Genomic DNA, 57,671 nt, shown 5'->3' on the forward strand with positions numbered 1-57,671 from the left:
CCAAGCTTACTTCTTTAGGACGCATTCACAATACTTCTAATTGTGTTGCATCCTCGTAAATTGGCAAAGGTATTGTTTCTAAAGAAAGCAGTTCTTTGCGCCCGTAAGAATCGAGCTTGTCAGTCCATTTGAGAATCAAACCGATGGGTACAGCTTCAAGAATGATACTGGCTCCAGAATACTTGTAATTAATATCTGCATTACTTGTAAAGCGACCCCAAACAGGTTGTAATATTTCTTGTTTTTTTGTTGGTTGACGCAAAATCACTAGTTCAATTACTTCCAGCTGTTCGCGATCTACTAATTCGAGGATTCTAATAATGTCACTAGGCGTACAACTATAAACATACCCTTGTTTAGTCGCTTCAACCAGCAGAGTCATTTGATGTCCTTTAATTTCTAGGGGACATGCTACTGGATCTATTAAACGCTCCCAATAAATAAGATTATCTTGCGACCGCTCTGGGATAACTAACTGGTTATTTTGCGAATAGCCACGTTTCTTTGTACCAATATTTTTATTTCTTCTGATTGGATTCCAGCCACTATATTTCATAATTTTCAAAAAAAAATAAAATTAGAAAACAAAAGTATTAACAATTATCAAGTGAAGAAATTTTTGTATTTCAGTGACAGCAAATAGTTTATATTGATCAATTAATTGCTTTTGTGGAGGACATCATAACAACATCTACTAATCAATCTTAACTATTTTTTCAAGAATATTAGTATCATAATCTTGCTTTACTTATCGGAGAAATTTATTAGCGAAAGATTATTATTTGATACCCCAACAAGGGTTATAAAACTGTTACCAGATTGACGTTAATTTTAATGCTTGAAATTCACAATAGTTAAATTTCTACTCATCTCAGTAAAAGGCAGTTTTTAATGGATATGTGACAGAATTTTTTCTGGACAGATAACGCTCAAACTTTATTTATTTGAAATTCAATCAAGCGAAAACATAACTATGTTTCAAAAAAAAAACCAGACTTTGAGTCTAACATTCACCCTTTTAATTTCTTCAAGCTTAGTTATTGGAGTTTTTTGGTGGAAATCTCACTTTTATAATACTGGCTTCGTTAATTTTGGGAAAAATCCCAGTAGTAAGCAAAAACAAAAATCACCACCATCCCTAGCTCAGAAGTTTACGCAAGTTAAAAATGTGCCTGCTGGATCGTTCAGCTATGGAGGTAGCACCACTTGGGCTTCAATTAGAAATAGAACTGAACAATCGCTCGCAAGAGTATTTCCAGAATATGAATTAATTTACATCAATCCAGAAAGAGGAAGTCCTGACTCTGCTGTAGGGATCGAAATGCTCCTCAATAATGAATTAGATTTTTCTCAAACTTCACGTTCTATAAAAGAAGAAGAACATAAAAAAGCAGAAATAAAAGGATTTACACTTACTGAAATTCCAATAGCTATAGATGGTATTGCTGTTGCAGTTCATCCCAAAATGAATATACCTGGCTTAAAGCTAGACGAACTCAAAAAAATATATTCGGGTGAAATTACTAACTGGAAAGATTTAGGAGGACCTAACTTAAAAATAACACCATACTCCAAACAAAATGAAGGTGGTACTGTAGAGTTTTTTCTGAAAAATGTTTTACACAAAGAGAAGTTTGGTAAAAATATTCAGATAGTAAAAAGCACAACGGAAGCCTTGAGAAGAATTATTAGCAATCGGGGTGGCATTTACTACGCATCTGCACCCAAAATTGTTACACAATGTGGCGTCAAACCCTTACCAATTGCACGAGTTGGTGAAAAATTTGTCCCACCTTATAAAAAACCATTGGTTCTCCCATATGAATGTCCAATACAGCGCAACCAATTGAATGTAGAGGCTTTTAAAAGTGATGAGTATCCCATGACCAGACGACTATTTGTAGTTGTGAAAAAGAATGGTCAAATTGAAGAAGAAGCAGGGATGGCTTACGCTAATCTTATGCTCACAGAAGAAGGTCAACAATTAATCTCGGAAGCAGGTTTTGTCAGGATTCGCTGACACACAAAATATAATGCAAATATTTGTAATTCTTGAGAAAAGTTAGAAAGACGTTATTTGCAATTCCATTCAAAAACATCAAATAAAAAATATATTGTTGGGGCTATTTCCTTCCCAAATAATCAAGCAACTTTTACCAAGAAACTTTTACAACTCGATAAATTTACCTGAGTCTCCAGCTATCTTTTATTAAGTACTAAACCTTTCTCACCTGTTAATATGAATATGCTTTTAGCCCACAGCAAAATACCCTGCAGGCTAATTTACAATCATACGTAGATAGAAAATACAAAATACTATACTAATACAAATTTACTGTATTGTATCTTGAGTACAAAATTTTACATTATCTTCTTTAATAATGGAAAAAGCATCAAATTCTCCACCATCAAATTCTCCGTCCACAGTAACTTGATCGCCTTCAGATAAGTTAACAGACGTGTTATCTCCAAAAACGTCCCAAGAGTCAACCTTCAAAGAATGTTCCTCAGTTTTTAATCTGAATCCATCTTCCCAAACTTTTTCAATCGTACCAGAAAAGGAACTGCTACGTGCTTGAGCAGTTGAAGTTAGGCTAGCAGTAACTAATAGACCAGTGAAAGCAACAACTGTTACAACAAACCTCATCTTTCCCCCTAAAGTTTTAGCTTAATATTTGCTTCATAATATTAAGAATACTGGATTTAGCGAAGCTATATTATTAACATTTCCGATTACAGTAATTAGTAAAATCTTCAGATAAGTTTTATCACTGATAATAATAGCTATGCTTATTGAAATATCTAATTTAAGACAATAACCAATCTAATTTCAGATCGTAAATACTTAGGCTAATGCAATATGAAAATGCAGACAAAGAAACATCGCATCAAGTGTAAATACCGTATAATTCTGCTACTGAGCATAATAGTGGTCGTCCCTTCGGGTTACATAATCAGATTTTCTCAAGGAACAGGGATTGAGTGGTTAGGTGATGTTTTTGGAAGCATTGCTTATGAAATATTTTGGATTTTATTAGTTGCTGCGATCGCTCCGAGAATTTCCGCATTCAAAGTTGCACTTGGAGTTTGCATTGCTACTTGTGGATTAGAATTTTTGCAGCTATGGCAACCACCTTTTTTGCAAGCTGCCCGCTCTACTTTACCAGGAAGACTAGTTTTAGGTAATACCTTTGTATGGTCAGATTTTCCTCCATACTTTATCGGTAGTTTCTTGGGATGGATATGGATAATAACAGCTAAAAAATATACTTTCAAGTCTTTTGGTTGATGTTTGCTGCAAACATGTGCACTTAGCCATAACAATAGAATATACGATGAAAAAGCAGTAGAAAAGAGACTATTGTGATTTGAACTGACCGACTCCGTCGGAAGGAAGAAGGAAGATGTCTTCAAACGCGTTTCCTACAAAAATCTTCCTTCCTGTTCAGCTTTGCTGCGTTCAAAGACAGAAAGGTACAAGCCCCGTCCATGAGCGGGCGGAAGAGGTTAGAGCCTACGGCGTCGGCGGAGCCTCTGACTAACGTCACGCTATAGCTATAGCTGCGCTACCTATAGCTGCGCTACCTACGGATCCGCTAAGGGAGGAGTGCAAGCAACTTTGGACGCGCTGCGCGTTCACTGCAGGTGCCTCTAACGGCAACATAAAACCTTCTTCCCTCTTCCTCCTTACTTCTTCCTTCCGGTGACAACAAATAACCAATCAACTTTTAAAACGATAATGAAGAAAAACTTCATCTTCAACAGTATTTACCGATAGTAAACGTAACCTCGGGGCAATAGCAGAAATAAATCCCGAACCATCTACAGGGGTAGGAGCAGTTTGACCGCCTAAAATTAACGGACAAATACTCAGCCATAGCTCATCAATTAAACCCAACTCCAGCATTGCTGCAACCAATTCGCCACCACCTAAAACCGCTAGACGGTTAATGCCAAGATTTACTAAATGCTCCAATGCTGCTGTAATATCAATTTGTTCTGATTGAGTTTCAAAAACTAAGACTTTTTCAAACTGTTGCTTAGAATTATATTGGTGTTTTGTAAATTCTTCCTGGTGCTGCTGCCAAAATCTTGCCCCTTGGGAGGTTGAAATTAACCAACGCCTAACAGGTTGCTCAAAAAAACGCATGTCGGGGTCTAGATCTCCGCTCTTAGAAATGGTTATATGAATAGGTTGGGGGGGGTAACCTAACTGGTTTCGATATTGTAACAACGCTAAATTAGATATTGTTAGTGTTGTATTATAGGCACGTAAAGTACCAGCACCGAATAAAACGGCATCTGAACCAGCAATTTGTTTTTCTAAGTGCGCCTTATCAGCTTTCGAGCCAAATCGAGCTGGCGATCGCATATAATCCGCGATTTTGCCATCCGCACTCATTGCCAAAACAATGGTGGTGTAAGGACGAAGTTTTTGCACCATTTACCAGGAAAATTTTGATATATTTTGTATTTGTGTGGGTTTTTTTTTAATCATTGGCAATATTTTATGCTTGCCAATTTACAAATTTCCAGTTTAGTTTTTGCTTCCCAGAAATCAGGCAACGGCAGTCAGTTTTACAAGTAGTTAAATCAAAATTGTATAATATGCTGCAGTTTCTTGGTGGAGAATTGTCAAAATCTTAGATAAAAATAAGTAAATTTTGAAACTGAAATGACATTAGCTGAACTACTTGCATATTGTTGCTATTGTTAACCGCACATAAGTTGTGAGAATGCCGATGGCTAAATCTCGTCAATCATCTTTTCGCCGAATTTTAGTATCAAGAATTTTGCTCCTATCTGTTCCCGTTTTATTGATAGGAGAAATCATAGTTTTTAAAAAAGCACGTTCGAGTTTGTTGGAGACAGCCCGTCAAAACCTCACAGAAAGTGCAGTAATTAAAGGAGAAATGATTACTAATGGGATCGCAGCCCTTAAGAGTAATCTAATCAGTATTTCCCAAACCAGTGTGATTCAGTCTGGTTCGCAGGAAAAAATTCAGGAATATCTCAAGCGATTAAAAAATTATTTACCAACCAATGTAGAGTGTATTCAATTAACAGATGTTACTAATAATAATGTAATTAATAGTACCTGTGGAGATAACATTATTAAGGAATTAAAACTTCCTCTACCTAGTAATGAAGTCGATCTTGATGTAAGATTGCCGCCACAAAATGGTATCACTGGACAAAAAGAAATCAAAAATAAACTAAGGTTGATATTTTCTGTTCCAGTATATGACCAGAATCAAACTGTTAAATATATTCTCAATCTCCAAACATTATTACAAGTCAGAGTAAAAAATAAACGAGGTATACTTACAGGCTCAACAGTTGTAATTGATGAAGATGGTAGAATTTTAGCCCATCCCATCGCCACACGTGTTGGGACTAACATTAAAGAGCATGCAGATGCTACTCGACTACAAAAAATAGTCAAAAATGCAGTCGCAGGGAGAAAGCACTTTTTACACCTCTTTTTTGAAAATGAAGGACAAGAATTATTAGCTGGTTACAAAGCGATCGCTGCTCCAGTTACTGGAAATCAAAAGGAAAAATGGGTTGTCCTGGCTGTTACTAGTCTAGATAACGCTTTATATGGATTGGGACAAATAAAAATCATATTATTGATTTTAACTTTATGTTTAGTTGGTGTTAGTGTTTTAGCCTCCTTGTATCTAGCCCGCGACTTAGCACTTCCTATGGAAGAATTGGGAGACTACGCTCAAAATCTCCATCTCAGAAAAGATGTTAAGCCAGTACCCCATAATTTTGAGATTCGGGAATTTAATCAACTAGCACAAGCTCTTGAACAAATGGTAGAACGTTTAAAAGCTTGGGCGAATGAATTAGAAATTGCTTGGGAGGAAGCAAAAGGAGCAAATCAAAGTAAAAGTCAGTTTTTAGCCGCCACTTCCCATGAATTGAGAAATCCTTTAAATATCATCATTAACTGCGTGCGGTTAGTGAGGGAAGATATGTGCGATAGTCGCGAAGAAGAGTTGGAATTTTTGAAGCGAGCAGATGATACCGCAATTCATTTGTTGGGGATCATTAATAGCTTACTTGACATTTCTAAAATTGAAGCAGGTAAGCTATCGGTATATCCAGAACCAATTGACCTGAGGAAATTACTGTTAGACGTCATTAATATTCAGTCGGTTACTGTCCAACAAAAAGGATTGCAGTTAAATACTCCACAAATGGACGAGATAATCCCAGTTAATGCCGATTCTAGCAAATTAAAGCAGGTACTAATCAATATTATTGGTAACGCAACCAAATTTACAGAAGCAGGTAGCATCACAATTAGTACAGCTACGGAAACAATTGAGGATAAACCACAAATAATTATCTCTGTAACGGACACAGGTCTGGGTATAGAACCATCACAACAGGAAAAACTTTTCCGTCCATTTGTGATGGTGGATACTTCTAGGAGTCGTCAGTTTGGCGGTACGGGTTTGGGATTAGCAATTTCCCGTAATTTAATGGAAATGATGGGAGGTAAGATCGCACTTGAAAGTCCCGGTTTGGATCAAGGTACGACAGTTAAAATTTCTTTACCTTTAATCGATCCTGCTTTACTTTCATCTTCAAGTACAGAAGCAAGAAATAATAAATCAAAATCAAAATTTTCACCTCAAATCGAACCAAACATACCGGTACAAAGTAGTAATAATTGTGTTTCCTTAAATAAAGAATCTCAGAATAGCAATTCATTAAAATCTGTAACTGAAGCAGTAAACTCAACAGAAAAAATGGATTTACTGGAGAAAAATTCATCCCAAAGTAAATGCGTTTCTTCCGTCCCCAAGCAGCTCGACAATAAATCCGGTTCTTCCGCCCAAAATTCCATTAAAAAAACTGGAGATCGCGGCGGAGATTCCCTACCAATTTTCATCCAAAAAGGTCGATTTTCCACCTTGATGGAGAGAAGTAGTCAAAGCAGTGAGGATTTTCACTAATTCCGTACCGACCCAACCGGATGAAACAGTAATAGGAGTATTGTGAAGAATGCAATGAACAAAGCGATCGCATACTCTTCTTAAAGGTTCGGCTGTTTCTATTGGTATAACTTCACGGCTTTGATTAATTGGAATAAATTGATTTTCCCGAACCTCAAACTCACCCCCCAAAAAACTTAAAGGGGAGTCTTGAGACATTTCATCAAAAATTAAATTACCACGGGAGCCAACAATCGCCAGTCGTCTCTGTTTATCTGGGTTAAGCCAACATAGGTGGATATGTGCTTGAAAGTTGTCTGGGTAGATTAGTTTTAACCATACAAGGTCAGATAGTCCTTGGTTTGGGTTTTTAGGGGAAGAAGACTGAAGCGGAGGAAAAGCAGAAATATTCTGATTTATTGTTCGCGTATCTGTTACTGGTGTGTTTTCTATTTGCGTACTCGTTGTTTGCAACCATACGGAACCTGTAGCTTGCACCTGTACTGGCGATTGACCCAACCAATGGTTAAAAATAGCAATATCGTGAATGGCTAAATCCCATAAAGCATCTACATCTTGACGAACTGGTCCCAAATGGGTGCGGGTAGCATAACCATAGCGTAAATCTCCCAGTTTTCCTGAAGAAACAACGTTTCTCCCAGACTCTACAGCGGGATGGAATAGATAAGTATGATCTACCATTAATAATCTGTGAGAAGTTTGTGCTAGCTGACAAAGTTCCTCACATTCCTTGGGATCCAGAGTCAAAGGCTTTTCTGCTAAGACATGATATCCCCAGCTTAAAGCATCACTAATTAGTTTGTAGTGAGTGGTAGCAGGAGTCGCAACAATAACAGCTTCTAATTCGTCAACTTCCTTGAGTTGTTGTAAGTGTGCTGTTAACAATACACTTTCATCTAAGTTATATTGTTTTTGAACTGTGGCTAATCTTTCTCGGTCGGGTTCTACTACAGCTGCTAACTGTGTTTGAGGGTGTTCTAAAATATTTCGTAACCAGTGAATTCCCCAGCGTCCCACACCGACGATAGCTATTTTGATTTGATTAGTCATTTGTTACTTTTAGTTAGTCAATTGTCACGTTCACATTAACTAACCCAATATAATTAATTTTGAGTTCAGGGTTTTCCCTGAGAGTCAATTGACAAAAAAGCAACTTTTGCAGCAGCCTGCTCTGCAGACTTTATAGAGCGTCCTTTACCCCAACCCAACTTTTCACCATTCAGCCAAACTTCAGCTTCAAAGCGATTTTTATCAGTTTGGGAATGATTTTGGGTTACCCGATATTCCGGTAAAACTTTAAATTGACCTTGAGTCCATTCTTGAAGTGCTGCTTTGTAGTTCAATCTAGCAGGGTCGAGGCGAATTTCTGCAGCTAACTTCTTAAAGTGAGGATCTAACCAAGGACGAATTAATTCCAAATTGTTAGTACTCAAGTACAATGCTCCCAAAACAGATTCAAAAGCATCCGCTAACCTTGACTCCATCCCAGCCCGATCGTTGCTTGCACCTCCAGCAACCTGCAAATATAATTCCAAACCATATACCCGAGCTAATTTAGCGAGAATGCGATCGCTAACCAATACCGAACGAATTGCTGCAAATTCACCTACAGGAAATTCACTATAGTTCTCCCACAACACTTGAGCTGCAACTAAGCGTACTACAGCATCGCCAACAAATTCCAATTGCTCGTAATTTGCTTTTTCAGAAACGCTAGGATGAATCAGTGCCAAATCTAACAACTGCCACTTAATTAAGTCCTTATTTGGCACGCCTAATCTTTCAATTAAGCTCTCTAGTTGTCTTTGTCGGCGTGGATAAGCAAGGGTCATGGGGATTTGCTATTTGAGATTAAAGATTTTCGTTGGCGTAAGGATGACACGATCGCGTCATAGGTAACTTTTTACTTCTTAGTTCTTAACTTCTTACTTGTACTAGCCCTATGGGGACGACCTATTTTGACTTTTGATTGGGAAATTGGTTCTGGCTGAAAAATTGATTTTTATTGAGAAATTGATTTTTAATTATGAGTTCTGGATTTTAAGCTTTGAATCTCGAACTTGAGAGTTTAAGCTTTGAATTCAAGTTTTTGGATTTCAAGTTATGAATAATAGCATAAGCAATGATTACGCTACAGTAACAAAATTTTATTTTTCGACTTATTTATTAACTAACTTCGTTCGTAAGGAAGAACCGAAGTTGCCAGTGCCGTTCACGTAGTGCGTTCAAAGTTGGGAGTAAACTTCTTTCATAAACACAAATATGGGTTGTTAGCGGTAGCGTGCCTGAAGGGCATATTCCCCTTGTGCTAAGCTAACGCCCTGCTGAGAAGACCGTTCGTTAGGGCGCGCGCGCGCGCGCGCGGCCTGTGTCATACGGTGTAAGATACGCCCGCACGAGGAAGCGTGAATGCGTTGGGGTTTAACCATTGCAATTCCAAACTTCTTCCTTCTTCCTTCTTCCCTCTTCCCTCGCTTTAATTTATTTCTTTACTAATCGCCAATTCCCAATAGCGAATCCCCAGTTTCCAGTAAGGATTAAGAAGAGAGTCGGAACATAAGCCGGGTTCTGTTCTCTTATTTACGGACACAGCATACTATATCCATAAATTTTGAGGGCGGTCATCTATCTGGGATGTCTGTTACCAAACACCTCTAGCGGCTCTTAATTGCGGAACTGGGAAAAGACCAACCGTGGTTCCTTTACCTTGCACCCAACCGGGGTTTACCGAGCCAACACCTCTCGATGTTGCTGGTGAGCTCTTACCTCACCTTTGCACCCTTACCTTTTTCAGTGACCAGTTATCAGTTTATGGCTTGCGCCCTGTGCTTGCTAACGCCTTACTAACGCGCACGCAAAGCTAACAGTTTATGGCTGACACCACGCCCTCATGGGCTACAGTTACCTGTTGACTGTTAACTGTTAACTGAAAGAAAGGCGGTATGTTTCTGTGGCACTATCCTCACGCTCACGCGCACTGGGCGTTACCCAGCAAGTCTGGTCTTTCGGGAGCCCGGACTTTCCTCAAACCAGTCATTACAACTAGTCTGTAACCACCTACGCCTACTCTCTCCCAATTTATTTTAATCTCGGATTGCAATTATTGCGTGCAAGTTATTTATTTAGTGTTTACAGAAATCTAAATTTACCCAAATAGAATAGGTAACACGTAATCAATATTGTCAGTTTGAAGAAGAATTTACCACAGCATAAACCGCGATCGCATGGGGGATGGGACGATTGGTAGAAATCAACGGGCGACCATTAACAATTAGTCCCGTGCTACCTCCACCATCAAGCATTGCTATGGTTCTACAGCGAAAATCTCGTAAAACTTTAATTGCATCTATTTGACGAGCATAGTTGCTAGAGTAAAGTACTACACTTTCTTGAGTGCCGTTGTTATCCAAATCGCTTACACCAAGAAATGTGCGTGGTAAGTATTTTTGAGTAGATTTATCAGCTAGTGGATGTAGTGCTCCTACTACTTCTGGAAAATGTGAGAATAATTGCTTAGTATAATTCTGAATCTTGGCGATCCCTGAAAATGGTCTGAAAGCGAATGCACGTATTTGACCCGGGTATTCCTTTCCAATTGCATAGCCGTAGGTAATCAAATTATTATCAGTTTTTAAACCAAAAGCAATACCTGTTGGGTTGTCATTAGTGGAAAAAAATGCCCCATTAACCATTGCAACAACTTTACGGGATGCAGTATTTCGAGCGAGTGCATCTTGCCAAAAATTAGATAGTATTTTTTTACTGATTTTACTGTCGTTATTTCCTGTAATATTTCCAGTTAAATTTTTGATAGTAGCTTTTCTTGTATCAATTACAGTGACATATTCCTGTTTTTGAATTTGAGACTGGGAATAATTAATAAGTAGACTTTGGTATACTCTAACCCCATCTTGGTGCAGGATTTTTTGGTAACTAGGAATTTTAGCTTCTGCTACTACTGAAATGGGGTTATGTGCTACAGAAAACACTATTAAACTAAATTTTATCTTCCACCAAAACAAATATAAAGAAATTTTTTGCTCTTCTTGATGGCTAATTTTGTTTTTGCGACTTTTCCAGTTAATTCGATTGTAGCTACGGAACTTATACCGTTCGCAAAATTCACGGATCCCGAGATTAGATATTTTAAATTTCTTATGGAACATTATGGAACATTTCTCTTACACCAATATTCATTATTCTTAATGAGAGACTAACTCAGTTGTTACGAAAAGATATAAACAAACCTTAAATCATTTAACCTGAGCTTGATTTTGCGAAACAAATGTTCCCTGTCCGGGAAGTAAAAACTCAGAATTACCTCAAAATTTAGCTTAGTCAAAATATTTCAGGATTTACGTATCAGAAAATTAAATATATTAAGTAATTTAAATAAAATGTATCTTTATGTAAAAAACATTATTAAGTAATGTATAAAAAAATGTTTTTTTTTGCAATATCTCGTTTTAACATCGATTGTTGAGCAAGCCTATCTATAGAGGTTCGAAAAAGTGAAGGTATTGCTCAGAAACAGGGAACAATAAATTTAAGCTTTCTGAGAAAAAATTAGGTCACATGTGGGTCTAGCTTGTAGAAAAAATCGCAGTACATAGATTGATCGATAACTTTATTACTAATCAAATTTATCAATCTGCTTGGAACTTCTTGTGATTCAATAATTCATTTCTAGTATGGTGCTTTTAACTAAAGTATCAAGCGTTCGGAATCAGGAAAGCTAATTATTTGAACTAAATTATTTGAAGTTAATTATTTGAAGTTAATTATCCTCATACTTCATTCAATCTTCAAAGTTTCTCAAAATAATCTTATTTTCATTTAGTCCACATTATTCAGTAAATTATTAGGTTTTTTAAAGCAATGTTACACCTAGCCGCTCATAACTCCGGTCAAGCCCAAAACTTGACAGATTCTAAGGGTACCCATGTGATTGAGAGAGGATTTGACCCACAGAAACTACACCATCAAGAGACAGTTTTTAACTTGTCCAATGGTTATTTAGGAACAAGGGGAACATTTGAGGAGGGCTATCCTCAAGATTCTCCAGCAACAATGATCCATGGCGTCTATGATGATGTAGAAATTGCCAAAACAGAACTGGTGAATTGTCCGAATTGGTTAGCTTTAACCATAACTATTGACGGACAACGCTTTGGGATGGAAAGTGGTGAAATTTTGACCTACGAGCGTAGATTGGATCTACGTTTGGGTATCCTTAGCCGTAATGTTCGCTGGCGATCGCCCAATGGTCAGACTGTAGAGTTTAACTTTGAACGTTTTGTTTCCCTAGCCGATCGTCATACTCTAGCTATTCGCTGTCAAATAACATCCATAGATTTTGAGGGTGAAGTTAAGATTACATCGGGCTTTGATGCTGAACCAACTACCCAAGGAAGACCTCATTGGAAAACTATTGAGTGGGGTAGTAAAGATAATGTTATGTGGTTGCATACCCAAACTAAAAGTTCCCAAATCCAATTGGGAATGGCGGCTAAATTAACCACGCAAGACGATGAATTTGTCATATCTAGTACCGATTCACAAGTAGAGGCTAAGTGCTATTTTCTACCCGGACAAACCTTTGGCGTAGAAAAAATTGTGACTATTTTCACATCTCGAGATACAGAAATTCCCCTTGATGTTGCATTGGATAGACTTGCAGAAAATCCAAGCTATCCAAGCTTACTCGCTGCGCACATTGCTGCGTGGGATCTAGTCTGGAAAGATAACGACGTGATTATTGAAGGCGATACCTTAGCTCAGTTGAGCGTTCGTTATAACATTTTTCAACTGCTTGCAGTTGCACCGCGCAATGATGATCGAGTTAGTATTCCACCTAAAACACTTTCTGGTTTTGGTTATCGCGGACATATTTTCTGGGATACAGAAATTTTTATTCTTCCCTTACTCGTCCTAACTCAGCCAGCACTTGCTCGTAATCTCTTGAATTATCGGTATCATACCTTGCCTCAAGCACGCCTGAAGGCACAAGAAATGGGATTTGAAGGAGCAATGTTTGCTTGGGAAAGTGCTGATACAGGTGAAGAAGTAACTCCCCGTTGGGTACCCGATCCTAATGGTGAAATGGTGCGAATATGGTGTGGAGATTTAGAAATACATATTAATTCTGATATTGCTTATGCTGCTTGGCAATATTGGAAAACCACTGGAGATGACGAATGGATGAGCTCTTATGGGGCTGAAATGTTCCTAGATACTGCAAACTTCTGGGAAAGTCGGGTTGAATGGAACGAGACTCGTGATTGCTACGATATTCGCGATGTTATTGGTCCTGACGAGAATCACGATCGCGTAGATAATAATGCTTTCACCAACTTAATGGTAAGGTGGCATTTAAAGTCTGCTATTACTTTGTGGGAATGGTTATCTCAAGACTGTCTGGAAACAGCTTCACACTTAGCCGATGCTCTGAAAATAAGTCCAGAAAAACTACAACATTGGGCTGAAATCGCCGATCAAATATTTATCAATATCGATTCTTCTACCGGCTTAATAGAACAATTTGATGGTTTCTTCGATTTAGAATATGTTAACTTTGCCGATTACCAATCTCGAACAACATCTATGCAAGGTTTACTGGGGATAGAAGAAACTAGCAAGAAGCAAATCCTCAAACAACCAGATGTATTAATGGTGCTTTATTTGTTGCGGGATTTATACGATACACAAACCTTACAAGCAAATTGGGATTACTACACACCCCGTACTGACCACAGTTATGGTTCTTCTCTAGGTCCAGCAATTAACGCCATTGTGGCTTGCGATCTCGACCGAGCAAATACAGCATACGACCACTTTATGCAAGCAGCATTGGTAGACTTAGTTAACGTCCGTCTCAATGCTAATGATGGGGTTCATGCTGCAAGTGCGGGTGGAGTTTGGCAAGCTGTAATCTTTGGATTTGGTGGTGTCAGAATGACAGAATCTGGTCCAGTTGCTTGTGCAAAATTACCTACTAATTGGAAACGCCTGCAATTTAAACTCAAATGGCATGGTGAATGGCATGAATTCGATTTACGTCCAGAGTTGGTTTGCAATGATGATAAAACAACTGAAGTTTTTCAAGCATCAGCGTAAAACCATAATCAATGTCTATTTACATAGCACAAAATCTCAAATCCTTTGCTAGAGAAGCATCGTATTGATATTGTAGAGATGCAATCAATACACCAGAGACGCGATATATCGCGTCTCTACAGAGTTATAATCATAAACGAACCCGCCATAAATTACTAGAATATAGCACTTATAGTAATTTGAGATCCTGAAAACAACGGCGCATCAATTCTTTGCGAGCAGCAATATCTTTTTTGTTGCGAATATCAATATTAACTGTAAAAAAGTAAGTGTTATTATCCCTTTCTAAGTAACCCACATACCATCCAATTTGGGGTGTTGTCCTTGCAGCCCATCCCGTCTTTGCTCTGATGGTGTAATTGGGAGTCTGCTCAATGATCGCAATATCTTTCACAATTGACTGCGAACGCTCAGAAAACGGTAAATCATTCTTGTACAGACGTTGGAGAAACTGAATTTGCTCTTGGGGTGTAATTCGTATTTCTCCTTTGAGCCAAAATGTATCAATATCTTCCTTACTACCAATTTTTTGGTTTCCATACCCAACCTTAGTAACCCATTTTTGCATTTCCTCGTGTCCAACTCTGCGAGCGATAACTTGGTAAAACCAAACTGCTGAGTTCTTAAATGCTTCTCTCATATTAAGGTCGCGGTTCCACTGAGGAAAATCTCTTTTAATTCCGTCCCACGTAAAAACAGAAAGTTCGTCATTAAGTACGCCGGTTTCTAAAGCAATTAAAGAGTTGAGAATCTTGAAAGTTGATGCGGGTAAAAAACTTTTTGCGTTGCGACTGGGGTTATGTTCGTAAGTTTTATTTTTGTTTAAATCGTAGATGAGAATAGATCCTTCAACTCCCAATTTGTGAAAGTGTCGTTCAAAATTAATTTTTTGAGCAACACTCATATTATTGGAAGATTGAATTATCAGTTTTGATGTACCCAGTACCTGTTGTGTTGGTTGAAGTAAAACAAAACTGAGGGAGTTGGAACCCACAAAGATAATAGTCAATAAACGGAAAATTTGCTTCATAAGTTCCCATAAATCACTAAGATCCAAAGCATCATAGCATCCCGCAACTAAACAGATAGATAAACGGGATTAACCAACCGATAACCCTCCGTATCATGTAATCTATTTAATCCGCTCAAAGCACCCATAATCCCTTCAAAAGCCAAATCACTGATTATACAGATTACGAGATTACACGGATGAGGATAATCGGGTTGTAGAATCTTTTAATCGGTGCAATCATGTAATCTATTTAATCCACTCAAAGCACCCATAATCCCTTCAAAAGCCAAATCACTGATTATACGGATTACGAGATTACACGGATGAGGATAATCGGGTTGTAGAATCTTTTAATCGGTGCAATCATGTAATCTATTTAATCCGCTCAAAGCACCCATAATCCCTTCAAAAGCCAAATCACTGATTATACGGATTACGAGATTACACGGATGAGGATAATCGGGTTGTAGAATCTTTTAATCGGTGCAATCATGTAATCTATTTAATCCACTCAAAGCACCCATAATCCCTTCAAAAGCCAAATCACTGATTATACGGATTACGAGATTACACGGATGAGGATAATCGGGTTGTAGAATCTTTTAATCGGTGCAATCATGTAATCTATTTAATCCACTCAAAGCACCCATAATCCCTTCAAAAGCCAAATCACTGATTATACGGATTACGAGATTACACGGATGAGGATAATCGGGTTGTAGAATCTTTTAATCGGTGCAATCATGTAATCTATTTAATCCACTCAAAGCACCCATAATCCCTTCAAAAGCCAAATCACTGATTATACGGATTACGAGATTACACGGATGAGGATAATCGGGTTGTAGAATCTTTTAATCGGTGCAATCATGTAATCTATTTGTCGTTTGACAAATTAAATGACCACTTGCCAAAATAATGTCCTTTAAAATATTTAACTGCAAACCCTTACACTGTAAGGGTTTTTTTATTTTATGTCCAATTTAGCTGGACACAGGATTATTGACAAATTAAGTGTCCTATTTTAGATATATGACAAATTATTTGTCCTTTCTTGAAAAAAGGTTATTGTCGAAGATTTTACGAAATTTGACAAAATAAGTGTCCTCATAGGAGTAAAATACAAAAACGTTCTAATTAAACAATTATGTTTTTATGGATGACGATTACCCTAATGACTTTAAAGAGTTAGAAACCAACGAAATAGTCACACAACTCTCTCATGAAGAGAGGTTTGTGTTGGAAATAATTCAAGATTTACTTAAGCCGTGCGATCGCAAAACTTATGGACAAAAACAAAGAGAAGCTGCAGCCAAGCTTGGGAAATCAGTGCGGACTGTACGAAGGTTAGTCAAAAAATGGGAAGAACAAGGTTTAGCTGCAATTCAAGTAGAAACACGGGTTGATAAAGGTAAGCATCGCATCGATAAAAATTGGCAGGATTTTATTATTAAAACCTATAGGGAGGGTAATAAAGGTAGTAAGCGAATTAGTCCTTTGCAAGTTTCGATACGAGTAAAAGCTAGAGCATCTGAATTAGGGCAAGATAAGTATCCTAGCTACAGGACGGTGTATAGAGTTTTGCAGCCAATTATCGAGCAAAAAGAACAAAAAGCAAGTGTACGAAGTCGGGGTTGGCGAGGTTCGCGTTTATCAGTTAAAACTCGCGATGGTAAAGATTTATCGGTTGAGTATAGCAATCATGTTTGGCAGTGCGACCATACTCAAGTAGATTTGTTGCTGGTAGATAGACATGGTGAAATAGTTGGTCGTCCTTTTCTAACAACGGTTATAGATACTTACTCCAGATGTTATGTAGAATCCACGTCGTAGAAATATTTGTGTGACTAGGTCTTGGCATAATATTCTACAATGTAACGCCACTAAAATTAATTTTTCTGTTCCATAACAGCTTTTGCTTCTCGCCAAAACATTAACTGATATTGAGCAGGTAGATCATCTCTGACAACTCTGACCATTAATTTGCCATTTTGTGTTGGCAAGTAATTTTTGGGGAGATTTTGACAAAAGCCAATTTCAATCGCTTCACTGTACCAACGGTCAAATTCATCATCTAATTTTGTAGCTTGTTGAGTGGGAACATTAGGTTGTGCCTCATCACGGATCATTGCCAGAAGACAAGCCCCAGGATTATTGACAACGTTTACGCTGCGGTATTGCTCGAATGCTTTAATCGCAAGTTCAACAATGTTAGGGTCATGCTTGTTTATCTCTTGTTGCAAGCGAACTCCAAGCTTAATACCCATCTGTTGAATTGATTGAACAATTGCTTGTGGTAGGTTGTCATTGCCAGTGTTAGAAGCTCGATGTGGCTTAGTTTGAATCGGAACGACTTTTGGATTATGGGATGGTTGGGTCAATTTGAGTATTTGCGCCCGTAAACGCTCACACTCCGAGCGTAGCTCGAATATCTCAGCAACATGACCTCTAAGCACCTGGTTTTGATGTTTTAACTCCTGATTTTGCGCTTCCAGTTCTCGAATCCGTTGTTTTGAAACTTGATGAAGTGTTTTGAGACTGTGTGGTCCGGGTTGTTTTTTCTCTAGTTCCTTGTGGTGGGTTGTTTTGTGATTTTGCAAATCGTGGATGTAAGCCTTGAGTTCGGGCCATTTGTAGAGGTAGGAAACAGAACAACCTGCGATTTGTGCGATGTTAGGGAAAGTGAGAGGTTGACCGCTATTTTGTAGATGTTGGATAGCACACAATACTTGTTCTCTTTTCTTCTGTTTGCGTTGCTTTTGAGCTTGAACAAGTACGGCAGTTTGTTTTTCTCGATCGAGTTTTTTATTCATTTGCCAACCTCAATAGTTCATTTAACCATTTATCCATGGCTTCAATAGTTGTTTTAGCTTCTTCATAAGCAAGTTCTGCTCCTATTGCTTGAGCTTTTTGCATTCGTTGTTGCTCTGCTGAATATTGACGCTGATAGAGGGGCAGTTTTTCTGTACTGGGACGAAAACTGCTACAGCCATAGCACTTGGGATAAAGATTATAAGGACAGGGAGTTTTTGGGTCGAGACTGCAGTGACCATAAACGACTAACCTTGGGGTAATTTCCATGTCAAGTTCATGGGCTTTAGGATTCTTCAATAAACTTTCTGGTAAACTCTGCCAAGGGAGAAAACGGTTGTCAGGATTCATTAGTAAAGCCTGAAAGGGCAAGTCTACAGAGGCGACCTGCTCCCTTGTAGGTGGAGTATAGTGAACGAATGTGGTAGAACTTCTAACATGGTCAGCATAAAGTTGGGCAGCTTCTATACCATGTTTAGCTCGAACTTCTTGTAAACGACTCGAACGGGTAATCCTGCCAGTGAAAAGAGGAGGTTGACCATTAGCATCACGGATATCTTCTTGCTCTATAAGCCAGCGAATGATACGAACCATTGGATTATTTTTTACATCTACTCTAGGGGGTTTTGGTAAAGGTTTCATATTGGGAAAATCTGGGTAAGAAAGCTTTCTTATCACCCGAAAATGGCAGAAAAGATAGGAATAATCCGGTGCAAAAGTTTGTTGTATCCAATTTTGTTGTTCTTCAATGATCTGTCTGATTTCACGGGTAGCAGGTAGTTGATGCCAACGATTTACTTTGTGTTGGTAAAACTTGATATACCACTTGCCGTCTTCTTCTACTAAACAGTCAAAAGCTATTTGACAGATATCCCCTGTACGAGCAGCCGTATATTCTTGTACTAAATAATGACGAGCAATTGGAGCAGGGATCTTATTTAAGTTTTGTTTGATTGCTTTGCGTGTGATTTCATCTAGCCAGTCAACATCATCCTTTCTAATTTTGGGAAAATCGCGACGACGAAGCAGGTATGATGTGTTCAAATCCAACCAGTCAAAAAAGTTTTTTAAATCAGATAGCTTTTTGTGGAATGTACTTGTTTTATTAGTCTGACAAAGGTCGAAAAAAGACAACATTATTTCCCGAGTAATATCGTGAGGATGTTGTAATTTTCGTTGCTCTACAATCAGACCAAATTGGCGCAGAGTTATCTGGGAGTTTATAATGTTCGTAACAGAGTTATAAACTTTGCTCTCAAGCAAAGAATAAAAATATTTCTTTAAGACTAAGCGATACCACTGAGATTTAATAGTGGCAAACTTGAGAGTTTGTGCAGTAGGATTTTGATAGAAATGTCGTAAATCCCAAATGTCCTCCTCAAAGCAAAAGGGTAAAAGCTGATTGTGACTACCAACCCAGCTAGAGGAATCTTTTGATTCAGGGTTGAAGCAGATGTGGCAGAAGTAGCATTTGTAGGGGCTAATTTGATGTTCTATCCGATAAATCCATCCTTTATGTCCATCCGGTCCCAATTGAGTGCAGAGGGGATTTGGGCAACTTATATTGGATGCGTAGTTAAAAATTTGAGTTGGAACTTTACAAGTAAGATTAGTGTTTTTGCGACAAGACTTACACTTTAAAGCAAGATTACACATTAGATTCTTCTGGTGGATAAAGTATTTGAGTTGTCCCGATTGACAACGTGGACAACTAAATTCCCCTTGATATTCTTGTTTCCAGTTAATTTGTAATCTGCCATCAAGAGTTGGGTGAGTTGAAATTGGTGGATGTTTACGCTCAACACCAGGAACCTTACAAGTTAGGCGAATCTCTTTTCTACAAGAGTTACACCTAACACTAAACTTACAAGTAGCATTTTGACGATATTGGAATGCTGTAAATCTACCTGTTTGGCAATGGGGACAACGAAATTCGTCATGATATTCCCGTTTCCAGTCTACGAATAGAGGTTGGTGTAGAGTTGGGTGTATAGAGATAGCTGGATACCTACGTGCTCCCATTAGCGTCATCTTCTATAAAATTTTCTAGTTCTCTCAAGCCTTGCAAACGGTTGTTTAGTAGCTGTAATAAACGTTGGATTTCAGTTACCCGCCTTTGTTTTTCTGCAATCTGAGCTTGTTCTAAGTCTTGTTCTAAATTTTTGATGTCAGCTTCTAAGGATAGCTTGTCGAATAAAGTGACCCGATGGTGAATGCAGCCCAAACAAGCGTAGCGATACTGACAGTCTCCTAGCATCGTAGGACGGTGACATTCTCCTAGGGGAGTGCTGACTTTCAGTAAGTCAGCCAATCTTTCATATCGCAGTTTTTTGGGTTTGATTGTGGTAATTCGACCGTACATATCCACATAACCTTTAGTTTGAGCTTCTTTCTCTAACCGAACAAGGGAATGTTGACGATAATGAGGCAACATATCCAAAGAGCTATGACCTAGAACGGCTGCTATGTATTCATCTTCTGCTTCACAATGAGCCATAATACTAGCCTTAGTGCGACGGAACATATGGCTGGTTAAGTAGAATTTATTGGCATATTTGTCTTTTAAACAAGCTACTTGACTAAAGCTTTTTAACCATTCACATATAGATGAATAAGTGATTACTTGTGGGATATAGACTGGTTCTACTTGAAATCTCCCTCCTGCTTTAGCGCCATCCATTAGTGCAGCAGAAGTTTTGCAGAACAAATTTTCAAAATCGCAATTATCACCGAATTGATTGTTTAAGAACCGCTGTTGTTCTTGGACTAATTGGGCTACTAATGGATGAATTTGAGAGAATCGCCAGTGTTTACGTTTTTGTACCCAACGTAACAAAAACCAATGATTACCTTCAAACTTAAGGCATTGGCGTGGCATCGTTAACATTTCTCCAATTCGACACCCCAACACCAATTGCAACCGAAATAATCTTTCTAGAGTTGGTGGAAATAGGTCAAACTTCTCGTAGATTTGATACAACACTTCTTCTGGAATTGTCTCGATTTTTGGGTGAGATTGTTTGACTTTACGAGGAGTATATGAAAGTTTGAGCCATTGTTCTTCTGCCCATAGTTTGGTTGCATAGAGTATAGTTGTCCTTCTGTATCTACTATTACTCTGGCTTATAAACTGTTGCAAAAGCGGGTCAGTCACAGTTTGAGGTTGGGTACATCCAACTTCTAGTAAAAAATTATCCAACTGCTTTAAAATATTCACTATGAGTGCTACTCGACCTAGTGAGTGACCTTCTCTGACTGCTGCTTTGGCTGTTAGCTTTGCCAACAGTTTTAGCCATGGCAAAGTAAACTTTGTGAAGTAAAGATAGTGATTTCCACGAATTCGGCATTCTTGTTCAGTATAGCCAAGTGTTGTAAGCAACCATATATCCTGCTCCATCAAAACGTTATCAATAATTTTCCTATCCAGTTGGGAGTTTTGTACCTGCTGGTGTAGTGTTTCAACAGATAATTGTGCTCTCATTAGTCACTCTCACTTTGTAAGTAAGTTTCTAAAGTCATCTGATCTAAAATATGGCTGTAAATGTCTTTAGTTGTTGTAATTGATTTATGTCCTAAAAGCTGTTGTACATAACCGTCGAGATACCCTGACTGAAGCATTCTAGTTGCCATTGTGTGCCTGAGTAAATGCGGATGCGCCTTAATTCCTGTTCGGGAATACAGTTGGTCGAATAACTTGTTTAGTCTGGTTGCAGACATGGGATGTCCAATATTTTTCCCTTCTAAGTTGACAAAGAGCATTCCATGTTCCAACTGCTCGGCTTGGGGCGGATATTCTTCTAGTAAATAAGCCTCAAATGTTTGTTGAACATTTTTCATATTGTTGAGAATTGGGATTTCTCGCTCTGTTCCCTTAGCCCAAGCCTGATTTGGATTACTACGCCGAACAATCCGAATGCGTCCATTGACGTCCAAGTTTTCAACATCTTCTAGATGAAGACCTAATAATTCACCTCGGCGAATTCCTGTTTCTCTCAATAACATTAGGATTAGTCTGTCTCTATAAGTCTTACAAGCTTCCACTAACCTCACAACTTCCTCATCTTTTAGACAACCAGGGAAAGCCTTGGGTTGTTTGAGTTTAATTCGTTTACGTTGTTGAGGATTACTTTTAACAATTCCTCTAAGAAAACCTCCTCTCTTACCTCGACCATGAGCTAGTTTGGTAAATCGTTTTTGATCAATTCGACCTTCAAGTGCATGGAAGGAGTATAGTTCTTGAATTGCCGTTACTGCCTGATTGACAGTTCGAGGACTTCGTTTTGAGACTTTTTCTCCAACTTCTTGACTAATAACTTCAACTTCACCCCCAAGAAGATACCAATTAACGAAATCTGCCAATTCATCCAAACCAATTTCAGTCCAATCCAATACTTTGTATTCGAGCCAACGCCAAAAATCAACGAGTCGGTAAGCATAGGTGCTGACTGTATTCGCGGCTAATCCTCGCTTGTGGCAGTAATTTAGAAATCTTTGAATTGGTTCTACGGGTAAATTGCTTTGGGTATCAAAGACGCATCGAAACTGCTCACCGGTTTGAGGGTCTATTGCTGTTTCTACCTTAATCAATTTCTACGTTGTCAATACCTTATTTATTCTATTGTATCAGAGTTTTTGGAGGAATTGTTGTTGTTGTTTCTACTTTGTAGAAATCATTTTTGCTGTTGTTGTAACAGATGTATTATGGGCATCAACTTAGGTTTTGATGCACCAAGTTCTGAGGTTGTGGCTTTGGGGTTGCGTCATGCAATAATGCCCAAACATTATGACTCTGAATACGGGCTCCATGAAGAATGGGGTACTTATGGCTTACCACAGCACTTTTATACTGATGGTGGTAAAGATTTTCGTTCCAATCATTTGCAGCAAATTGGCGTGCAATTAGGGTTCGTTTGTCATTTGCGCGATCGCCCTTCAGAAGGTGGAATAGTTGAACGTCCTTTTGGAACTTTTAACACTGAATTATTTTCTACTTTGCCCGGATATACAGGGTCAAATGTACAACAACGTCCCAAAGAAGCAGAGAAGGAAGCTTGTATAAATTTACGGGAGTTGGAGAAGTTGCTAGTACGCTTCATTGTAGATAAATATAACCAGAGTATTGATGCTCGTTCTGGCGATCAAACTCGTTTGCAAAGGTGGGAAGCTGGTTTAATTGCGACTCCTAATACTTTTTCACAACGGGATTTGGATATTTGTTTGATGAAGCAAACCCGGCGTTCAATCTATAGAGGTGGGTATTTACAATTTGAAAATTTGACATACAGAGGTGACCTTTTAGCAGGTTATGCAGGTGAAAGTGTTGTATTACGTTATGACCCCAGAGATATCACAACCATTTTGGTTTATCGCCAAGAAAGGGGTAAAGAGGTATTTCTCGCCCGCGCTTATGCTCAAGATTTGGAAACAGAGGAACTGTCTCTAGATGAGGCGAAAGCTACTAGCCGCAAGATACGGGAGGTCGGTAAAACAATCAGTAATCGCTCAATTTTGGCAGAAGTCAGGGAGCGAGAAACTTTTGTCACTAAAAAGAAAACTAAAAAAGAACGTCAGAAAGCGGAACAAGCCGAACTGAAAAAAACTAAGCAACCTTTACCTGTTGAGGTGGAGGAAGAAGTAGAAGTGACAGCAAATGAAAGCAAGCCAGGAGCAGAAATGCTGGAGGTTTTTGATTACGAACAAATGCGAGAAGATTACGGATTTTAAAAATGACAGATAAACAAGCTCAGGTAGTTGCTAAACAGTTGGGTGCAATTCCTGCTAATAATGAAAAACTTCAAGCAGAAATTCAACGTTTAAACCGCAAGACTTTTGTGCCTTTAGAGCAAGTCAAAAATCTTCATGACTGGCTGGAAGGAAAGCGTCAATCACGTCAGTCTGGAAGGGTTGTAGGTGAATCGAGAACGGGTAAAACAATGGGTTGTGATGCTTACAGGTTAAGGCATAAGCCCAAGCAAAAATATGGAAAACCCCCTACTGTTCCTGTTGTTTATATTCAAATTCCCCAAGAGTGCGGTGCAAGGGAATTATTCAGTATGATTCTCGAATATTTGAAGTACCAAGCAGTCAAAGGAACAGTCGCAGAGATTAGAAACAGGGCTTTCCACGTATTAAAAAGTTGTGCGGTAGAAATGGTAATTATTGATGAAGCTGACCGTCTCAAACCTAAAACTTTTGCAGAGGTACGTGATATTTTTGATAAATTGGAAATTCCCGTAATTTTGGTAGGGACTGACCGTCTAGATACGGTAATCAAGCGTGATGAGCAAGTTTACAACCGCTTTCGGGCTCGAGAAAAGCTGTCATTGCAAGAAATACGAAAGGTAATCAGTTTTTTAGAGGAAAGAGAATATAAACCTTCTTTATTCACATCTAAGTTAGTGTTTGTGGATTCTCAGCTTTACTTAATTGAAGACTGGGAAGAATTCGGGATGTTGGTTCTAGAAGCTTCTGGTAAAAATAAAGGGCAAATAGTTATTCATCAAATTGGTAAAATTGGTGAAGTGTTATCAGAATTACGAACTAAAGCAGAGAAAAATCATGTTTTAGATTTTGATAAAAGAATTGATGGAACTCCCTTAGCTGCACAAAGTTCTTTATAAGGGTGTGATTTGATTAATTTTCACGCTGCTAAAACCTGACGCACTGCTGCTGACATCAATTTATCTCTATCGCTGATGGACTGGGTTAGCTTCGCTTCTAGTTCATCGCATAGTTTCATCAGTTGGTTTACTTTGGTGACGATGCGGTGTTGTTCGGTGAGGGATGGTAAAGGAATTGGCAGACTATTCACTGTCAATTGATTTATTTTTGGCATACTACCTGAAGTACCAGATGCTCTTTCTCTTAAAAATCTTCTTGAACTTTTGCTATTGATTGTCTGGTATAAATAATTTATATCCAAATACTTTGGAAAACGTATTTTCATCATTAGATCAGGATAAATAAATTCTTTAGCATTACCTTTATAAATAGCAGCTACACCAACATATTCGAGACTATTTGCTCTTTGAATAAGAAGGTCTTGATTCTCGAGCCATAAGTGTGAATCTGGCTCGATTTGCTTGTCTATATATTTGAAGTGTTGGCTATCAAATTTTCCCGACGTTGTAGCACTTAAGGTTAAAGTTTTTACTGATGTAAGGTATTCAACAGGCTTTGGAGAATATCCATTTCTAGGACCAAAAATTGTAAGTTCTCCTAACCTCACCCACTCCCAACCCTGCGGAACCTCAAAAGCCATCTCACCCACATCAACAGGTGGTAACTTCTTCGACTTCTTATTCTTCCCTTCCTTAATTAACCTTTCCTTCTCTTCCTTTATCTTCTCCAACAAAACCGAAGCGGGTTCATCATCAGGATTTTGCGGAACTAACTTACCCATGACAGCTAGTTGAAGGATTGCTTGACGCAGTTGACTGACATTTTCGGGGGTGCTGTAAAGTAAGTCGAAGTTGTCGCTGATAGTTTTCCAGTGCTGTTTAAAGGATTCTGGTGTGCTGGGGGTGATGAGTTTGGTAGTTGCGACTTGTCCTAATTTGAGAATGCGATCGCGCTTTTTTTGCTGTCGTGTTTCCAATTCGTCGCATAGTTTCATCAGTGCGTCTACTTTGGCGACGATACGTTTAGCTTCATGGAACGGTGGCAAAGGAATTAAGAAGTCTTTGAGACTCGACATACTTAAACCTTCACGAGAAATTCCAACTTGTACTCCCATAATTAAATTTTGTACATAGGAGGAAATTAGAGATATGTGAATAAAACACCTAATACTTTTGTCTATTAGCCTGACAATTGCAACGTGTTGACTAACATTACCTTCATCAAAATTATCTGGAACAACACTACTTCTACCTATAGACGCACCAGTAATATTCAAAAGAATATCTCCTGGTTCGACATGAGTACCACTCATTCGTTGATGAATTTGCAGTGGAATATAAGCAACATTTTCTATACGAAGTCCATCATTCCACACATTTTGAGAACGTAGAAACTTTATACCTGTTTTTTGATATACTTTTTTTCCACCTTTAGGCGTACTACCTGCACCCAATTTTCTTGTTACTTCTCCAAGTCTCACCCACTCCCAACCATGTGGTAAACCAAAAGCTATCTCATCCACATCAACAGGTGATAAAGACTTCGACCTCTTAATCTTCCCTTCCTTAATTAACCGTTCCTTCTCCTTCTTTATCTTCTCCAACAAAACCGAAGCGGGTTCATCATCAGGATTTTGCGGAACTAACTTACCCTGTACCGCCAATTGCAAAATCAATTCCCGTAATTTCTCCACTCCATTCGGCGCATCAGCGAATAATTCAAAGTCTTGGAAGAAGGTTTTTGTATTCATAGTTTTGATTGAAGTATTGATGAGAAGATGAGGAGATGAGGAGATGATGGGGTGAGGAGGTGATGAAAAAAAAATTCATTTTTTGCTTCGGAGCATAACCACAATTGCTTACGCAACGCTTCCCTAACATCACATAATCACATCATCCCATCATCATTTCTCGACAAAGCCGACATCAACTCAGCTTTTAACAAATTCCGCGTTTCACTTAACCCTGCCATCAATTCCTGGTAATCTGCTAACATTTCCCCTAAATCTCTGTGGTTTTCTTTTTCCTGATAGGGGTTTTTTATATCTAAGTTGTAGCCATTAGCTTTAATTTCTTCTACCGAAACCTTCCAAGCAAACTCATTTTCCTGGCGGTTATCCCACCAAGCTTTCTCTGGTGCAAATTCTTCAATACGTATCGGTTTGGTTTTGGAATATGATTTATAACCAGGTGGGTAAGGATGTTCGTAATACCAAATTTCTTTTGTCGGTTCACCTTTGGTAAAAAACAATAAATTAGTTTTGATACTTGTATAAGGATTAAAAACACCGTTGGGTAAGCGGACAATTGTATGTAAATTGCACTCGTCTAACAACTTTTCTTTAATCCGCGTCTTTACACCTTCCCCGAACAGCGTCCCATCAGGTAAAACAATTCCCGCTCGTCCGCCATTAACCAACAGATGCATAATTAATACTAAGAATAAATCTGCTGTTTCTTTGGTACGGTAAGCGCTAGGAAAATTACTTTCAATCCCGTCTTCTTCTTTCCCACCAAAGGGCGGATTAGTGACAATTACATCTACTTTTTCATAGGGTTTGTAATCTCGCAGCGGACGCGCCAAAGTATTATCGTGACGAATTTCCGGTACTTCTACCTCATGCAATAACATATTGGTAATACACAGCAGATGGGGTAAAGGCTTTTTCTCCACCCCCATAATTAACCGTTGTATTTTCTCCTTATCTTCAACAGTTTTGATCTGCTTTTTCAAAAATTCCAAAGCACAAGTCACAAAACCACCAGTACCGCAAGCAGGATCTAAAATTCTTTCACCCAAACGCGGTTTAAGCATATCCACCATAAACTGCGTTACAGCACGAGGCGTATAATATTCTCCTGCATTCCCCGCACTTTGCAAATCTTTGAGAATTTGTTCGTAAATATCCCCGAAAAGCTGCTTATCTTTAGAATTATTGAAATCAATTTCATTGAGTTTATTAATCACCTGGCGCATTAAAGTGCCATTTTTCATAAAATTGAAAGCATCTTCAAAAGCATCTCGAATAATGCGCCTTTTGGGGTCAGATAACTCATCTAAATTAAGATTTTTTAGTGTCTGGAATAGCTGGTTATTAACAAACTCTAGTAACTCATCTCCAGTTATTCCTTCCGCATTAGCAGCCCAATTTCGCCAGCGTAACTCCTCCGGTAAAGGCGAAACATAATCATCCTCAAAAGTCTCATATTCCGTTTCCCTGTCATCAAAAACCTTGAGAAAAATCATCCAAGTTAACTGACTAATGCGTTGCGCGTCACCGTCAACGCCTTCATCAATACGCATGATATCTTGGATGGTTTTTACGGTTGTGCTGATGGACATAGTTAAGAAGTTAGGAGTTAAAAGTTAAATTGTGGGGTGTGTTGGCGACAGCGTAACGCATCATTATTGCATTATTTACTAGCTTTTGATGCGCTACAGTGCATGAATCATAATACTAATCAAAAATATTAAGTCAATTATGCAACTAACGCACCCCAAATCACGAAGCTTTATAAAGTTCGCTCTTCAACTCCCTCAATACTTCCAGATATTTCTGTTTTCCGCCAAATAGCTTAATAATTTCCATTGGTGTTGCTAACTCTGTGAATGGCGGAACTTTCAAAACCCCCATTCCTTCAATTTGTTCAATTCCTTCTGAAGCGTATTTATCCAATAACGCATTTAAAACCGCTTTGGCTTTGTCTCCATACTTACTAAAATAATCCCGTTTACGGACATTTTGAGCGCGTTCTTTACGACTTAATGGTGGTCGGTCGAAAGCCACATGACAAATTAAATCAAATGGATCGAAATCTTTACCGACTTCTGATTCCAAAGCTTCAAAAATTACCCCTTGTTCGTGAAGTTCATTAATAATTGCTTGCTTTTGTTCTGACTCGCTCCAACGCCGCAAAAAGTCATCTAAAGACCTATATTCTTTGGTAACTGTCTTGCGAGTATAATCTTTTAAGGACTCCGTAATTAACTTACCATCCTTACCGTAATATTGAACTCGCTCGGCAATCACCGAAACTTCTACATCATCAACTACGTACTTAATACGCTTTCCATCAGGTACAATTGGCGGGTCGATAATTACATCATCTGGTGAAATATTGTCTTCTTCCTCATCTGGTGGAACTATGGAGTCATGATCTGTTTTGGGTTCGTAAATCTGTACGGGTTCACCATCAAAATCGGGATCGGCAAATAATTCTGTCGCCTTTTTAAAGTCCATAATTGTAAAGTAGGACTTACCATACTCCTCATTAATGCGAGTTCCCCGTCCAATAATCTGCTTAAACTCAGTCATCGACTGAATGCGTCTATCCAAAACAATCAACTTACAAGTTTGAGCATCTACACCAGTAGTCATCAATTTGGAAGTGGTTGCAATTACCGGATAAGTACTGTCTGGAAAAATAAAATTATCTAATTCTTCCTTTCCTTCTTTATCATCGCCAGTAATTCGCATCACGTACTTACGATTTTCTAATACCAAGTCTGAATTTTCATTTACCAAAGCTTGGCGCATTCGTTCTGCGTGGTCAATATCTTCGCAAAATACAATGGTTTTCGCAAAGCGGTCATTGGTTGTTTTGAGAAATTCACTTACCTTTTTAGCTACCAATTCCGTTCGTCTTTCCAAAACCAAAGTTCTATCAATATCCTTTTGGTTATAAACCCGGTCTTCTATCTCCTTACCATACTTATCACGCTGTCCCGCAGTTGGTCGCCATCCTGATAAATCTTTATCAATATCGATGCGAATCACCTTATATGGTGCTAAAAATCCATCTTCAATACCTTCTTTGAGCGAGTAAGTATAAATCGGTTCGCCAAAATAATCTATGTTAGAAACTTCCTCTGTTTCTTTTGGCGTAGCTGTTAAACCTATTTGTGTAGCTTTGCTAAAATATTCTAAAATTTCTCGCCAAGCCGAATCTTCTGCTGCACTTCCCCGGTGACATTCGTCGATAATTACTAAATCAAAAAATTCAGGGGAAAACTGCTTGTAAATATTCTTAGTTTCCTCATTACCTGATACCCCCTGGTAAAGCGCCAAATAAATCTCATAAGACTTATCCACCTGACGCTTGGTAATTTTGGTCATCTTCTTACCAAACGGTTTAAAATCATTAGTCTTAGTTTGGTCAATGAGAATATTGCGATCGGCTAAAAACAAAATCCGCTTTTTAGTACGAGACTTCCATAACCGCCAAATAATTTGAAACGCTGTAAATGTCTTACCCGTACCAGTAGCCATTACCAATAATATTCGGTTTTCACCTTTCGCGATCGCTTCAATAGTACGATTAATAGCAACCAACTGATAATAGCGGGGTTTCTTACCGCTACCATCGGAATAATAATCCTGAGTAACAACCCGATTCTCAGCTTCCCCAATCCCCTTCCAAACACAATAACGTCGCCATAATTCCTGGGGTGAAGGAAAACTATCAAGTCTTAATTCTTGTTCAACCTTACCCGTTAATCCAGTAAAATCATGTTCTAAAAAAGCATCACCATTAGAACTATAAGCAAACGGAACATCTAACATCTCAGCATACCCAAGTGCTTGCTGCATTCCACTCCCAACACTGTGTTTATTATTCTTTGCTTCAATCACAGCAATAGGAATATTTGGTTTGTAGTAAAGAATGTAATCAGCACGTTTACTTTTCCCTCTACTAGTCAATCGACCGCGAACTAAAACTTTACCCTTTGTTAAAGGTACTTCTTGACGGAGTTGAGTCATTTTATCCCAACCAACTTCTTCCAAAGCAGGTGTAATATATTTAGTACATATATCCGGTTCGCTTAAAGATTTCTTGTCGATTGCAGCCATATTAGATTTATATATTTACGCAGAAATTTACGATTTACGCAGAAATTTAATTTTAATTCCCTAGTTTCTGTTTTAACCCCTGATAAACCAAATCCAACCACACGGGAATCACAATTTGACCTTTATCCAAAGATGCGATCGCTTTTTCTCGGTCAAACTTTTCAAAACATAGTTTCTCCTTTTGGACATTCCAGTGCAACATCCACCTGCTACCTTTTCCAGATTTAAATAATTCTGGCTCCTTTTCCTTCAAAGCTCTTAAAGTATCGCTAGCAATATCAAAATTTAATCCTGCTCCCAGCCAATATGACATTGCAGACAATTCCACTAAATTAGAAATAGAGTAATAAATGCTACGACCAGTTCCAGTTTCACTGATAACAGGAACAACAACATTTTTCTCACGCCAGTACTGAAGCTGGCGCAGAGTGCATCCGGTGATTTGCGCTGCTTGTTTACTAGTAAAAAATGTGTCTTCCATATTCTAATTTTACAATAGTACCCAACGTAATTAATCTCCCTAACTTTTGAAAAAATTGGGGATACTTTGTGTCTTTTATTCCGACAAAATCTACTTAATTCAGTGGGTAGAATCAACACCTTACGGTATCAGAGGAATAGAGGATTTATTCTAATTAATCCAGTGGATAGAATTGACGTCTTACGACATCTGAAACATAGAAGATTTTATTCTAACTATCCGATTAATTCAGTCAGCGGAAGTCCACCCTGTGAAACTCCCACAGAACAATTATTCTACAAGGGGTTTTGGCGAACCTCAAAAATATGCCCATTTCAGCTTCTTTTGCTGACGTAAATTGTTATTGAATATAATAACTCAAACCTTGTAATCGTCTTTCTATCAAGCTTATAGCGATTCTGGCAGACCCCTACACTTTAGTCCTCCACCTCACCTTGCCAAATATCAAGCTGTTACAAAAGTCAAGAGAATAAGGCAAGCACTTAACCACCTAATTATTAAACATTTGCCATATAAAACATTAATGTTATTATTGAACACATGTTAAGGAGTAGGCATATGACTCAAATTACAGTTCAATGCCGTCTTGTAGCTACAGAAACCACTCGTCAAGAGCTATGGGATCTGATGGCTGATAAAAATACGCCACTAATAAACGAATTATTGAAGCAGGTTGCAGAGCATTCAGACTTTGAAGCTTGGCGACAAAAAGGCAAAATACCTACAGGAACTATTAAGCAACTATGCGAACCGTTAAAAACTGACTCCCGCTTCATTGGTCAACCAGGGAGGTTTTATACGAGTGCGATCGCACTTGTCAGTTACATATATAAGTCATGGCTAGCTTTGATGAAACGCTTACAATACAAGCTCGAAGGTAAAATTCATTGGCTAGAAATGCTCAAAAGTGATGAGGAGTTAGTAGAAATTAGCGGAGTTAATTTAGAAGCTCTACGTAGCAAAGCGGCTGAAATACTAGCTCAATTCAGTCCCCAAATAGATACAAACAATTCCCAGAACAAAAGGAAAACGAAATCTAAAAATAGTAAAAAATCAAAAAGCTCAGATATCAGTAAAAATTTATCCCAACAGCTATTTGACACATACAGGGATACAGAAGATATAGTAACTCATTGTGCTATCAGTTATTTACTAAAGAACGGTTCTAAACTCCCAAATAAAGAAGAAAGTCCCGAAAAATTTACTCAACGTCGGCGCAAAATTGAAATCCAGATTCAGAGACTTAGAGAACAACTTGAAGCTCGGATTCCTCACGGTAGAGATTTAACTGACTTAAATTGGTTAAATACTTTAGATATAGCTACAAATCAAGTTCCCCAAAGCGAGACTGAAGCAAAGTCTTGGCAAAATAATCTATTAAGAAAATCTCATGCTGTACCTTTTCCAGTTTCTTATGAAACCAATGAAGACATGACTTGGTTCAAAAATCGTAAAGGGCGCATTTGTGTAAAATTTAATGGCTTGAGCGAACATACTTTTGAAATCTACTGCGACAATCGTCAATTACATTGGTTTAAGCGTTTTTTATCAGACCAGCAAATTAAGAAAAATAGTAAAAATCAACACTCTAGCAGCCTCTTTACCCTACGTAGTGGAAGAATTAGTTGGCAAGAAGAAGTTGGTAAAGATAGACCTTGGAATGTTAATCATCTAAAACTTGATTGCACAGTTGATACTCGCTTATGGACTGCTGAAGGAACAAATCAGGTAAGAGAAGAAAAAGCAGAAGAAATAGCTAAAACCATTACCAAAAGTAAAGAAAAAGGCGAGCTTAATGACAGACAACTAGCTCATATAAAACGCAAGCAGTCTACCCTCGATAGAATCAACAATCCTTACCCACGTCCAAATAAACCCTTATACAAAGGACTATCTAATATTCTTGTAGGCGTCAGTCTCGGCTTAGAAAAAACTGCAACGGTAGCCATTTTAGATGCAAGCACAGACAAAGTTGTGACTTATAGAAGTATCAAGCAACTTCTTGGTGAAAATTACAAGCTACTAAACAGACAACGACAACAAAAAGGAGAACTTTCTCATCAACGTAAAATAGCTCAAACCCAAGCAGCATCAAATCAATATGGAGAATCAGAACTAGGGCAATATATTGATAGATTACTGGCAAAGGAGATAGTTGCGATCGCACAAAAATATTCCGCTGGTAGCATCGTACTTCCCAAACTTAGCGATATGCGTGAGCAGATAAATAGCGAAATTCAAGCAAAAGCCTTAGAAAAATGCCCAGATTGTATAGAAGCTCAGAAAAAGTACGCCAAACAGTATCGCCGTAGCGTGAATCAATGGAGCTATGGCAGATTAATTGAGAACATCAAAAGTCAAGCGATAAAAACTGGAATTGTTATAGAGGAAAGTAAACAGCCCATCAGAGGAAGTTCTCAGGATAAAGCCAAAGAACTAGCAACTACTGCTTACAAATCTCGTAAAAAATCTTAATCAAAAACATTCATCCGAACCTTGAAAATATAATAAATCATCAACAGCGCCGTTGTTCATGTGTTTAAAGCACCTCTGAGCAATGATAAATGTGGGTTAGTTTGACTGTGGGAACACAGTCTTGCTTTCTGACCCTGGTAGCTGCCCACCTTGAAGCTGCTATTCTTTACGGATAGGAATTAGGTGCGCCCCCAGTAATAGAGGTGTGGGTTTACTACAGTGGTGGCTACTGAATCACCTCCGAGCAAGGAGGAACCCACCTTAATTTTTATTTTTGGCAGATCGAAGCGAGAGCGATTTTCCTGGGGGTTCTGCCAAAATGCTGAATCCCTTCTCTATCAGTTGTTTTGGCTTTTGTGGTGTCAATTTATTTGCTTTTTGAGATGTCTGTTGACGAGTGATTTTGGTAGACCTGCCAAAAACGCTTCCAGAAGTACTGATAAATAAGGGATTGGAGGCGCGGGGTTTCAACGCCGCTTCCAGGTTTGGGCGGGTTGAAAGTTAAAATCCGCACTATCGCGTCTCGACGCGAAGGAGTTTCAACGCCGCTTCCAGGTTTGGGCGGGTTGAAAGTAACTTGCCAGTACCATTACGCTTAATTGCTTAAGTTTCAACGCCGCTTCCAGGTTTGGGCGGGTTGAAAGTTTTTTAGCGTATTTTCCCGAACGTTCGGCACGGTCGTTTCAACGCCGCTTCCAGGTTGGGGCGCATTGAAAAAGACAAATAAGGTGGGTTGAAAGGCGCACTTCGTTCGGGATTTCCCCTAACTACAGCACCAAGAATAAATAAGAGCTATGATTTTAATAGCTTATAATACCAATACATTCTGCTGGTTAACTAATTTGTCAACACGGACATTAATGTGTCAGCACGGACATTAATTTGTCAACGCGGTCAAATAGTTTGGCAAATGACAGACAAAATCGGGATGACTGGATTCGAACCAGCGACCCCTTCGTCCCGAACGAAGTGCGCTACCAAGCTGCGCTACATCCCGATACAATTATTCCAAATTAAGTGAATAGTATCACAAATATTTGCAAATAACCAAAAATTTTTTAGAGCCTAATACATAGAACATGATATGAGAGTTGCTTCAAAAAAATTGGTTATGAGCTTAGCCATTAACTCTCAGGTACGACTGTTTTATGTGCTACAAAAGCTGCATGACCTTTGGACAGATTGTACCGACCAAAACTATCTGAGATTTGAACCTGAAAACCAACTTTTTTCAGTTTTTCGGCAATATCTGAAGCTTTATATAACTGGGCTCGATGTATCTCATCATCACGCCTGTAGTATTCTCCCACTTGACGAAAGGTAGTAATTCGCCGAGTTAATATCTTATGTTTCAAATCTTCTTCTTTCTCAACCAGTACAATCCAATCTCCCCCCTCAGTAAAATTTCTGCTTGGATTTCCCTGAGATAGTTGTCCCGGCTCTAAAATATCAAAGATTAAGATGCCGCCGGGAAGCAATGCATTGTATATACAACTGAAGAACTCAGCTAATTTTTGATGATTATTATTTGGATCGAACAGATAATTAAGACATTCACCAATAGATGTAACGGCATTACAGGGTGGAATTTCCACATCAAATAGCGAAGCTACCACAAAATTGGCATCGGGAACTCTTTGACGTGCAATATTAATCATTGACTCGGAAATATCTATTCCCAGAACCTGATAATCAGCTTGAATAAGTTCTTTTGCCAAAAGTCCACTTCCGCAACCTAAATCGACAACTAAACTTTTGCATACCTTATTTTGATTCAGTATATCTAATATTCCGGGAGCACAATTAAGAGCATAATCCCTGAAACCAACATCATGAATGTAAGCTAGGTCTTCCCTATAAAAGTTTGTCATTTACTGTTAATTAGCCTTCAAGAGTTGGGAAAATTTCTCTACTTAACCTTCACCAATTGCAGTTAAAAGAAAAATTGCAATATGCAATACATTTAGAATACCAGCAGAGTAACTGACTGATATTTCACGCATGATGCAATCTAAAATACATTTACATTGCTCCTGAGTCCTTATTACTTGCTAGTATTAACTCTGTATAGCTATAAGTGATAAAGGCAAATTGTGACAGTTAAACCGGACTGGTTGCGGGTAAAAGCGCCGCAATGGCAACGTGTTGGCAATGTCAAAGAAATTTTGCGGGATTTATCCCTGAATACGGTTTGCGAAGAAGCATCTTGCCCCAATATTGGGGAATGCTTTAATGCCGGAACCGCAACGTTTTTAATTATGGGTCCGGCTTGTACCCGCGCTTGTCCCTACTGCGATATTGACTTTGAGAAAAAACCACAGGCTTTAGACCCTACCGAACCAACAAGGTTAGCGCAAGCCGTTAGTCGCATGAGGCTCAATCATGTGGTGATCACCTCCGTCAACCGCGATGATTTAGAAGATGGTGGAGCTTCCCAGTTTGTTCGTTGCATTGAAGCTGTGCGGCTGCAATCGCCCCAGACTACTATTGAACTATTGATTCCCGACTTATGCGGTAATTGGAAAGCTTTAGAAATAATTTTGCAAGCACAACCGGAAGTGTTAAACCACAATACTGAGACTGTTCCTCGTTTATATCGACGGGTACGTCCTCAAGGTAACTACGAACGAACCATAGAATTACTGAAACGTTCTCGCGAAATCGAACCTAGGGTTTATACTAAGTCAGGTATTATGGTCGGACTAGGTGAAACTGATACCGAGATTCGTCAAGTAATGGAAGATTTACGTGGCGTAGATTGTGATATTTTAACTATCGGCCAGTATTTACAACCTACTGCAAAACACTTGGGTGTAAATGAATTTATCCACCCAGATCGATTTGCTGCTTGGAAGGCATTTGGCGAGGAAATTGGATTTTTACAAGTGGTTTCCTCTCCTTTAACCAGAAGTTCTTATCATGCAGAGCAAGTTAGGAAATTAATGGAGTTATATCCTCGAACAAACGGTAGTTAAAGTTAAAAGTGATGAATGAGGAAAGATATTGCCATTCTAAAATTTCGATGGCAATTCTCGGAACGGGTGCATGGGGCTCAGCTTTATCTACTTTGGCGGCAGCAAATGGTTACCATATAAAATTATGGTCGCGAAGGAGCTGTCAAACCCTAACTGAGGTTGTCAAGGATGCTGATATTATTCTCAGTGCTGTTTCAATGAAGGGAGTAAGAGATATAATCTCTCAACTCCAATTAGTGAAAATATCTCCGAAAACGATTTTAGTTACAGCAACTAAAGGTTTGGACCCTCAAACTACATGCACCCCATCGCAAATTTGGCAAAAAGCATTTCTTAAAAATCCAGTAGTGGTGCTATCTGGTCCAAATTTATCAAAGGAAATTCAGAAAGGATTACCTGCAGCAACCGTAGTTGCAAGTAAAATTGATGGGGTTGCAGAAATGGTGCAGTTAATTTTCTCTTCATACCGGTTTAGGGTTTACACCAACCATGACCCCTTAGGAGTAGAGTTGGGCGGTACCTTAAAAAATGTCATTGCGATCGCTGCCGGAGTGTGCGATGGTTTGGAACTGGGAACTAACGCCAAGGCTGCTTTAGTAACTCGTGGTTTAGCTGAAATGGTAAGAGTTGGTGTGGATTGGGGCGCACAACAAGATACTTTTTATGGTTTATCTGGATTGGGAGATTTACTCGCAACTTGTAATAGTCCCTTAAGTCGTAACTATCAAGTAGGTTACCAACTCGCAAGTGGGAAAAAACTTTCGGAAATCATCGAAAATTTAGAAGGAACAGCTGAGGGAGTTAATACTACGCAAGTTTTAGTCAGACGCGCCCGAGTACAAAAAATTTCTATTCCGATTGCAGAACAAGTACATCGTTTGTTACAAGCAGAAATATCACCTCAACAAGCACTCTGGGAACTTATGCAACGGGATGTTAAAGCAGAATACGAGTGAATTGTTAATATCGGATACATTCTCGAGACAACAATATTACATTGTGAGCGTGCATAAGCATCTATTTTTAAACCCTATTATTGAGCATACACTTAAGCACTTACGAAACCGCGTACAAATAAAAAATACAGTTCAAAAATAGCAAATACTTTATATAGAGACAATCAGCACACTTAAAAATATTACCTCAGACTACTGCCTCAAAAATATTGTCATCAATTTTCAATATTTACGCATAAAAAATTATCAAATCATCAGGAAGACATTTATATAACTATGTAGATATAGCTATGTATAAATGAATTGTGATTTTACTTACATGTTTATATCATGCGAGAAAAGTAACAGTCAATCCTATTGCCATAATTTTTGGAATTAGATTTTAGTAAAAATAAGAGCATGCAAAAAGGCTTGGATAGCTATTGGTTTAGGCATTTGTAGCTCTGTCTTGATATTAATTGTCACATAAAACAATTGAATTTTTGAGAAAAAACTAAATCTCCATCACAAACCGTGTTAGTTATTGCAAGATCGCGGGAACAATAGCAACAGTTGATTAGCTGACCGCAATCTGTTGTTACCTGGAGCCATTGAGACGAACTTATGCCAGCAACTTCTTTTTACGCAGATGCTACCTACGATTCCCAACAGTCTAACCCACAGGTCTTTGACCCCGAAATTGCAGTTGATGAAAGTGAATTACCTACAGATTCTATAGAAGATTTAGAAATTGCTGCTCAAGAATCTGTAGAATCTGTAGAATCTGTCAGTCATAACACAAATACCAGCAGACGTAGTACAGATTTGGTACGTTTATATCTTCAGGAAATTGGACGAGTTCGTCTCTTAGGGAGAGATGAAGAGGTTTCTGAAGCTCAAAAAGTCCAGCGCTATTTACGACTAAGAATTTTACTCTCTGAGTCAGCCAAGCAGGATCGTGAAGATATTATTTCTAGCTATTTACAAATCGTTGAAATTCATGAGCGTCTAACATCTGAATTAGGACATCGCCCCTCTTTTGAAAGATGGGCAAAAACTGCTGGAATGGAAGTAGTTGAACTCAAGCAAATGTTGTCCCGAGGTAAACGACGCTGGGCAGAGATTGCTGGTTTGACTGTAGGGGAACTGGAGAAACTTCAAAGCCAGGGACTACAAGCTAAAGAGCATATGATTAAAGCTAATCTTCGCTTGGTAGTTTCCGTTGCTAAGAAATATCAAAATCGTGGTTTAGAGTTATTAGATTTAGTCCAAGAAGGTACTTTGGGCTTAGAACGAGCTGTAGAAAAGTTTGACCCCACAAAAGGTTATCGTTTTAGTACCTATGCCTATTGGTGGATTCGTCAAGGTATTACTAGAGCGATCGCCACTTCTAGCCGTACTATTCGCCTACCGGTTCACATCACTGAAAAGCTAAATAAAATCAAGAAGGCTCAACGCAAAATTGCCCAAGAAAAAGGTCGTACCCCTACTTTGGAAGACCTAGCAATTGAGTTAGAAATGACTCCCACTCAAGTTAGAGAAGTTTTACTACGAGTTCCCCGTTCAGTCTCTTTGGAAACTAAGGTAGGGAAAGATAAAGATACAGAGTTGGGAGAATTACTCGAAACAGATGGTATTACACCAGAAGATATGTTGATGCGAGAATCTTTACAAAGAGACTTGCAAAATCTACTGGCAGATTTAACTACCCGTGAGCGTGATGTTATACTTATGCGCTTCGGCTTGGCTGACGGTCATCCCTATTCTCTGGCAGAAATCGGACGCGCTTTAGACCTATCGCGGGAGCGAGTACGGCAAATTGAATCCAAAGCATTACAAAAACTTCGCCAACCCAAGCGACGCAACCTTATTCGCGATTACCTAGAGTCCCTCAGCTAAATATATGCCGGGGGGTTCAACCCCCTGAACATAATACAAAATACTCTTTAGTTACTGAATAATGCTTAGCATTATTTATTTGCTTAAAGTGCACATGTTGATTTGTTAAGTTTTTTGCTTTTTCTGAAATTATGGGAGAAGTAGAAAATTAACAGGAGTAGAAAAAAAAGATACCATTTTACCTTGCTTATTGTTTCCTATAATTCCTGATTTTGATGCCCTACCTTATAATTTCAAACTTCTGAGCTCTAGTACATATCCTTCTAATTATCTGAAAAAGAAACTTTGCGCACATCGGTTTGCACTCATGGAAGTGTCAACTTTTCATGACCTTTAAGTTTTTTTTACAATTCTTTTCAATAAGCTACAATTGTTGCAAATCATCTAAAGTTTTTGCTATATTCTCAACTAATGAGCTTTGTTGAGAATTTTTAGCTATGACCGCATACTCATCTGCCTCACTTAAAGCAGAACTAAACGAAAGAGGTTGGCGATTAACTCCCCAGAGAGAAACAATATTACATATCTTTCAAGAATTACCTCAGGGAGAGCATCTCAGTGCAGAAGATTTGTATCAGAGACTTGAAGAGCGGGGTGAAGGAATTAGTCTCTCGACAATTTATCGCACCTTAAAACTAATGGCGCGCATGGGAATTTTACGCGAACTGGACTTGGGAGAAGGTCACAAACATTATGAGATTAATCAGCCCTATCCCCATCACCACCACCATCTAATTTGTATTAGGTGTAACGAAACAATTGAGTTTAAAAATGAATCTATTTTGAAAACTGGTGCAAAAACTGCCCAAAAAGAAGGTTATCACTTACTTGATTGCCAGTTAACAATACATGGAGTTTGCCCAAAATGCCAGCGCTCCCTAATACCTGTATGAGGCTGTAGTCACAGCAAATGGGAAACGCTGGCATTAATTTAAAGTCAAATAAGTTTGACTTTTATATAGCTCATCTTAACCAAGTAACTATATCAACATTAGGACAGAATGAGCGTTTAGATCCGGCCTTGGGTAAACACTGCAAAAAATACTAGAGATGTTACCAGTAGCGCCCATTTTTGAGATCGTTGAGGCTAATATCATAGAATTGTTGTGCCTGCTTAATTGCGCGTTTGGTGGATTTATCCATCACGCCATTAAGTGGTCCTTTATAAAAACCTCTTACTCGCAATCTTCTTTGAACTTCCATAACGCTAAACTGACTCTTGGGAGCAGTTTTAACTTGGCTGTGTAATTTTCCTCTTGTTGTTGGACCAGCAATACCGCTAGCTGCGAGATAATTATCTGCTTGGAATCTGCGGACTGCAGCGGCGGTATAAGAACCAAAATAGCCGTTGGGTTCGCCTTTTAGATATCCAGCTTCAATTAATTGTGCTTGCAAAACTCGAACAGCTTCGCCGCGATGACCTTGACGAAGATTATCGGGATTTACTTTTACTGAAGTTCTTCTTGCTTCACCGCCGAAACCAATCCCACTTGGTGGTAATTTTTGTCGTGTGTTGGGACCAACTACACCATCGGTATCCAAATTGTAAGCTTTTTGAAAACGTTTGACTGATTCTTCAGTAATTGGACCAAATATTCCAGTGGCGTTACCGTAGTAATAACCAGCTACGCGCAGTTGTTCTTGTAATACTCTAACGACTTCCCCTTCATCTCCTCTTTTCAGGTATTGGGTTGTCTGCTGCTTTTTTACAGGTGTAACTTTAGGAACTTGATTCCTGATAATTCTGGTGCTGACAATCTGGGTTTGGGTTGGCTTGGATTGAGGTTTGATTTTCGCAGGACGCCAACTTTCTAATTTTTGCAGGGTAGAAACTCCTGCGATTCCATCAGCTGCAATTCCTGCTGCTTTCTGAAACCGACGAACTGCATCTTCGGTAGGTTTATCATACACTTTAGTAATAGGAGCCTGATAAAACCCAGCTTTTTGTAACTGCTGTTGTAAGCCCGATACGGAAGGACCGTTATCTCCTTTTTGTAATGCTAAAGCACTACCTACGGTACTTAACAGAGACACAGTCAGAGCAAGGGGAAGCAAGTGTTTCCATGCTTTGCTAGAAAACTTCCCCCATTCCGGTGTAATTCCCCGATTCAGCAGTTGACTAAGGAAAATCAATTCACTACTAGGGCAATCTTCGTAAGTTGAAGCTAAGTGTAAATACGCAATGTTTTCCATGTTTACCTCATCCCGTTATTTTGTTTCAATCGCTGCTTCGGCTTGATGAACAAGGTTTCTCAAATTTTCTATTATTTGTATGTTTACATCCTGCCATAAATTGCGCTTATGAGCTTCTAACAATCTTTCCGCAATATCACGTAAAGCATGTGGATTGTGTTGCTCGATAAAGTCGCAGACTGGGGAATTAAATAAATAAGTATTTGCTATTCCTTCATACATATAATTTTCAACACAGTGGGTTGTAGCATCATAGGCAAAAAGATAGTCTACTGTTGCGGCAATTTCAAATGCCCCTTTATAGCCATGGCGCATAACTCCGGCGATCCATTTGGGATTAATTACCCGCGAGCGATATACTTTGGCAATTTCTGTTTTGAGATGGCGGATTTTGGGGCGAGCAGGAATAGAATTATCGCCAAAATATATTCGAGGATGCTTACCACTGATAGTGCGAACTGCTGCAGTTAGACCACCTTGAAATTGGTAGTAATCATCGGAGTCAAGTAAGTCATGTTCGCGATTATCTTGATTGTGCAATACTATTTGCATTTTGCCCAGACGTTGTTCGAATGCTTCTGGCGCGGATCTTCCTTCACTTTTACCCGTATAAGCATATCCACTCCAATTCATATAAGCACGGGCTAAATCTCGGTCATCTGTCCAATTTTGGGATTCAATTAAACCTTGCAGCCCAGCTCCGTAGGCTCCTGGTTTGGAACCAAAGATGCGATAGCGCGATCGCGTCAAGGCTTCTGATTGTGTCAAACCTAGTTTTTGCCAATGTGCTGTTTCTTGACGTACCTGTGCAGCTAAGGGATTGAGGTGGGGTGGTTCGTCCAATGCAGCAACTGCTGTAACTGCTTTGTCAAATAAATTGACTAAATTAGGAAAAGCATCCCGGAAAAAACCCGAAATTCTTAAAGTCACATCTACGCGGGGACGACCGAGAACGGAAAGGGGCAAAATCTCAAAATCTACTACTCTTCTGGCGGTACCATCCCATACAGGTTGTACTCCCAAACAAGCTAAGGCTTCGGCAATATCATCACCTCCAGTTCGCATTGTGGAGGTTCCCCATACTGATAATCCTAAGGTTTGGGGATATTCACCATGTTCTTGGGTGTAGGATTCGATCAAAGTTTCGGCAGCTTTTCTACCCACATCCCAGGCTGTTTCTGTGGGTAGGGCACGAATATCTACAGAGTAAAAATTATTGCCAGTTGGTAATACTTCCGGACGTCCGCGGGTAGGTGCACCAGCAGGTCCACTGGGAACATATTCACCATTAAGCCCGCGTAGCAAATTTTCAATTTCGCGGTTTGTTTGTTTGAGGGCGTTTAAGAGATTTGATTGGATCCAATTTAGTACTGCTTGGGTATGGGATACTCCATTTTCAGATGGTGGTTCGCAAACAGGTTTTTGTTTGCTAGATAGTTGTGTGGTCTGTTGTGTAGTCTGTTGACTGATACTTTGAACTGAATAATTTTCAATTAAATTTTGGACGAGAAAAGCTGTTTTTTGTTCCAAAATCTCGATCGCATCGCCAATATTTCTGGATTTATGGGGATTTTTTCCGTGGAATTTTTGTTCGCAGAAATTTTGCTCCGAGGTTTTAGCAGCTAAAATTTTTCTGTCGTTTGCAGATAACTCTGTTCCTAAATCCGTTGTAATTGGGTCAAAATCTAAACTCCAATCCAGAGCAATGGCTCTGAGTAAACCAGGATATTGGCGGTTCGGGTGACGAGCGATCGCAATGATTAAATCTCGTAATTGTCTTCCTTGGGGACATTGACCAAAAATATGTAAACCATCACGAATCTGGGCTTCTTTGAGTTCGCAAAGATAACCATCTAAATAGTTCAAAACTGAAAGCTCAAAACTGGAAGCATTTTGAGTATCTTTGTTTTGGTTAGGTTGATTTTGGTTAGTTTGGTTTTGGTTAATTTGGTTCCCATTAACTGGGTCATTTGCAATTCCCAGATCGAGATGAAGATTTTCTTTGAGGACCAAAGAATGAATGCGATCGCAAATTAAACTCAAGCGTGAAGGATCTAAACTTTGGGCTTCATGATACTCATCAATTAAGTTCTCTAGTGTTTGTAGACCGCCATAGAGTTCAGCTCTGGTCAGGGGTGGAGTTAAATGATCTAAAATGACCGCCGATGCACGACGTTTAGCTTGGGAACCCTCACCAGGGTCATTAACAATGAAGGGGTAGAAGTGAGGAAGTGCACCCAAAGCAACCTCAGGATAACAATTTTCTGATAGGGCTAAACTTTTACCTGGTAGCCATTCCAGATTGCCATGCTTGCCCACATGAATTATTGCATCAGCAGCAAAGCATTCTCTAATCCAGTAATAAAATGCTAAGTAATCATGGGTTGGTTCCAGATCGGGAGCATGATAATTTAAGCTGGGGTCAAGATCGTAACCCCGAGCGGGCTGAATACCAATAAATACATTACCTAAATTCATCCCAGAAACTGAGTATTCACGTTCTTGTTTGGGAAAACCCCAGCGTTGAGAAATACCTGTCTGTATTGATGGGGGTAAATTCGCAAAGTATTTAGCATATTCCTTCGCGTCAAGACTTTGTGCAACCGGACGTAACTCCCTTCCTTCTGGGTCATTGGTCACATTTTTTGTCAGATGTTCGATTAACTCCGTTCCTGTGTGGGGAATATTATCGAGCTGATAACCGGCAAACTTCATCGCCTTAAGAATTTCTACACAACTGGCTGGGGTATCTAATCCAACGCCATTTGCTAAACGTCCATCCCGGGTAGGATAATTAGCCAAAATCATGGCGATACGACGTTCCTCAGGTGGTTTAGCAGATAACTTGACCCAGTTTGTTGCCAAATCAGCAACAAATTCTATCCGCGAACTTTTTGGTTCATAAACCACTACATCTGTTTCCAGGGAGGAATTGCGGCTCTGTAAAGTTTTAAAAGAAACAGCACGAGTGATAATTCGCCCGTCGACTTCTGGAAGTGCTACATTCATGGCAATATCCCGGGGAGAAAGCCCTTGTAATCCTGACTCCCATTCTTTTACAGCAGCACTACTGTTAATGACTTGCAAGATTGGCACATTTAATTTGTCCCACAAATCCACTTGTGGTTTTTCTATATCTAACTTTGCAAGGGAAAAACTAGTAGTGTTGAGTAAAAGTTTAATTGGCGAAGAAGTATTGGATTCAAAAAACTGGCTGAGTTCGGTTTGAACTTCCAAGTCCCGTAACGAAGAAATAAATATTGGTACCGGTTCCAAATTTCGTTTTACTAAAGCTGCACATAATGCATCAATGGTCTTGGTATTACCAGCTAAGTAATGAGCACGATAGAAAAGGATCGCAATTTTTGGGGATTTGGGATTAGATCTCGGAGGTTGGTTTTCGTTCCATATTTTCTCCTCCATTCCCCGTTCCCCGTTACCCGTCTCCTTTTCTCCTGTCCCAGTCGCTAATCCCCAGTCCCCAGTCCCCAATCCCCCATAAAACCCAACTCGAGGAACAGTTCTAGGAGGTACAGGATTAAATGATGTTGAAAGACATTTATCCGCAATTAACATGAAAGCATTGGCAATATTTTCCGTTCCGCCTTCATTAAAATATCGCCATACCTGATTTGCGATTGCCAAGGGTAAAGTCGAATGGGCGATTAATTCTGTGTCCAGAGCATCATCCCCTGGCATTACAATTAGATTTGTACCTTTGCGCTCTACTATTTGAGAAACTACCTCTAAACCATAAGCCCAATAAGAACGTCCTCCTAACAGTCTAAGAATGATTACTTCTGCAAATTCCAAAACTTGCTCGGCATAGGTGTCGATACTGATTTGATGCTGTAAATCTAAAAGTTTAGCAACTCTAACTTGAGGAAATTTACCTGGTAATTTTGGCAGCGCAGCTGCTACAGTTTGAATTTCAGTGTCCGCAGCCGTAATTAATATGATTGGTGCTGGAGTTTGTTCTACAAATCTTATGTCGTCTGACTGAAGTTCCCATTTATTAGTAGTGACACTTGTGCGATGCATAATTTGCTAATACCGTCTTAAACTGTTGATTAGGAAACAATCACAACTTTAAGCGACTGCAGCTAACTTCTCTCATCAAATCATCAAAACTTGAAAATGCTTGGTTCTCCCGATTTAAGCTTTTCTCGAACCTTGTCTTTGGGTGTATTTAATCGACTTGTAGAATTATTAGACCAAATGGCTCAAGGCGTAGGAAAAGCAAATTTTGTCATCATCACAGATGCTATCATTGCGCGGATACCTACACCCACTCACTGGGCAAAAAAAAGGTTTAAACTCCTATTATCTGAGGGTTTTAGCGCCTTATTACTAGGAAATCCAGAAGTCGGGGACAGGGAAGCTGCAGAAATTCCTGCAAAGGAGAGCGAATATTTATCTTTGAACGCACAGTTGATATTTGATGCAGATCTAATCTCTGCTTTCCTGATGGAGTTAAGAGACTTGTTTTGTCACGATTCCATAACTTTTCAAGAAATTGAGCGCTATCAGCAAATAATTTCTCCTAATAGTGCCGAACTTCAAAGCAAATTTACTTTGTTGCTATTAGAGTATCTCCTATCAGAAGAAAACCAAGATTCACTAACCAAAAATTCATCATATTCTCATCTTGCTTTTGAGGAAGTAGAACAAGCTTTAAAAAAGCAAATAGCTCAAGAGAAACTTTTAAATCAAGTCACAACTCAAATCCGTAAAAGTGTAGATTTATCTGTAATTATGGCTACAGCATTGTCAGAAGTGAGGGAGTTTTTAGAATTAGATAGATTGGTAATTTATAAATTTGAGCATTCAATAGATAGTTCAAACTTGAAATCTCAAAACTTTAAGTCTCAAAACTTTAAGTCTCAAAACTTTAAGTCTCAAAATATTTCCACCTCACCTTTGAATTTACAAGAGCAAGAAACTCCACAAGAACAGGAAACTTTAGAAAAACCAGAAGGATTAAAAGATTTTACTCGCAGTCAAGGATATATAGTTTACGAAGTTTGTGGTAATGATGCAATCCCTTCAGTGTTGAATTACCGAGAACGAAATTGTTTTACACCAACTTCTGAATGTTGGAATAAATATTGTAACGGTTTTACTTTAACTGTAAATGATATCGAAGAAACCTATGACTTAGAAGATTGTTTGTTGAATTTTTTACGGGAAATTCAAGTAAGAGCTAAATTAGCATCCCCAATTATGTTTGAAGAAAATCTTTGGGGATTACTGATTGCTCATCAATGTCATAGACCGCGTAATTGGAGTGATAGTGAAAAACATTTGTTGACTTCAATTGCAGAACAATTAGCAATTGCAATTCATCAATCCGAACTGATGAATTTTCTCACAAAAGAAAAGCAAAGTTTAGAAAAACGAGTTAAAGAGAAAACCAACGCTTTACATGACGCTTTAGTTGCTGCTGAATCTGCTAGTCGTTTAAGAAATGAGTTTTTAGCTACTATTAGTCATGAATTACTAACTCCATTGACCTACGTTATTGGTATGTCTTCTACCTTATTGAGGTGGTCCTTTGGAGATTTGAGCCAACGACAGCGAGATTATTTGCAAACAATCCACGATAGTGGCGAGCATTTATTAGAAATGATTAATGATATTCTCAACTTATCTCAAATTGAGGCAGGAAAAGCAGTTTTAAATATTACAGAATTTTCTCTAAATCAATCAATAGAGACAGCAGTTAAAACAGTTGCAGAAAAAGCTATACAACAAAAGATTAATTTGACTTTAGATTCACAAATTGAATTAAAACAAGATAAATTTCAAGCTGACTATCCCCGAATACAGCAAATATTATGGAACTTATTAACTAATGCGATTAAATTTACTTCCGAAGGTGGTGATGTAGTTTTACGTCTATGGATGGAAGGTAAGACTGCTATTTTTCAGGTAGAAGATACGGGAATTGGAATTCCTGCAGAACAACTACCACTATTGTTTGAAAAATTTCATCAACTGGATACTCCTTACCGACGTCGCTATGGGGGTACCGGGTTGGGTTTAGCTTTGACTAAGCAACTGGTGGAGTTACATCGCGGTCGAATTGAAGTTGATTCAAGTGTTGGGGTTGGATCGATTTTTACTGTTTGGATCCCTTATCAGCAAAGTAAATAGTTTGGGGATTGGTAATTTTTAAAAATTTTTTGAGTTACACAATTCTCAATTAAAACCTTATTACTCTTGTTTCTGGTTCCCAGACTCAGTCCATTAGTACTATATAGATTAATTACTTTTGACAAAAATAATTTTTCTTTAAATTATTACGAATGGGCTCAGCTTGGGAACTAAGTTTTAGAAGCTCTGACTCTTTGTAAGTTTCTATTGTTTGGCGTTAGCCTATTTACTAAGGCTACCCCTGACTCAAAATACTTTAGAAGTTTGGGAGTATTCTATAGCCGTAGTTGGTGTAGTAGGAATTTGAATCAAAAATTCTGTTCCCTGACCTAATTGAGAAAAGCATTTAAGTTCACCTTGGTGTTTTTCCACCACAATTTGATGACAAATAGCTAAGTTCAATCCTGTTTTTTGAGGAATTTCTTTTGTTTTAGAAATTGGTTCAAAAACCTGAGAACGATTTAATTCCGTCATACCCTCACTATTATCAGTAAATTTAATACTAATTTTGTTGTCAATAATTTGAGTTGTAATCCAGATAAATAGAGGTATATAAGGAGATTGAGTTGATGGTTTTAAGTATTGTTGGGAAATGTTCACAAATTTTTTCTTTAAAGCATCAATGTGATGGAGCAAAATTTTTATAAATACTTGGTTTAATAGGTCTGGATAACATTCGACTAATGGCAGTGTGTCATATTTCTTCACAACCTCAATTCCTGGATATTTGTCATTAGCTTTCAATCGATGTTCCAACAGAAGTAGAGTATTATCCAATTCTTCGGTGATGTCTGCTAACTTCTGTTCGGCTCGATCTGGACGGGAGAATTTTTCCAGTAACCCTAAAGTTTGACCAACCTGCTTTGCTCCAATTCTCATTGATTTGAGAGTTTCGTATAAATCTTTGTTTTGCAGATCTGCATCAAGCTCTTGAATTCGCCGTTCGATGGCTGGTGATGCTTCGGGGTAAGTATGCTGGTAAAGATTGGTGATTTCAAACAGATTTTGGGTGCATTTACTTACATCAGTGAGGTTCTCAACAATAAAGTTAATCGGATTAGTAATTTCGCTGAGAATACCACCAAGCAAATGTGCCAGATTGTCCATTTTCTCACCCTGGATTAAGTATTCCTGAGTTTGCTTGATTTCTTCAAAAGTTTTGCTAATTTCTGCAGTTCGATCTTTACTGTGTTGGAGTAATTCTCCTTGCTCAATCCCAACTCCCAGTTGCACTCCAACTTGATTGAGTAAGTCAATTTCATGTTCTTTCCAATGACGTGGGTAGGAGTGTTGATGAGCTATTAATAATCCCCACAATTTTTCACCTTGAGAAATGGGAGCAAAAATTTCGTTACGTGGTAAATTGCCATTCTGATTTGCATTTACAAATGCTGGCATCATAACTGCTTGTGTCTTTACTTGGGGCTGCAAACCATCTTTAAAGGAATCTGCGACGAATTCACCTTTCCAATCTGAGTCAAAGCGATAGATAGAAACTCTGTCAACATTAAGTAGTTCTCGTACTTCTTGGGTACTAGTTTCCAAAATAGTTTGGATATCGAGAGACCGACGTATTTTATCTATAGTTACCGCTAATAACTTTTGCTGTTCCACCGCTTGTTCGGCTTCCGCAGCTTTTACTTTCATGTCATTGTGAACTTTTTCACTATGAGCATCTTGCGTTAATGCTACTCCTAATTTTTCGGCAATTTGATACACGAAGTCAATATCAGAAGATTCCCACTCTCGAGGTTTGTCACATTGATGAATGCACAATAAACCCCATAGTTCACCCTCTTTGATTAGGGGTGCGATACAATTGGCACGCACCTGAAATCTTTCTAACATTTGTACGTAGCATTCTTTGAAATCCTGTTGGTAAATATCTGAAATCGTACTGACTCGATTTTGGCGATAGATTGGTACATAGTTTTGCGCAAAACAGTGGTCATAAACTTTATCTTTGAGGGTTGATTTAAAACCCAAAGCCACATCTTCATAGATTACTTCTCCTTCCCATTGATTTCCTGGATCGAAACGGAATATAGCTACTCGGTCTACTTTAAGTAGCTGACGGACTTCGACAACAGTAGTCTGGAAGATATTTTCTAAATTTACAGACTTCCTCATTCGAGCGAGTGTACGAATTAATGCTTTTTGCTGTTCTACTTGGTACTGGGTATTACCTAATAGTTCGTTGTGGCTTAACGCTACAGCTACCTGGGAAGTAATTTGGGCTAACAGTTCAATTTCATCTGTTTGCCAATGTCTAGAAGAAGAATTTTGATATGCAGCTATTAATCCCCAAAGCTTATTGCTCTGTAAAATCGGAGCGATCACAAAGGCTTTAGCTTGAAATTGCTCTAATAAACCTATATGACAATCACTAAGTCCGGCTTGATAAATATCATCGACTACGAAAGTTTCCTGATTAGCGTAGCGTCCCCCCTGAGTTTCTTGAAGAAAAGTGTCATGAATTACAGGAACGACTCCAATTAAAGGTGTCCAAGGTTGTTCAAATGATTCAGCAACAAAATTACCACTCCAATCAGGATTGAATTTAAAGATAGCAACCCGATCTACTTCCAGAAGTTGTCGAGCTTGTAGTGTTGTTGTTGATAAGATTGTTTTAATATCAAGTGACTGGCGTATTTTTTCAATAGCTTCAAGAATAATTTTGTGGCGCTGCTTTACCCGATCCAGCTTTTGAGCCAAATCTGCCTTTTCAATCCGATCAAGCTTTTCAATTGTAACTCTTAAAAGCTTAGCAATTGTGAGAACAAGTTTTATTTCACAACCTTTCCACTCACGAGTGTTACTACATTGATGAACGCATACTAGACCCCATAATTGCTTATCTCTAATTAGAGGAATTACCAAATTAGCTTTAACTTGGAATTTGCACAGCATTTGTGCATAACAATCATTTACCTGTGGTGCATAAATATCCGTAATCGCTTGTACTCTAGCTTGGGAATAATCAGCAGCCAATTTTCCTCCGATACAGCGATCCTGGATTTTTTCTCCTAGTATTGAATCCCAGCCTGTTCCAACGTCTTCAAAAACAAATGTTCCTTCCCAGTCATTTTCAGGAACAAATTGGAAAATACCCACCCGATCAGCATTAAGCAACTGTCGTACTTGGGCAACAATTGTTTCAAAGGTTTTGTTCAAATCTGTTGCTTGCCGAATTTCCTCAATTATTCTCGCCAGTATTTTTTGTTGTTCTGGCTCATCTTTAAAATCATTGCTGAAGAAATCCAGTTCTTTTTTTAGTTTTTGTGAAATTAATTGCATGGCTTTGATAACTAGGGAACTTTACAACGAAGGTTTTTATAATCAAATTTTCTCGAGTCAAACAGAATAAAAACTGCCAGTAAATATGCGTACTTGCAATAATTTAGGTGTTCAAAGAAATAAAATACTTGCGCGAGCCTTAAGGTTTGTTTTTGCCAGGATGTACGCACATAGAAATATTTTTTGTTTGTAACTACTAATACTTGTGACTTATGTAGTTAAAGTTAAACACAGCCTTTACTATGCTGGGTGCAAAATATAAGCGCAGGGAGTTATGTTTTTCAGGCTAATTTATTAGTTTATCTGATTTTATCGAAATTGATATCATTCATTACTCTCTATTATTTACGTTATTTACTCAAAAACATTTTGGAATTTGGAGAGTATTCTATAGCAGTAGTTGATGTAGTGGGAATTTGAATCAAAAATTCTGTTCCCTGACCTAATTGAGAAAAACATTTAAGTTCACCTTGATGTTTTTCCACCACAATTTGATGACAAATAGCTAAGTTCAACTCTGTTTTTTGAGGAATTTCTTTTGTTTTAGAAATTGGTTCAGGTTCAAAAACAAAAGAACGCTGTAATTCCGTCATACCCTCACTATTATCAGTAAATTTAATACTAATTTTGTTGTCAATCGTTTGAGTCGTAACCCAGATAAATAGAGGTACATGAGGAGATTGAGTTGATGATTTTAAGTATTGTTGGGAAATGTCCACAAATTTTTTCTTTAAAGCATCAATGTGATGGAGCAAAATCTTTATAAATACTTGGTTTAATAGGTCTGGATAACATTCGACTAATGGCAGTGTGTCATATTTCTTCACAACCTCAATTCCTGGATATTTGTCATTAGCTTTCAATCGATGTTCCAACAGAAGTAGAGTATTATCCAATTCTTCGGTGATGTCTGCTAACTTCTGTTCGGCTCGATCTGGACGGGAGAATTTTTCCAGTAACCCTAAAGTTTGACCAACCTGCTTTGCTCCAATTCTCATTGATTTGAGAGTTTCGTATAAATCTTTGTTTTGCAGATCTGCATCAAGCTCTTGAATTCGCTGTTCGATGGCTGGTGATGCTTCGGGGTAAGTATGCTGGTAAAGGTTGGTGATTTCAAACAGATTTTGGGTGCATTTACTTACATCAGTGAGGTTCTCAACAATAAAGTTAATCGGATTAGTAATTTCGCTTTGGTGAATGCACAGTAAACCCCATAGTTCACCCTCTTTGATTAAGGGTGCGACACAATTGGCACGCACCTGAAATCTTTCTAACATTTGTATGTAGCATTGTTTGAAGTCCTGTTGGTAAATATCTGAAATTGTACTGACTCGATTTTGGCGATAGAGTGGTACATAGTTTTGGGCGAAACAGTGGTCGTAAACTTTATCTTTGAGGGTTGAGTTAAAACCCAAAGCCACATCTTCGTGGATTACTTCTCCTTCCCATTGATTTCCTGGATCGAAACGGAATATAGCTACTCGGTCTGCTTTGAGTAGCTGACGGACTTCGACAACAGTAGTCTGGAAAATATTTTCTAAATTTACAGATTGCCTCATTCGGGCGATCGCAAGAATTAATGCCTTTTGTTGTTCAAACTGATACCAGGTCTTGGCTAATGATTCGTGGTGACTTAATGCCACAGCTACCTGGGAACCAATTTGGGCTAACAGTTCAATTTCATCTGTTTGCCAATTTCTAGATGAAGAATTTTGATATGCGGCTATTAATCCCCAAAGTTTATCCCCTATTAAAATTGGAGCGATCGCAAAGGCTTTAGCTTGAAATTGCTCTAATAAACCTATATGACAATCAGTAAGTCCAGCTTGATAAATATCATTAATAGCAAAAGTCTCATTATTCCTGTAGCGTCCCCCCTGAGTCTCTTGCAGAGAAGTATCTTTAATTGGATAGGACATGTCAATCAAGGGAACCCAAGGTTGTTCAAACGATTCAGCAACAAAATTACCACTCCAATCAGGATTAAACTGAAAAATACCAACGCGATCTACTTCCAGGAGTTCCCGAACCTCTAGTGTTGTTATTGATAAAATTGTTTTAATATCAAGTGACTGGTGTATTTTTTCAACAACCCCAAGGATAATCCTTTGGCGCTGCTTCATATAATCCAGATTTTTAATTAAGTCTGTCTTGTCAATCCGATCAAGCTTTTCAATTACAACTCTCAAAAGCTTAGCAATTGTGCTCACAAATTTGATTTCAGAAGGTTTCCATTCACGAGTGCTACTACATTGATGAACACATACTAAACCCCATAATTGCTTGTCTCTAATTAGAGGAATTACCAAATTAGCTTTAACTTGGAATTTGCCCAGTATCTCTACATAACAATCGTTTACCTGTGGTGCATAAATATCCGTAATTACCTGTTTTCTTGCTTGGGAATAATCAGCAGCAAATTTTTCTCCAAAACAGCGATCCTGGATTTTTTCTCCTAGTATTGAATCCCAACCTGTTCCAACATCTTCAAAAACAAATGTTCCTTCCCAGTCATTTTCAGAACTGAATCGAAAAATACCCACCCGATCGGCATTGAGCAACTGTCGTACTTGAGCAACAACTGTTTCAAAAGTTGCGTTAAAATCCATTGGCTCCAGAATCTTCTGAATTATGCTCGCCAGTACTTTTTGTTTTTCTGGCTCATCTTTAAAATCCTTGGTGAAGAAATCCAGTTGTTTTTTTAGCTTCTGTGAACTTAACTGCATAGCTTTGGTAATTAGGGAACTTTACAACAAAAGTTTTAGAGACTTCCAATAAATGAAATCTCTAACGATGACTTTCCCTTGCGGGGAAAGCACCAGCACTTCGAGAATATATTTCTTTAAGCGTGTTCGGCTACGCTGTGTCTCACGGTTCAAGCCAAAATATACTAATTTCGAGACTTAATTTGTATTTCTAAAAGAGCCACACCCAATTTAATTGAGATAGATAGTATAAAAAGAGTTAGTACCCATAGGTACTTGGAATCATTTAGGCTTTAAATAAATAAAAAGATGCTTGATTATGTAGATAAAAGCTTTGTGCTAATTAAACCACATTAATAATATCTCTGTCCGAATAAAATTATCTTAAATTTCCTCACAGCTTATTATTAAAGAGGGCTATATAGAGATAATTGTGATTTATTTCGCTGAGAAATACTGTTAGGATAGGCATTTATCTGCTCGCAATTGAATATTAAATGGTTAGATCATGTTACTAGCTGAATGCTTAGTCTTTTTGTAGTCTTTTCGTTAAATTTCACATATAACTTAACTACTTAAAATAATCTTGATTTACCTCTAATGGCATCTACCGATAGATTTAGTATTGAGACAAATAACGATAATGGACTATTTACGAGGAAGAGATACTTAAGTTAAACGAAATAAATAATATCAAAAAACAGTCAACAAAATAATTACAATAATTATTGTAAATAATAACTATTCAAAAATTCTGAGAGCATTATTAGAAAATCCTGAGAAAATTAAAAGAACATTATCTGCTATTGAATAAGGTATTTGAAAAATTTATGGTTACAAAAGATAAGCAGATAAATATAATAAATTGAGAATAAAATTCAGGGATCTACTCATTGAAAGTCTGGGAGTATTACAAAAACCACAATTCTAGATTTTTAAGATTTTGCTCTTCCTAAACCCTCCAACAAAATGGAGGGCTTGAGTAGATCCAGATATTTTAAGTGGCGAACATGGTGTGATTTTTTCTCATAGATTTCTAGCTATATTTTACCCATTCTGTACGTAAAATCCCGTAGTAAATGAGGTGAAAACGTTGCCCTTCACGTTTGATGCTATTTCTTTGTAACCCTTCACGCCGAAATCCTACTTTTTCATGTGCTTTCATCGCACGAAAATTATAAGCGATTGTCGTTGAACTGATACGATAAAGATTCAGTTCCCGAAACCCATATCCTAGAATCAATTTCATTGCATCAGTACCGTAACCTTTATTCCAGTAAGCCGGATCGCCAATAGCAATACCCATAGAAGCGTTCTGATGCGTCCATTGAATTTCAAATAAGCCAACACTTCCAATGAGAATATCATCTGTAAGGGTACGGAGGCGAAAATTATAGGAATTTGGCGATTTCAAAACAGAAGATTCAAATTGATTCTAATCTTCGGGTGTCATTGGTTTTGCAGGGTCATTATCTGCTAAGCGCAGATATTCGTCATCATTAGACCAACGAGCAAAATACTCATTATCTTCAGATTGGGGTGCAGCAAGGCGTAGCAATTTTCCTGTAAAAAGTGGGTTGAATTGCATTCAAATTCCTTTGTTGAGTTGTTCAAGATTGAGTTGCGTGAAAAGTTGTGAGGCGATCGCAAATCAAAAATTCAAGCAGGAATTTCCTCACTTAAGTAACGACAGTGAGGATTTTTCTGCATAGAATTTAGTTTTTACTCAATGACAGTCAACAAAGGCAAAGTAGTGCAAAAGCACTTTAATAAATAAATTGCATATTAATAATAATTTATGACAGACGCGGCATGCCGCGTCTCTACATGATTTTTAATCTACTGAACTTATTGAGAACTGTTTGTAGTTCTACCAATGACACCTGATTTCTACCTTTTGAGAATAATCATTTTACTTCCCACAACAGGGTTACGCGCTATCAGCTTATTTTTGGAATCAGTAATTTCTAGGTGGACAAAATCAAGCTCTTTGGAGCGTTCTAGGATTTCTGCTGCAAGTTTATCTTGGTCCGGATGGGTGAGAGAATACCAATCATCACTAATTTTCAAGCTAAGGGTACTACTAGCAAAGTCAACTCGGACAGCATCAATGGGATTACTAGAAAAAGTTTCAATTTGTGTATCTTCATGCAGACTAGTGATCGCTTCTGTAATTTGATTTTCAATTATCGTGAATAATTTTTGTTCCAGGGTTAATGGTGCAGTAACTTGTTGTTTTTTTATAGTTTGCTTTTCGTCTGAATTGGAGGAAGTTTTTTCTTGTGCTAGAGAAGATGGAGCTTTTGGAGTTTGTAAATTCGTATTTTTTAACTCTGATTCACTTTGTTCTGTTGGAAGTGGAGATTGGGCGATTTGTTGTTCGGGTGGTGCGACCGATGTAACTGATTCTGTTTTTGGAGTTATTTGGGAATCAGAAACTTGTTCTGGGGTCGGAGCAGTTGCGATCGCCTTGGACTTGGGACTAAAAGTATTTACACTTATACCGACAACCAGGAAAGCGATCGCGATAACAATTCCTGTTAAAGCCCGGTCTGACAACTTTGAAGCTATATTTTCTGGTAAGAGGGAACGAATTTTAACTAAAGCACTATTCCAAATCGACTGGAGTTTTTCAAGAACGCTAGGTGTTGGTGACGGATTAATTGTCTGACCCAAAAATGGTTCTCGATCCTCTGAATAATTGTCTTCCAGTTCTGGATTTGATCGTGATTGTGGCGGTTGTGGATTTGGCTTTTCTTGTGACATGGAAGTTTCCTAGAAAACAGCGGATCGAAAAAAAATAAGATAAATTCGGAAGGTGGATCGCATCTTCAGCCATAATTTATCACTTAACTACTTTTGGTCAAGTTGTTGAATTATTAATTATCAGATATGTCATTGAAACGGCGTAGATTTATATCTCTGGGTAGTTTTAGTTTTGTTAATTTTATTAAAGATGGATTTATTAAATCTGGACCTATTAAATTTGGACCAGCTTATCTTGCTGGTAGTATAACTACTTTTAATCCCCCAATTTTTGCTTCAAGTTTACGATCCCAAATTTCCACCAACAAAGAATCGAACAAAAACGATTTACTTTTACGATTCACATCCGTAGCTGATACGGGAACCGGTGGAGATGGTCAGTATTCTGTAGCACAATCTATGATAAATTATCGCCGTCAAAATCCTTACGATCTGGTTATTTTAGCTGGAGATAATATTTATACAAATGGTGAGATTGAAAAGATTAATTCAGTTTTTGAGTGTCCCTATGCTTCCTTACTGAAGCAAGGTGTAAAGTTTTATGCTGTTTTAGGGAACCACGATATCCGAACTGCAAATGGCGAGCCCCAAGTTAAATACTTTGGCTTTAATATGCAAGGAAGATACTACACTTTTCATCGCGGTCCCGTACAATTTTTTGCTTTAGATACTAACCGTAATGCTGATTGGCAAAATCAACTTCTTTGGTTAGAAAAAGAACTGAGTAATAGTAAGGCTATTTGGAAAATTATTTTTGGTCATCATCAAATTTATTCATCTGGTGTTTATGGAGTGAATAAACCTTTCATTGATGTCCTAACTCCACTATTTAAAAAGTATGGCGTTCAACTTTATATTAATGGACACGAGCACAATTATGAGCGTACCCGCCCAATAAACGGTACTACTTATATTGTATGTGGTGGTGGTGCTACTACCCGTCCGGTAGGACGTTCCGAATGGACTGAATATTCTGCAAGTAAATTAAGTTTTGCTGCATACAATGTATATGCAGATCGGATAGAAATTAGCGGAATTGGTACTGACAATGAAGTTTTTGACCGAGGTATCATCTCATTAAAATCAAGTCATTTGCTGGTTAAATCTGGATTAATTTAATCAAATTAATTTCAAGCATGAAAATCAAACATATTAAGATGCACTCTTTTCGGGGAGTTAGCGATATGACGCTAGAATTCCAAGAGTGCGAACCTAACGTGTTTATTGGTATTAATGGCGTTGGTAAATCTAGTATTCTTGATTGCATCGCCATTCTTCTCTCTCGGTATACCAGTCCGGTTCAATACCCCAGCACTTCAGGTAGATTATTCCGAGAACAAGATATCAGAGAAGGATCTCAAGAAACATGTAATGAAATAACAGTTATGACTACGGAAGGTGACG

38 protein-coding genes, 1 tRNA gene and 1 other RNA gene (1 of these 40 running past the window's edge) are annotated in these 57,671 nt (G+C 38.4%); 15 read left to right on the forward strand and 25 right to left on the reverse strand.

Features of this window, described 5'->3' with window-relative positions; all coding sequences use genetic code 11:
* Positions 1-25: 25 nt before the first annotated feature.
* Positions 26-556 (reverse strand): hypothetical protein, encoded by a 531-nt coding sequence (locus BC008_RS38595; protein ID WP_058183375.1) that lies wholly within the window; start codon positions 554-556, stop codon positions 26-28.
* Positions 557-973: 417 nt separating this feature from the next.
* On the opposite strand from BC008_RS38595, the gene BC008_RS38600 reads away from it, so the two are divergent.
* Entirely contained in the window at positions 974-2,020 is a 1,047-nt protein-coding gene (locus tag BC008_RS38600) for a PstS family phosphate ABC transporter substrate-binding protein (RefSeq protein ID WP_058183374.1), read from the forward strand.
* Positions 2,021-2,332: 312 nt separating this feature from the next.
* Here BC008_RS38600 and BC008_RS38605 read toward each other — a convergent pair whose 3' ends face one another.
* Positions 2,333-2,647: a hypothetical protein gene (locus BC008_RS38605; RefSeq protein WP_036266737.1), complete on the reverse strand. Its 315-nt coding sequence runs from the start codon at positions 2,645-2,647 to the stop codon at positions 2,333-2,335.
* Positions 2,648-2,929: 282 nt separating this feature from the next.
* Between BC008_RS38605 and BC008_RS38610 the strand changes: the two genes are divergently transcribed.
* On the forward strand, positions 2,930-3,289 hold the full coding sequence (locus tag BC008_RS38610) for a ribosomal maturation YjgA family protein (protein ID WP_235595812.1): 360 nt from the start codon (positions 2,930-2,932) through the stop codon (positions 3,287-3,289).
* 432 nt (positions 3,290-3,721) lie between these two features.
* Here the strand turns inward: BC008_RS38610 and BC008_RS38615 are convergent, their stop codons facing one another.
* Positions 3,722-4,444 (reverse strand): RibD family protein, encoded by a 723-nt coding sequence (locus BC008_RS38615; protein ID WP_027844896.1) that lies wholly within the window; start codon positions 4,442-4,444, stop codon positions 3,722-3,724.
* A 298-nt stretch (positions 4,445-4,742) separates the two neighbouring features.
* Between BC008_RS38615 and BC008_RS38620 the strand changes: the two genes are divergently transcribed.
* Entirely contained in the window at positions 4,743-6,974 is a 2,232-nt protein-coding gene (locus BC008_RS38620; RefSeq protein WP_063800749.1) for a sensor histidine kinase, read from the forward strand.
* On the opposite strand, the gene BC008_RS38625 is transcribed toward BC008_RS38620, so the two are convergent.
* The 4 genes from BC008_RS38625 to BC008_RS38635 form a co-directional block, all read right to left on the reverse strand.
* Positions 6,897-8,024, reverse strand: coding sequence for a Gfo/Idh/MocA family protein (locus BC008_RS38625; protein ID WP_027844895.1), 1,128 nt, complete (start codon positions 8,022-8,024; stop codon positions 6,897-6,899). The two genes, BC008_RS38620 and BC008_RS38625, sit on opposite strands and share 78 nt — an antisense overlap.
* A 65-nt stretch (positions 8,025-8,089) precedes the next feature.
* Positions 8,090-8,806: a ribonuclease III gene (gene rnc, locus BC008_RS38630; RefSeq protein ID WP_027844894.1), complete on the reverse strand. Its 717-nt coding sequence runs from the start codon at positions 8,804-8,806 to the stop codon at positions 8,090-8,092.
* A gap of 709 nt (positions 8,807-9,515) precedes the next feature.
* Positions 9,516-10,044: RNase P RNA component class A (gene rnpB, locus BC008_RS38815), an RNA gene on the reverse strand.
* Positions 10,045-10,156: 112 nt separating this feature from the next.
* Entirely contained in the window at positions 10,157-11,140 is a 984-nt protein-coding gene (locus tag BC008_RS38635; RefSeq protein WP_027844893.1) for a phosphodiester glycosidase family protein, read from the reverse strand.
* A 712-nt stretch (positions 11,141-11,852) separates the two neighbouring features.
* Here BC008_RS38635 and BC008_RS38640 point away from each other — a divergent pair.
* Entirely contained in the window at positions 11,853-14,090 is a 2,238-nt protein-coding gene (locus tag BC008_RS38640) for a glycoside hydrolase family 65 protein (protein WP_058183373.1), read from the forward strand.
* 169 nt (positions 14,091-14,259) lie between these two features.
* Here the strand turns inward: BC008_RS38640 and blaOXA are convergent, their stop codons facing one another.
* On the reverse strand, positions 14,260-15,120 hold the full coding sequence (gene blaOXA / locus BC008_RS38645; RefSeq protein ID WP_027844892.1) for a class D beta-lactamase: 861 nt from the start codon (positions 15,118-15,120) through the stop codon (positions 14,260-14,262).
* Positions 15,121-16,257: 1,137 nt separating this feature from the next.
* Here blaOXA and BC008_RS38650 point away from each other — a divergent pair.
* Positions 16,258-16,935 carry a helix-turn-helix domain-containing protein gene (locus BC008_RS38650; protein ID WP_235595811.1) on the forward strand — a complete coding sequence of 226 codons (678 nt, stop codon included), beginning with the start codon at positions 16,258-16,260 and terminating at the stop codon, positions 16,933-16,935.
* A 56-nt stretch (positions 16,936-16,991) separates the two neighbouring features.
* On the opposite strand, the gene BC008_RS38655 is transcribed toward BC008_RS38650, so the two are convergent.
* Genes BC008_RS38655 through BC008_RS38670 form a run of 4 tightly spaced genes read right to left on the reverse strand, consistent with a single transcriptional unit; the run spans position 16,992 to position 22,500 of the window.
* Positions 16,992-17,915, reverse strand: coding sequence for a DUF6262 family protein (locus BC008_RS38655; RefSeq protein WP_027845642.1), 924 nt, complete (start codon positions 17,913-17,915; stop codon positions 16,992-16,994).
* A complete protein-coding gene (locus tag BC008_RS38660) occupies positions 17,908-19,935 on the reverse strand; it encodes a site-specific integrase (RefSeq protein ID WP_027845643.1) in 2,028 nt (675 codons plus the stop codon). Before BC008_RS38660 ends, BC008_RS38655 begins: the two co-directional genes overlap by 8 nt.
* Positions 19,922-21,394: a site-specific integrase gene (locus BC008_RS38665; RefSeq protein ID WP_027845644.1), complete on the reverse strand. Its 1,473-nt coding sequence runs from the start codon at positions 21,392-21,394 to the stop codon at positions 19,922-19,924. Before BC008_RS38665 ends, BC008_RS38660 begins: the two co-directional genes overlap by 14 nt.
* A complete protein-coding gene (locus tag BC008_RS38670; protein WP_027845645.1) occupies positions 21,394-22,500 on the reverse strand; it encodes a tyrosine-type recombinase/integrase in 1,107 nt (368 codons plus the stop codon). Before BC008_RS38670 ends, BC008_RS38665 begins: the two co-directional genes overlap by 1 nt.
* Before the next feature lie 114 nt (positions 22,501-22,614).
* Here BC008_RS38670 and BC008_RS38675 point away from each other — a divergent pair, with 114 nt between their 5' ends.
* Complete coding sequence (locus BC008_RS38675; protein WP_321170069.1) at positions 22,615-23,637, forward strand: Mu transposase C-terminal domain-containing protein; 1,023 nt, start codon at positions 22,615-22,617, stop codon at positions 23,635-23,637.
* 2 nt (positions 23,638-23,639) lie between these two features.
* Complete coding sequence (locus tag BC008_RS38680) at positions 23,640-24,533, forward strand: TniB family NTP-binding protein (RefSeq protein ID WP_082650506.1); 894 nt, start codon at positions 23,640-23,642, stop codon at positions 24,531-24,533.
* Positions 24,534-24,553: 20 nt separating this feature from the next.
* Here BC008_RS38680 and BC008_RS38685 read toward each other — a convergent pair whose 3' ends face one another.
* The 4 genes from BC008_RS38685 to BC008_RS38700 form a co-directional block, all read right to left on the reverse strand.
* Positions 24,554-26,284, reverse strand: a complete 1,731-nt coding sequence (locus tag BC008_RS38685; RefSeq protein WP_058183372.1) for a restriction endonuclease subunit S — start codon at positions 26,282-26,284, stop codon at positions 24,554-24,556.
* A gap of 137 nt (positions 26,285-26,421) precedes the next feature.
* Positions 26,422-27,876 (reverse strand): type I restriction-modification system subunit M, encoded by a 1,455-nt coding sequence (locus BC008_RS38690; protein WP_027843565.1) that lies wholly within the window; start codon positions 27,874-27,876, stop codon positions 26,422-26,424.
* Positions 27,877-28,036: 160 nt separating this feature from the next.
* Positions 28,037-30,385, reverse strand: a complete 2,349-nt coding sequence (gene hsdR, locus BC008_RS38695; RefSeq protein ID WP_201026088.1) for an EcoAI/FtnUII family type I restriction enzme subunit R — start codon at positions 30,383-30,385, stop codon at positions 28,037-28,039.
* Positions 30,386-30,437: 52 nt separating this feature from the next.
* Positions 30,438-30,866, reverse strand: a complete 429-nt coding sequence (locus BC008_RS38700; RefSeq protein ID WP_027843567.1) for a MerR family transcriptional regulator — start codon at positions 30,864-30,866, stop codon at positions 30,438-30,440.
* Positions 30,867-31,424: 558 nt separating this feature from the next.
* Here BC008_RS38700 and cas12k point away from each other — a divergent pair.
* A complete protein-coding gene (gene cas12k, locus BC008_RS38705; protein ID WP_027843568.1) occupies positions 31,425-33,341 on the forward strand; it encodes a type V CRISPR-associated protein Cas12k in 1,917 nt (638 codons plus the stop codon).
* A gap of 923 nt (positions 33,342-34,264) precedes the next feature.
* Here cas12k and BC008_RS38715 read toward each other — a convergent pair.
* Positions 34,265-34,338: transfer RNA gene (locus BC008_RS38715), tRNA-Pro, on the reverse strand.
* Positions 34,339-34,465: 127 nt separating this feature from the next.
* The gene (locus BC008_RS38720; protein ID WP_027843569.1) at positions 34,466-35,212 is read right to left on the reverse strand and encodes a class I SAM-dependent methyltransferase; all 747 of its coding nucleotides are present in this window, start codon (positions 35,210-35,212) and stop codon (positions 34,466-34,468) included.
* A 222-nt stretch (positions 35,213-35,434) separates the two neighbouring features.
* On the opposite strand from BC008_RS38720, the gene lipA reads away from it, so the two are divergent.
* From lipA to BC008_RS38740, 4 genes are all read left to right on the forward strand, one after another.
* Positions 35,435-36,316, forward strand: coding sequence for a lipoyl synthase (lipA, locus tag BC008_RS38725; RefSeq protein ID WP_027843570.1), 882 nt, complete (start codon positions 35,435-35,437; stop codon positions 36,314-36,316).
* A 47-nt stretch (positions 36,317-36,363) separates the two neighbouring features.
* Positions 36,364-37,272, forward strand: coding sequence for an NAD(P)H-dependent glycerol-3-phosphate dehydrogenase (locus BC008_RS38730; RefSeq protein ID WP_235596007.1), 909 nt, complete (start codon positions 36,364-36,366; stop codon positions 37,270-37,272).
* A gap of 603 nt (positions 37,273-37,875) precedes the next feature.
* A complete protein-coding gene (gene sigC, locus BC008_RS38735; protein WP_027843572.1) occupies positions 37,876-39,150 on the forward strand; it encodes an RNA polymerase sigma factor SigC in 1,275 nt (424 codons plus the stop codon).
* 437 nt (positions 39,151-39,587) lie between these two features.
* The gene (locus BC008_RS38740) at positions 39,588-40,043 is read left to right on the forward strand and encodes a Fur family transcriptional regulator (RefSeq protein ID WP_027843573.1); all 456 of its coding nucleotides are present in this window, start codon (positions 39,588-39,590) and stop codon (positions 40,041-40,043) included.
* A gap of 160 nt (positions 40,044-40,203) precedes the next feature.
* Here the strand turns inward: BC008_RS38740 and BC008_RS38745 are convergent, their stop codons facing one another.
* Both BC008_RS38745 and cobN read right to left on the reverse strand, forming a co-directional pair.
* The gene (locus BC008_RS38745; RefSeq protein WP_027843574.1) at positions 40,204-41,343 is read right to left on the reverse strand and encodes a peptidoglycan-binding domain-containing protein; all 1,140 of its coding nucleotides are present in this window, start codon (positions 41,341-41,343) and stop codon (positions 40,204-40,206) included.
* A 15-nt stretch (positions 41,344-41,358) separates the two neighbouring features.
* Positions 41,359-45,384: a cobaltochelatase subunit CobN gene (cobN, locus tag BC008_RS38750; protein WP_027843575.1), complete on the reverse strand. Its 4,026-nt coding sequence runs from the start codon at positions 45,382-45,384 to the stop codon at positions 41,359-41,361.
* Positions 45,385-45,480: 96 nt separating this feature from the next.
* Here cobN and BC008_RS38755 point away from each other — a divergent pair, with 96 nt between their 5' ends.
* Positions 45,481-47,499: a sensor histidine kinase gene (locus tag BC008_RS38755; protein WP_027843576.1), complete on the forward strand. Its 2,019-nt coding sequence runs from the start codon at positions 45,481-45,483 to the stop codon at positions 47,497-47,499.
* 246 nt (positions 47,500-47,745) lie between these two features.
* Here the strand turns inward: BC008_RS38755 and BC008_RS38760 are convergent, their stop codons facing one another.
* From BC008_RS38760 to BC008_RS38775, 5 genes are all read right to left on the reverse strand, one after another.
* Complete coding sequence (locus BC008_RS38760) at positions 47,746-50,796, reverse strand: GAF domain-containing sensor histidine kinase (protein ID WP_058183371.1); 3,051 nt, start codon at positions 50,794-50,796, stop codon at positions 47,746-47,748.
* A 350-nt stretch (positions 50,797-51,146) separates the two neighbouring features.
* Complete coding sequence (locus BC008_RS38765; RefSeq protein ID WP_058183370.1) at positions 51,147-53,522, reverse strand: GAF domain-containing sensor histidine kinase; 2,376 nt, start codon at positions 53,520-53,522, stop codon at positions 51,147-51,149.
* 1,015 nt (positions 53,523-54,537) lie between these two features.
* Positions 54,538-54,915 carry a GNAT family N-acetyltransferase gene (locus BC008_RS38770; protein ID WP_235595810.1) on the reverse strand — a complete coding sequence of 126 codons (378 nt, stop codon included), beginning with the start codon at positions 54,913-54,915 and terminating at the stop codon, positions 54,538-54,540.
* A gap of 21 nt (positions 54,916-54,936) precedes the next feature.
* Positions 54,937-55,089: a hypothetical protein gene (locus BC008_RS51885; RefSeq protein ID WP_235595809.1), complete on the reverse strand. Its 153-nt coding sequence runs from the start codon at positions 55,087-55,089 to the stop codon at positions 54,937-54,939.
* Between the two features lie 302 nt (positions 55,090-55,391).
* Positions 55,392-56,267 (reverse strand): hypothetical protein, encoded by an 876-nt coding sequence (locus tag BC008_RS38775; protein ID WP_058183369.1) that lies wholly within the window; start codon positions 56,265-56,267, stop codon positions 55,392-55,394.
* 126 nt (positions 56,268-56,393) lie between these two features.
* On the opposite strand from BC008_RS38775, the gene BC008_RS38780 reads away from it, so the two are divergent.
* Both BC008_RS38780 and BC008_RS38785 read left to right on the forward strand, forming a co-directional pair.
* Positions 56,394-57,386: a metallophosphoesterase family protein gene (locus BC008_RS38780; protein ID WP_027845011.1), complete on the forward strand. Its 993-nt coding sequence runs from the start codon at positions 56,394-56,396 to the stop codon at positions 57,384-57,386.
* A gap of 17 nt (positions 57,387-57,403) precedes the next feature.
* Positions 57,404-57,671 carry the 5' end (the start) of an AAA family ATPase gene (locus BC008_RS38785; RefSeq protein WP_027845010.1) on the forward strand. 986 nt of this gene lie beyond the right edge of the window, so the window shows 268 of its 1,254 coding nt (coding positions 1-268); it begins with the start codon at positions 57,404-57,406; the stop codon falls past the right edge of the window.

Origin of the sequence: Mastigocoleus testarum BC008 (genome assembly GCF_001456025.1) — a bacterium.
Classification (GTDB): domain Bacteria; phylum Cyanobacteriota; class Cyanobacteriia; order Cyanobacteriales; family Nostocaceae; genus Mastigocoleus; species Mastigocoleus testarum.

Coding starts and splice junctions, on each gene's coding strand:
- BC008_RS38595 (WP_058183375.1), bottom strand. CDS start 556: ATGAAATATAGTGGCTGGAATCCAATCAGAAGAAATAAAAATATTGGT.
- BC008_RS38600 (WP_058183374.1), top strand. CDS start 974: ATGTTTCAAAAAAAAAACCAGACTTTGAGTCTAACATTCACCCTTTTA.
- BC008_RS38605 (WP_036266737.1), bottom strand. CDS start 2,647: ATGAGGTTTGTTGTAACAGTTGTTGCTTTCACTGGTCTATTAGTTACT.
- BC008_RS38615 (WP_027844896.1), bottom strand. CDS start 4,444: ATGGTGCAAAAACTTCGTCCTTACACCACCATTGTTTTGGCAATGAGT.
- BC008_RS38620 (WP_063800749.1), top strand. CDS start 4,743: ATGGCTAAATCTCGTCAATCATCTTTTCGCCGAATTTTAGTATCAAGA.
- BC008_RS38625 (WP_027844895.1), bottom strand. CDS start 8,024: ATGACTAATCAAATCAAAATAGCTATCGTCGGTGTGGGACGCTGGGGA.
- rnc (WP_027844894.1), bottom strand. CDS start 8,806: ATGACCCTTGCTTATCCACGCCGACAAAGACAACTAGAGAGCTTAATT.
- BC008_RS38635 (WP_027844893.1), bottom strand. CDS start 11,140: ATGTTCCATAAGAAATTTAAAATATCTAATCTCGGGATCCGTGAATTT.
- BC008_RS38640 (WP_058183373.1), top strand. CDS start 11,853: ATGTTACACCTAGCCGCTCATAACTCCGGTCAAGCCCAAAACTTGACA.
- blaOXA (WP_027844892.1), bottom strand. CDS start 15,120: ATGAAGCAAATTTTCCGTTTATTGACTATTATCTTTGTGGGTTCCAAC.
- BC008_RS38650 (WP_235595811.1), top strand. CDS start 16,258: ATGGATGACGATTACCCTAATGACTTTAAAGAGTTAGAAACCAACGAA.
- BC008_RS38655 (WP_027845642.1), bottom strand. CDS start 17,915: ATGAATAAAAAACTCGATCGAGAAAAACAAACTGCCGTACTTGTTCAA.
- BC008_RS38660 (WP_027845643.1), bottom strand. CDS start 19,935: ATGGGAGCACGTAGGTATCCAGCTATCTCTATACACCCAACTCTACAC.
- BC008_RS38665 (WP_027845644.1), bottom strand. CDS start 21,394: ATGAGAGCACAATTATCTGTTGAAACACTACACCAGCAGGTACAAAAC.
- BC008_RS38675 (WP_321170069.1), top strand. CDS start 22,615: ATGGGCATCAACTTAGGTTTTGATGCACCAAGTTCTGAGGTTGTGGCT.
- BC008_RS38680 (WP_082650506.1), top strand. CDS start 23,640: ATGACAGATAAACAAGCTCAGGTAGTTGCTAAACAGTTGGGTGCAATT.
- BC008_RS38685 (WP_058183372.1), bottom strand. CDS start 26,284: ATGAATACAAAAACCTTCTTCCAAGACTTTGAATTATTCGCTGATGCG.
- BC008_RS38690 (WP_027843565.1), bottom strand. CDS start 27,876: ATGTCCATCAGCACAACCGTAAAAACCATCCAAGATATCATGCGTATT.
- hsdR (WP_201026088.1), bottom strand. CDS start 30,385: ATGGCTGCAATCGACAAGAAATCTTTAAGCGAACCGGATATATGTACT.
- BC008_RS38700 (WP_027843567.1), bottom strand. CDS start 30,866: ATGGAAGACACATTTTTTACTAGTAAACAAGCAGCGCAAATCACCGGA.
- cas12k (WP_027843568.1), top strand. CDS start 31,425: ATGACTCAAATTACAGTTCAATGCCGTCTTGTAGCTACAGAAACCACT.
- BC008_RS38720 (WP_027843569.1), bottom strand. CDS start 35,212: ATGACAAACTTTTATAGGGAAGACCTAGCTTACATTCATGATGTTGGT.
- BC008_RS38730 (WP_235596007.1), top strand. CDS start 36,364: ATGGCAATTCTCGGAACGGGTGCATGGGGCTCAGCTTTATCTACTTTG.
- sigC (WP_027843572.1), top strand. CDS start 37,876: ATGCCAGCAACTTCTTTTTACGCAGATGCTACCTACGATTCCCAACAG.
- BC008_RS38740 (WP_027843573.1), top strand. CDS start 39,588: ATGACCGCATACTCATCTGCCTCACTTAAAGCAGAACTAAACGAAAGA.
- BC008_RS38745 (WP_027843574.1), bottom strand. CDS start 41,343: ATGGAAAACATTGCGTATTTACACTTAGCTTCAACTTACGAAGATTGC.
- cobN (WP_027843575.1), bottom strand. CDS start 45,384: ATGCATCGCACAAGTGTCACTACTAATAAATGGGAACTTCAGTCAGAC.
- BC008_RS38755 (WP_027843576.1), top strand. CDS start 45,481: ATGCTTGGTTCTCCCGATTTAAGCTTTTCTCGAACCTTGTCTTTGGGT.
- BC008_RS38760 (WP_058183371.1), bottom strand. CDS start 50,796: ATGCAATTAATTTCACAAAAACTAAAAAAAGAACTGGATTTCTTCAGC.
- BC008_RS38765 (WP_058183370.1), bottom strand. CDS start 53,522: ATGCAGTTAAGTTCACAGAAGCTAAAAAAACAACTGGATTTCTTCACC.
- BC008_RS51885 (WP_235595809.1), bottom strand. CDS start 55,089: ATGCAATTCAACCCACTTTTTACAGGAAAATTGCTACGCCTTGCTGCA.
- BC008_RS38775 (WP_058183369.1), bottom strand. CDS start 56,267: ATGTCACAAGAAAAGCCAAATCCACAACCGCCACAATCACGATCAAAT.
- BC008_RS38780 (WP_027845011.1), top strand. CDS start 56,394: ATGTCATTGAAACGGCGTAGATTTATATCTCTGGGTAGTTTTAGTTTT.